This is a genomic window from Streptomyces sp. NPDC001443 (assembly GCF_053597355.1).
In genome coordinates, this window is the sequence record NZ_JBSFIA010000026.1 from 1 (window position 1) to 57,671 (window position 57,671).

Below are 57,671 nucleotides of genomic sequence, written 5' to 3' on the forward strand. Positions count from 1 at the left end.
CGTACGAAACCGGATCTTGTACAAGTGCGGACACCGCGGCCACCGCGACCGCCCATGCCCACACTCCTTGAAAAACGACCCCATCCCACGAACCAGCAAAGCGGAAAAGCCCCGTTCTTAGATCGCCTCTCGAGTACCCCGCCATCAATCAGGCGACACTCGCTGATTCCTTATCCAAGAATCGACTTCGGATCGCTTAAATCTCCATTTCACGTTGACCCCCGAACCGAACTCATAGTGAACCAGGCCAACTTTGCCCGAATTTTTATACACCCACGAGGTCGAAACATTCAGATATGCCGCAAGCTCCTTTACTCCCAGGAACTGACTAGTCACCCATCCTCCAACATTGCGCTCGCCTCGACCTCACTTGACGCACTTCCCGAAGCCCACAGGGTCAAAGTCACGCTATTTTGCGCCACTGAAGGAAATTCGAAAGAACTCCAGCGGCAGCGCGTAACTCGCACCCATTCCTTCACGGTTGGTGGGTAAGCGCTACCCATTGCGAAGCACGGCATCGACGTGAGGAGCTACCTTGAACGACCGGCGCCACCGCTGAACACTGCCGCAGCGAACTCAATGGTCCTCACGATCCCCGGTTTGGCTAACCGGCGACCGCGATCTATGTTGGTGCACTCCCGCAGACACCGTGCAGTTCGGCATGGTCCGGGTTCACATCGGTAATGTCGGATTCAGGTCCACAGTCCGCCCGACGCGCCATCAGCTTAGACACCGGACCACAGACGGTGAATCCGTACCGCTGGCGGCAGGGAACCGGCGCCCGGAGCGTCTTGAACCCGCCGAACAACAGCGCGCCTCCAACAAGACCGCGCCGACCCTGCGCCGCGGCCGATAGACGCGAACAGCGCCTTGCCACCCCCGAGATGGTCGCGGCCAGGCGCACCCACGCGGCTTCGGCGGTGTCTGCGGTGTCTGCGGTGTCTGCGACAGCATCCGCGGTCGCAGCACGGGGGGGACCTCGTCCAGGGCCGCGATCCGGTGAGTGGAGGCAAGAACTGCGGCCCGACGGGTCGGCGACATGGGGTGCTGTGCGGCCGTGGGCTCGCGAGGGATTTCACGTTCCACTGAGCGGACGCGGACCGTCCGCCGCGTCACGAACACGATCAAACTGCATCAGGTGCGCGGGAGATGAATGCGGGCTTTGGCGGCGCTCCGAGGACACGACGCGGCGAACGCCTGTACCGACCGTAGGCCTCCGGTGCGAGCTCCTTGGCTTCCAAGACAGGAGGAAGAGGATGACGCAGCCGCTTTCCGGCAAGGTCGCCTTCATAACGGGTGTGGCTCGAGGGCAGGGCAGGGCGCACGCCATGCGGTTGGCCCGTGAGGGCGTGGACATCATCGGGGTCGACATCTGCCACGACATCGAAACGATGGACTACCCGAACGCCTCCGCGGGCGATCTCGCCAAAACGGTCAGCCTGGTCCGGGCGGAAGGCGGACGAATGGTGGCCCGGCAGGCGGACGTCCGCGACTACCAGGGGCTGAAGAAGGCGTTCGACGAGGGATACGCGGAGTTCGGCCGGCTGGACTTCATCCTGGCCAACGCGGGCATCGTGCGCTTCGCGGCGGAAGAGGACGACGAGTTCGTCCGGATCTGGCAGGACATCGTCGACACCAACCTGACGGGCGTCTTCCATACCGTTCGGGCCGGGCTCCAGGCCATGATCGACGGTGGCCGTGGCGGCTCGATCGTGATCACGAGTTCCAGCGCCAGCATCAAGGGGACGGGCTCCCCCAACGCTGGGGCACAGGCCTACACCGCGGCCAAACGAGGACTGGTCGGCTACATGCAGACCCTCGCGAACGACCTGGCGCCCCACATGATCAGGGTGAACACCGTTCACCCTACCGGCGTCGTCAGCGGCATGACGCAGAACGAGGCTCTGGCCAGGAAGGCCGCGGAGGCGGGCAGCGAGATCGCCCAGATGCGGAACGCCCTGCCCATCGACATCCTGCAGCCCGAGAACATCGCCGACGCCGTCGCCTGGCTGGTGAGCGACCAGGCGTCGTACATCACTGGCGTCCAACTCCCCCTGGACGCCGGATTCTGCGTCCGCTAGTCGATCACACGAAGGAGAGACGATGTCTGAGGACCTGGCAGGAAAAGTCGCTTTCATCACGGGAGCCGCGCGGGGCCAGGGGAGGGCGCACGCGGTACGCCTGGCCCGCGCGGGATGCGACATCATCGGTGTGGACATCTGTGAGGACATCCCGACGATGACGTACTCGAACGCGTCGCAGGAGGACCTCGACGAGACCGTCCGACTCGTCGAGGAGCAGAAGCGACGCATGATCGCACGCAAGTGCGATGTGCGTGACTTCGCGGCTCTCAAGGCTGCATTCGATGAGGGGCACACCGAGTTCGGCCGACTGGACATCATCATCGCCAATGCGGGCATCATTCGTCTCGGGGGCGAGTCCGAGGACGTCCTCGCGGACTGGAACGACGTGATCGACGTCAACCTCACCGGGGTGTTCCACACCATCCTTGCCGCGCTGCCGGCGATGCGCGCCGGTGGTATCGGCGGCTCGATCGTGATCACAAGCTCGTCGGCCGGCCTCAAGGGCACCGCCTCGTTGAACCCCAGCGGGATGGCGTACACCGCCGCGAAACGGGGCCTGGTCGGCCTGATGCAGAACCTGGCCGGAGCCCTTGCCCCGGAGTGGATCCGGGTCAACACGATCCACCCGACGGGCGTGCTCAGCGGAATGACTCAGAACGAGGCCATGGAAGAACTCATGGCGCAGGCAGCCTCGGGCGACGACAACCTCATCTCGGGCATGCAGAACGCTCTCCCGATCGACATCCTGCGCCCCGAGGACATCGCCGACGCCGTGGCCTACCTCGTCTCGGAACAGGCACGGTTCATCACCGGCACCCAGTGGCCGCTCGACGCCGGCTTCACCATTCGCTGACACACCACCCCGACCTTCCGCGCACCCGCGTCAGGCTGCCGCCCGTCCGGCCCCACCTCGGCTCCACGCCAACTCACCACCCCGAGGACTCCGCATGCAGACTCCCGCCTACTTCGAAGCATTTCCCGACTTCGCCCTCGAACGCACCGAAAGCGGCGTAATAACCCTGCGGTTGCACCACGACGGCGGGCCCGCGGCGCTCAGCGCCCGGCTCCACAGAGACTTCGGCCGGATACTCAAAGAGATCTCCGAAGACCGCGCGAACCTGGTGCTGGTGCTCACCGGCACCGGGGACAGGTTCATGACCGAGATGGACCCCAACGACAACCGCGAAGTCTTCAAGCCCCTCAACTGGGACCACATCTACCGAGAAGGCCGGCAGATGCTGCGTACCCTGGTCGATCTCCCCATGCCCGTCATCGCGGCCATCAACGGTCCGGCAACCATCCACTCCGAATGGGTACTGCTCGGCGACATCACCATCGCCTCGGACACCGCATGCTTCCAAGACTTCCCCCATCTCGCCGGAGAGGTCGTACCCGGCGACGGAGTGCATGTGGTGTGGGAGGAACTGCTGGGAACCAACCGGGCGCGCTACGCGGCCCTGACCCAGCAGGTGATACAGGCCAAGGAAGCGCTCCGCCTTGGCATGGTCAACGAGGTTCTCCCCCAGGACAAGGTCCTCGCCCGGGCCCTGGAACTCGCCGAGAGCCTGGCGGCGAAACCTCCCCTGCTGCTGCGGCTCACCCCGCTCGTGCTGCGCCAGCGCCTCGCCCAGCGTCTGGAGGAGGGCACCACCCTGGGCCTGGCACTCGAAGGCCTGACACTGGCGGACAAGCCGTACCAGAACTGACCACTGGATTCTCGAACGGCAGGGCAGCACCTTCGCGCGCGGCGGCCCTGCCGCGGTCCACCATCGATCCAGGGAAGCCCAGCGCGGGCGGACGAGTCCAAGGACCCTTACCTGCCGCGACTTCGACCCCTCACTTTGCGGACACGACTCAGTCGACCCTCCTAAGAGAGCTTTTATACAGGTCAAACCCTATATGTAGCTCTTGTCGCTGTCTTACTCTGAGGAGATTCATCCCATAGGTGGCGAGTGGCGATCCCCAGGGACATACTCTGCTCACCCCGGGGCCAGACCGCAGGAACTCACTCTTGTTCGCGAAGGATCTGGGTCAGCACGCGCAGCATCATCAGTACCGAGAAGGCCAACCCGATTCCGCCCAGGACAGAGACCAGGCCGATGCCCCCACTGGACTGGGGCACCGTGAGGAGCAAGGACGAGGCAACCCCCATGCCCGTCCCGATCACCGCCATGAGAGAGCGGTTGACCAGGCATCGCACGGCACGGAAATCCTCCGGCTCGGACAACAGACTCACCCGTGTCCGAATCTCCCCACGGACCAGAGAACGGGCCAAATCGTCGAGATCCTTGGGCAGGCGCTTCAGCACCGGGGCGGTCGTGAGCAACTCCTGCTGTACGAACTCGGTCACACTGGACGGCAGCATCTGGCGAGCCGCCACTTCGCCGCCCACTCGCCGGATGCCCGCCACGAGTTCGTAGCCCGGATCGATGAGCTCAAGGGTTCCCACCAAGGTCACCAGCGTGCGGAACAAAGTCGTCGTCGAACGCGGAAGTACGATGCCGAAGTCTCGGAAGACCATCACGAACTCGGAGAAGATCGCGGAGTTGAGGCGCCCGTCCGGTAGCGTGGCGCGAGCCAGAAGGCCAGCCAGTTCCCTTTCGAGTGCGTCACCGTCAACCCGTGCAGTCTGTGTTCCGATGTGCAGTGCCGCCTGCCGGAGCAGGGACGGATCCTCGGCTTGCAGACCACGCAACAGATCAATCAGCCCACCGCGTTCGAAGCGGTTGAGGCGGCCGACCGCGCCGAAGTCGATGAGGGCCAGCCTGCCGTCCGGCCTGAAGAACACGTTCCCCGGATGCGGATCGGCATGGAAGCGCTCACCTTCGGCCATCTGCCGGACCAGAAGACCGAGCAGGGCGTCGGCAAGGCTGCTGCGCTGGCCGCCTTCCAAGCCGTCCAGGATCCCGGGCGTGGAGATGCTGCGGCCCGGAACACGCTCCTCGACCAGGATCCGGGCCGTGGTGTACTCCTCCATGATCTCCGGCACGGTGATCGGGTCGTGCTCCCTCAACGCCGCTCGCGCGGCGAGCACGTTCGCGGCCTCGAAGCGAAAGTCCAGTTCCGCCTCCGTGGCCTCGGCGAAGCCCGCGGTCAGCTCTGCCAGTCCGAGGGACTTGGCCCATGTCGTCCGCCGGTCGAGTCGTTCCACAAGGCGGCGCAGGATGTCCAGGTCGCGCTCGACGGACGCGCGAATGCCGGGTCGTCGCACTTTGACGATCACTTCGCGGCCGTCGTGAAGCGTGGCGAAGTGGGTCTGGGCGATGGACGCGGCAGCAGCTGGCTCGGCGTCGAACCGCGCGAAGACCCGGGAAGGATCACCGAGCTCGTCCTCGATGGCCCTGCGCACCGCGTCCGGGTCGGACGGCGCCGCCTGCTCGTTCAGCCGGGACATCTGCGCGGCCACTCGTGGAGTGACCAACTGCGGCTGCGCCGCCATCGCCTGCCCCAGCTTCACAAAGAGGCCTCCGGCGTCCTCGAAGGTCGTCGCGAGGGCGCGACCCAGCCGCGACCCCAACGTGCCGGGGTCGTCGGGTCCACCGCGCAGGAGCCCGCTGCGCAGCGCGTACCAGAGCACCTCGACGTGCCGGGCGGTCCTCGCGCCGAATCGCCGCGACGCCGCTAGCGGATGCAGCAGCAAAGCCGTCGGCGGGCGACGCCCCACGGGAAGCAGCATCTGCATCAGCGTGTAGGCGAGCATCGAGAGGCACGCAACCATCGCCAGCCCCACGGGCACCCAGCTCCACGGCAGAGTGCCGACATCTCCTGCGACCACCTGAAGGATGCCGATCGTGGCACCCTGTCCGATGACGACGGCAAACACTGTCGTCACCCAGCGTCCTCGGTCGAAGCCCATGAATCGCCGCAAGATCCAGGCTGCCGCCAACACAATGCCCAGTGACACGAGGATCGTCTCGGCCAGCACCGGCGGCTCCTCAAGTCCGATCTCCGGCGCCGTCGGCGCCCATGACACAAGTCGATCACCACACGCGGACGAGAGCAGGCGCCGAACGCCGAACGGGTGAAGTGCGCCAAGCGCGCCGGGACGTGATGGGCCTCGACCGCACCCACCGCCGACTGGAGACCACGCTGCCTCGCTCCGGGCGTCCCGTCCGGGGATGGTTGATACCAGCGCTTCCGGTATTCGCTCCGGCACGACCGCTTGGGACGGCCGAGTCGCCCCGCACCAGAGAAGGCAGAGTCGTCGTGAACACGATGAAATCAGTCAGGACAGGCGAAGTCGGCAAGATCGAAGTAGTGGAGACGGACCTTCCGGTACCCGGCCCCAAGGACGCTCTGGTCCGTGTCCGGGCCTGCGGGATCTGCGGCACCGATGCCGCGTTTCTCCAGATGGGTGGTATGCCCGAGCGTGCTCATATGGGCGGCGACGTGAAGTCCATCCCGCTCGGTCACGAGCCCGCCGGGGAGATCGCCGAGGTCGGCAGCGAAGTCGTCGGCCTCAAGGCGGGAGACCGGGTGGTCATCAACCCGCAGGACGCCACCAACGGGCTCATCGGCTGCGGTTCCCGCTACGGCGCCATGAGCGAGTACCTGCTCATGGAGAACGTGGAAGTCGGGCGAAGCGTGGCCGTCTTCCCGGAGACAGTGTCTTTCGCCGTCGCCGCGCTCAACGAGCCCATGGCCGTCGCATTGCACGCGGTCAACCGTTCGGGCGCGGGGCCTGGGGACAAGGTGGTGGTGTTCGGAGCCGGCCCGATCGGGCTGGGGATGGCGATCTGGCTCAAGCTCCGTGGCGTGGAGCACCTCGTGGTGGTCGACGTCGTGCCCGCTCGCCTGGAGAAGGCTCTGGCGGTCGGCGCCGACGCGGTGATCAACTCCGTGGAGGAAGACGTGGCCACTCGCCTCACCGCCCTGCACGGCGAGGGCAGCAACGCCCTCCATCAGGTCAGACCCGGAACCGACGTGTACTTCGACGCGGCCGGTGTCGCGGCGGTGGTCAACACCGTAGTCGCCAACGCGAAGTGGAAGGCGAAGCTGGTCATGGTGGCCGTCCACAAGAAGGGATCCGAGATCGATCTCGGCGGAATGCTCCGCAGCGAGCTGACCTTGATCGCCTCACAGGGATATCCGACGGAGATCTTCGAGGTCACCCCCGAACTCAGCCGCCACCAGAAAGAGTTCTCAAAACTGATCAGCCACCGTGTGCCCTTCGGCGAGGTGGAGCGCGCCTTCGAGCTCGTGCTGACACCGGGCGCTGCGGAGAAGGTCGTCGTCACCTTTGGCGACGAGAACTGACACATCTCACGCGTAGGAGATGGCAGGACCGGGCCCAGCGGGAGTCAGGGGAAGGACTCGACCGCTGGGCCCGGTGGCGTCGCGCGGTGTCCCCACAGCGCACGACGCGGTCGGAACCGCCACCGCTCAAGGCGGCTCCGACGGGCGGGACCTCACCGTGACGGTGAGCCCGCCGTCTGAATCCGCTCCGTCAGTGGAGCGATGTCGCCTGGAGCGGCCGCTGCACCTCGTCAGGGGCGACGGGAGCGGGCACCTTTCGACTGAGCTTCTCGCCCTCCACATCGATGTCGGGCAGAAGGCGGTCCAGCCAGCGCGGCAGGCTCCAGGCCTTGTCCTTCAGAAGGGAGAGGACGGCCGGGACCAGAGCCATCCGGACGATGAACGCGTCGAAGAAGACGGCGATGGCGAGGCCGAAGCCGATCATCTTGACCATGGATTCGCCGGCCCCGATGAAGCCGGAGAACACCGCCATCATGATCGCCGCGGCGGCCAAAACGACCCGGGCGCTGTGCCGGAAGCCTGACACCACCGCCTGGTGGGGGCTCTCGCCGTGAACATGAGCCTCGCGGATCCGGGAAACCAGGAACACCTCGTAGTCCATGGCCAGACCGAACACGATGCCCACCAGGAAGATCGGCATCATGCTCATGATGGGGCCGGTCTGCTGGACCCCGAGGAGGTCGGCGGCGTGCCCCTGCTGGAACACCAGGACGACGGCGCCGAGAGCGGCCAGGACAGAGAGCAGGAAGCCGACGGCGGCTTTGATCGGCACGAGCAGGGAACGGAAGACCACCAGGAGCAGGACGAACGCCAGTCCGACCACGACGACGAGGTACGGGACGAGAGCGGCCTGGACCTTCGCGGCGACATCGATGTTCACGGCGGTCGTGCCCGTCACCTCGAACGTCGCCCCGTCGGCTTCTGCCTCGATCGCCGAGCGTTCCCCGCGGATGTTGGTCACCAGGTCCTTGGTGCGCTCGTCGGTGGGGCTGGTCGAGGGGGTGGCCGAGAAGACTGCGGTGTCACCGGCGTCGTTGAAGCGTGCGGACGAGACGGACACGACGCCCTGGGTGTCGGCGACGGCCTTCTCGATCGTCGCGACCGCGGACTTCGGGGCGCTCGCTCCCTTGGCGTCGACCACGATGGTCAGCGGACCGTTGAAGCCGGGACCAAATCCGGCCGCGAGGTCGTCGTAGGCACGGCGCTCGGTGGTGGAGGTGGGCTTCGCCTCGTCGCCGGGCATGCCCAGTTGCAGGTCGAGGGCCGGCACCGCGATCGCGCCCAGGCCGATGATGCCGAGAAGGAGAACGGGCAGCGGACGGCGCACCACGATTCGGGCCCAGCGGCTGCCGCCGTTGTCCTGTCGTCCCTGCTTCAGCCGGCTGCGTCGTGAGCCCTTGCGCACTCCGCGCGACAGGACGGCATTGGGCCAGAAGCCCAGGAGAGCGGGGACCGCGGTCAGGGAGATGGCCACCGCGATCACCACGCCGCCCGCCGCCGCCAGGCCCATTTTGGTGAGCGTCGGGATGCCGACGACGGAGAGCCCGGCGAGGGCGATGACCACGGTCAGGCCGGCAAAGACCACGGCCGAGCCAGCCGTGCCGACGGCCATCCCGGCCGCCTCGCGCGGTGCCCGGCCACGGCCGCGCTCTTCCCGGTAGCGGGAGACGACGAACAGTGCGTAGTCGATGCCGCAGGCGAGCCCCAGCATCGTGGCCAGTGTGCCGGTCGTGCTGGTGAGTCCGAAGGTGCTCGCCAGGGCAGTGATCGCGGTCATGCTGATCGCGACCCCGAGCAGGGCGGTCAGCAGCGGGAGCCCGGCGGCTGCCATCGAGCCGAAGGTGATCAACAGGACCACGGCTGCGATCGCGATGCCGATGCCTTCGGCGGGTCCGCCCGCCTCGGTGGGTGTCGCCAGGGCGTCACCGCCCACCTCGACGGTCAGACCCGCGTCGCGGGCCTGTTCGAGGGCCGTCTCCAGGTGGCTCTTGCTCGCGTCGGTGAGGTCGTCGGCCTTGGTCTTGAAGCTCACCGTCGCGTACGCGGTCGAGGCGTCGTTGCTCACCGCCTTCGCCTCGAAGGGATCGACCACACCCGCGACCTGGGAGCCGTCCGCCGTCTCGTCGACCAGCTTCTCGATCGCCGCCTTGTTCTGGGTGGCGGTGACCTTCTCGCCGCTCGGCGCGACGAAGACAATACGAGCAGTGGCCCCATCGGCCGCGGAGCCGGGGAATCGCTGCTCTATCAGGTCGAACGCCTTCTGCGACTCGATGCCGGGCATCGAGAAGCCGTCGTCCGTCGCGGCGGGGGCCTTGGCCGCCGCGAATCCGGCGACGGCCAGGACGGCCACCCAGAGCAGGGCGACGAACCACCGCCACCGGAAGGCCGTACGGCCCAGGTGATAAAGAACGGTTGCCATGGCGGAAGAAGCCTCCACAGGTAGCGGTCGGAGCGGGAACTGAGGTCGAGAGCCGTGCTCTGTGGCACCGCGCCAAGGATCCAGCGACTGATGCGTTCGTGGTTCCAACGATGTCGCGACTTCGCTTCCGCACCGAGAGAGCGTCCTCCCGTATTCGGGGTGGAGCGGGCTACACCATGGCAGGACAGCCCACACCCGAATCGGGCGTGACGTCCCGCGTGACCTGGACAATCGAGGGGGGATCTGTCCTACGGTGACTGCACCGGGCCGCCGCTCGAGCCTGCGCGTCGGCTGCGGGTGCTGTACGACGACAACGCCTTGAGTCCGCCGCGAATCACGGCCGCTCGTCCCCTTGCGTCGTCCTCGCTCCTGCTCCTCACCCGAGGTGCCGCGCCGTGCGGGAAGGCGCCATGTGGTCGGCAGCCGTCGACCGCATCCTGAAGGGGGCAAGCCGATTGCGGCCCCGCCCCTGCGATCGAGCCTCGGCACGACACACACGCTTGCCCTGCCCTTGCGGCCGGCCGACCGATGGGAGACATGATGGCCCAAGCCCTTGCGTCGGTGTCCGCGCGGACGTCCACCGCCTGGACCGTGGTGCTCACCGTGGCAGTCATGGCCATCGGTCCGCTTATGGTGCACGGCCCCGAGCTGTCAGGCTTCCTCGTCTTCCTGCCCGCGGCAGCGGCCGGAGTCTGCACGCTGCGCCAGACCATCTGGGTCGCGCTCTGGACCCTGTTCGTCACCGGCTGCGTGTTGCTGGTGGAACCCGCGGCCTCGGCGAAGGCGACTGCCGCGCTGCTCATCGCGGCGGTCGGCTGCGGGCTCTTCGCCGTCTATCTGTGCCGTTGGAGGCTCACCCACGTCGACGCGGCACTGCGGCTCCAGAGCGCCGCCCATGCGATGCAGAGGCACCTGCTGCGGTCCCTCCCGCGGCGTGCCCGGTCCGTCACCATGGCCGGGGTACATGCTCCTCTTGGCACCGACACCCTGATCGGCGGCGATGCGTACGATCTGGCCGAGACCGCTCACGGCACACGGGTGCTCATCGCCGACGTACAAGGAAAGGGCCTCGGGGCCCTCGGCACATCGGTCGCTGTGGTGGCTGCCTTCCGGGAGGCCGCCCACATCGAACCCGACGTGCTCGGTGTCACCGAGGCCATGGAGCGGGCGGTCGAACTCCAGAACCGATACGCGGTGGAGACGGGCGAGTCCGAGCGCTTCGTGACCGCGGTCGTCCTCGACATCGCGGACGACGGCCGAGTCTCAGCCGTCAACTGCGGACATCCGCTGCCCTACTTGATGGCCGACGGCCAGGCGCGACCGCTGCCGATCGGAGACGCGGACGTCCCTCTGGGTTTGGGCTCACTCACCGGCAGTCGCGCCGCTGCTTCGTTCGAATTTCCCCACGGCTCCACCATCCTGCTCTACAGCGACGGCCTCAACGAGGGCCGCTCCCGTGATGGGACCTTCTTTCCCTTGGACGAGCGAGTCGCGGCACTGGCCCAGACCTCTGCACCGGATGTCGGTCATCAGCTCTGGCAACAGCTTCTGCACTTCACCCACCATCGCCTCCAGGACGACACCACCATCCTCACCCTGGTCCGCACGCCGCCTCGGCCTGCCTGAGGAAGGTGAGGGGCACCGGCAACGTGTGCTCCTCCACGAAATCGATCGTCGCGCTGCCCTCGTTGACTGCACGCATGGGGGTCATGCCTTCGCTCGGGCGGTGTCGTCCGGCCTCGTAGTACAGAGGGCGGACTTGGGCAAGGAGTTCAGCCGAGACTTTCTCGCGCCTCGGCCGGCTGCTTGCGGGCGGTGCCGAGCACGAGGTGGCGCACCTGCTCAGCGCTCTGCGGCCGGCCCTCGCACCGCATGAACCAGCTCATGACCTCGGCGTCACTCGTGAGCCCGTCCGGCATGTCCGGCAGGTACGGCCGGACATAGACGTCGGTCTGCGGCTCGCTGCGCCAGCTCTCCGAGAGGGTGCCGAGGTCGACGGCGTCGTAGCCAAGATGGTCGAGGAGTGCGGTGGCCTCCGCCTTCGCGTCCTCGTCGTCCCCCGCCACGGGCAGGGAGCTTCTGTCCGGGGCGCCGGAAGGGCGGCCCAGGAGCTCCAGGCGGCGGAAGTCGATGTTGTTGAAACCCTTGATCACCCGTGAGCCGGGCAGATGGCGCTGGACGAGCTCGCTGGAGGTGACCGACCGGTCGTCCAGCTCCTGAAGGTGACCGTCGCGCTCGGGGTAGTAGTTCATGGTGTCGATGACGGTCTTCCCTTCGAGGTCGTCCGGGGGCAGGCTGCGGTGGTCGCCCAGTGGAATGGTCACGACGACGATGTCGGCGGCACGGGCGGTGGTGGACACCGCAGCGGCCCGCGCCCCGTCCCCCCATTCGGACACCAGGTCCTTGAGCGAGTCGGGGCCACGGGAGTTGCTCACGACGATCTCGAAGCCGGCGGCGAGCGACAGCCGCGCCACGACGCTTCCGATGCGGCCGGCACCGATCAGGCCGATGACTGGTGACACGTGGGTGGTCCTTTCCGGCCGGTGTACGGCTACCCGCTCGCAGGTCGGGGACAGGACGGGTTCGTTCGGTGCGGAACGGGGCTCGGTCAGTACGCGATCGCGACGTGCAGGGCGCGTCCGCGGTCGCCCGCCGTCTCAATGGCCTCGACTATCCGGTCGAGTTCGAAGGTGTGGGTGATGATCGACGCGAGGTCGAACTTCCCGGAAGCCATGATGGCCATGACGTCCACGACGTCCTCGGGACGGTAGCCTCCGGGGCCGATGATCTCCTGCTCGCCGTAGGCCAGGCGCACGAAGTCCACCGGCACCGGCTTCGGGTGCACCGCCACGGCGGCGATGCGGGAACCGGACTTGGCCATGGACTGGATCGTGGACAGCAGTTCGTCGGCGCCGGCCGCCTCGACGTAGATGTCGACGTCGGGGAAGGTGCCCAGCAGTGTCGTGGTTTCCCCGAAGAGCTCCGCCGCTAGGCTGCCCAGGTCCTCGTGGTCGGGGTTGCAGGTCTCGAAACCGAGGCCCGCGGCCTTCTCCAGCCGGAAGTCGGAGAGGTCCACCACCATGACCTGTTCGACGCCGAAACTTCTCAGAGCGACGGCGGCACCTATACCGATGGTTCCGGCTCCGAAGACGATCGCCTTCTCGCCCGGCTGAGGCCGACAACGCCGCACCGCCCGATGGGCCACGGTGAACGGCTCGATGAGACCGGCGACCGGCGTCGGGATGCGGTCGTACACCGGGAACACCTGCTCACCCACGCGGCAGTCAGGCACCAGGATGTATTCGGAGAATCCGCCCAGACAACCCGCCTTCCTGGGATCGCCCTTGGCCAGCAAGGGATACGGATAGACCCGGTCGCCGACGGTCAGGCCGGTCACCTCCGATCCCAGCTCGGCAACCTCGGATACCACCTCGTGCCCGAACTCGTCGCCGAGAAAGATCTGGTGAGCACCGGGGCCATGCCGGTAGACCGACACGTCGGAACCGCAGATCCCCGCGTGCAGGTTACGCAGCAGCACGTCCCGGGGCCCGCACACTGGCGTGTCGCGTTCGGTGACGGTGATGTCGTAAGGGCCGTTGAAAATGGCGGACTTCATGAGCCAGTCCTCTTTCGGTCGGTGGGTCGATCGTGCCGGCTGCCCTCCCGGAGCGGGTGGGCAGGCGGCACCCGAGCTGAGCGCTGCACGGGAAGCTACCGCGCACCCGGGACGGGAAATACGCGCCTTCCCGCTGTGCGGACAGGTACTTCAAAAACATCACGGACACACGTCACCGCAGGTCCAAGTCGGGCTGCGGCCTCGCTTGCGCATCACCATACGGGCTTTCATCTTCTTATTCAGCTCACTCATTCAACTATCTGGAGACGGAGTGCGACTCGGTCTCGCTGTCCCCACCAAGCACAGGGTCCGCGCACCCCACCAACCGTGGCAGGACCACGTCGCGGGCGGAGAGATCCAAAGGCGGCCGCCCTCGCCGGCCGACTGGGATTCGCCAGGCTGACGGTCGGTCAACGCTCCCTAATGGCGACGGACCATGTACCGGTGTCCGGGGCGCACTTCGTGAGGACGACGACGGTCCTCTCGTTCGGCGCCGCGTGCACCAGCCACATCCACCTCGCCTCCCAGGTCAGCGTTGTCGCGCTGCGTCACCCCGTCGTCCAGGCCAAGCAGTGGACAGTGCTCAGTGAGCCCAAACCGGTGCAGCCGGAAGACGTTCCGCCATGGTTCGCCAGACACCTGTGCCCGCGAGCTTCCGCCGGGTGGCCGTCCGGGACACCGCATCTCACACCGCCGGAGCGCACCCCGGAGGGAACCGACCGGATCGCCTCGCACCCGACGTACACCGGCCGACCCGCCGAGGTCGTCTTCCGGAGAGCACGCACGTTCGCGGCCCTAGACCGGCTCGCGTTCACCGGACACCTCGACCGCCAAACCACGCATGACATGTTCGAGCAGGGCGAGCAGAACCGACTTCACCGATTCCTTGTCCCTCGCGTCGCACAGGACGAGCGGGACGTCAGGTGCCAAGTCGAGAGCAGCTCGGATCTCCTCCGGGCCCTCCTCGCACCGGCCGTTGAAGCAGTTCACGCCCACCGCGAAGGGGATCCCCCGGTGCTCGAAGAAGTCGACGGAGGGAAAGCAGTCCTCCAGCCGACGGGTGTCGGCCAGGACGACCGCGCCGAGCGCACCGCGTGACAGATCGTCCCACATGAACCAGAACCGGTCCTGACCTGGCGCTCCGAAGAGGTACACGACGAGAGCCCGGCTCAGGGTGATCCGGCCGAAGTCCATCGCGACCGTCGTCGTGGTTTTTCCCTCGACGCCGGCCAGGTCGTCGACGCCGATGCTGGCCTCGGTGATCAGCTCCTCGGTCCTCAGCGGCGTCGTCTCGCTGATCGTGCCGACCAGGGTGGTCTTGCCCACGCCGAAGCCGCCGGCGATGAGGATCTTAGCGGTCGCGGCGTCGGGCGCGACCGCGGTGGGATCGGAGTCAGAGTCTACGTATGCCATCGATCACTGCCTGAAGAAAGCGGGCGTCGGGCGCACCCGCCGCGGAGGGAGAAGAGAGGGAGACGAGGTCGTTGTCCAGGAGATCACCCAGCAGCACCCGGACCACCGCGACGGGCAGATTGAGACAGGCCGCAACCTCCACCAGCGCCGTCGGCCTGCGGCACAGCGCCAGGAGCCTGTGCTGCTCGGGCTGGAGCCGCAGGGCTCGCATCGGCGGCCGAAGCGTGCTGATCAAGGCGATCAGATCGATGTCGGGCCGGGTGGAACTGGTACGGCCCCGGGTCACGGTGTACGGACGGATCAGACGGCCCGCGTCCCCGTCCTCCCATGGTTCTTCCTCCGACCAATGTCTCATCCATGATCACCGGCCACTGGTCCCACCGCATGGCCTGGGAAGCGCGGCGCGGCACTGAGGAACTGACCCACCTGCCTCACCAGCATGGTCATCTCGTATCCGACGTTCGCCACGTCCACCTCGGAGGTGGCGAGCACCGCCAGCCGGGCGCCACCGCCGGCGGTGGTGACGAAGAGGAAGAGGTCGTCCATTTCGATGACGCTCTGCTGGACGCGTCCGCCACCGAAGTGGCGACTGGTCCCCTGGGCGAGGGAGTGGACTCCGGACGCGATGGCGGCCAGTTGTTCGGCGTCCGCCCGCAGCAGGGCCGCGGACGCCCCGACGAGCAGGCCGTCCTCCGACAGCACGATCGCGTGGCGGATTTCCGGGATCCGTTCGATCAGGTTGTCCAGGAGCCAGGCAAGGCCGTCGCGCGCGGTGTTGGGTGTCGTCATAGCGTGGTGTTCCTTGTCGTGCGAGTACGGCTGGGGAGCGGACGGCGTGGCTGACCCTGCTCAGGCCAGGTGGGCTGGGGTACTTCCTGCTCGGCCCTTGCCCGCCGCGTGCCGTCACGCAGCGCGGCGAGCATGGAGCGGGCCTGTTCCGGGCGGCGCTCTTCGGCCGCGGAATCCGGTTCCTGGTCGGCTTCGTACCGCTCTCGCAACTGCGGGGCGAGATGGGTCTGACGGACGCGGCGCGGGAGGCGGCTCACGCCTGCGGGACGGGGGCCGCGCGACTCGGGGCGCGGTGCTGCCGGACGACCGGCCGCTTCGGGCGCCACCGGACGGATCCCGACTTCCCGCCCGGAGTCGGCGGGGGGCGGGAATCCGGAGTACGGGGCGGTGAACCCGGCGGACGAAAGATTCCGGGGTTGCGGCGGCGTACCGTCTGCCGACGCTGCGACGGCTGCGGTGGGTCCGGAGCCCTCCGCGCCGTCAAGGGGCGCCGAGGCGACCGATGCGAGATGGCGGGCTTCCCGGGAGTCCTGCAGTGGGGGTAGATCGACCTCAGCCGGCTCGGTCAGAGTGTGCGGAAGGACGACGACCGCCATGGATCCGCCGTAGGACGACGCCTGGAGACTGGCCGTAATGCCGTGCCGATGCGCAAGGTGGCCCACGGTGAACAGACCCAGGCGTGGATCCTCGCCCATCGTGGTGATGCTGAACTCCTGCGGATTGTGGAGCAGTTCGTTGGCGGACTCGTACTCCTCCTCAGACAGTCCCAGCCCCCGGTCCTCCACCTCCACCGCGTGTCCCTGTGCCACGGGCAGGACCCGGACGCGCACCTCGGTGTGCGGCGGGGAGAAGGTCACACCGTTCTCGATCAGCTCAGCCAGTAGGTGGATGGTGTCGCCCACGGCCGACCCGACCACCGCGATCGACGGTGTCGGTTCGACCACCACGCGGGTGTACCCCTCGACCTCGGACACCGCGCTGCGCAGCAGGTCCGAGAGAGCGACGGCCTGCCTCCAGCGGCGTCGTGGCGCCGACCCCGACAGCACGGCGAGGCTTTCCGCGTTGCGCCGCATCCGGGTCGCGAGGTGGTCGACTCGGTAGAGGTCGGCCAGGAGCTGGGGATCCTGCTCCTTGTGCTCCATCGCGTCGATGATGGTGATCTGCCGGTGTACGAGGATCTGAATGCGGCGCGACATGTTCAGGAAGACCGAACGTGCCCCCTCCCGCAAGGCGGCCTGTTCCAGTGCAACATTCACCGCGGTGCGCTGGGCACTGTTGAACGCCTCCGCCACCCTGCCCAGCTCGTCGTCGCCGAAGTCGAGTTCAGGCAGGTCGTCGGCCGAGGCACTCCTGTCGTCGGTACGCAGTCTCGCCACCAGTTCGGGCAACCGCTTCTGCGCGAGGTCGAGCGTGGCGCCACGAAGGCCGGACATCCGGCCGAGCAGCGAGCTGGTGATACGCCAGGACATCAGGGCGACCAGAAGCACGGCAACCGTGGCCAACGCGATGCCGGCCGTGACACGGACAGACAGTTCGTGGTTGCGGTCGGTGCTGTTGTCGGTGACCAGGGCGAGATACTCGTTCTCGACGTCCTGCACCGCGTCGAAGACCTTGCCAGGCGCGGCGGCCCGGGCGGCGGCGACCGCGGGGAGGCGGATGGTGTCGGTTCCGCCCGCGTCGGCCGCCGACAGGGCCTCCTCGAATGCCTGCATCTGCGACCACTCCTGACCGCGCATCACCTCCTCGAGCGCGGTCTTCATCGCGGTCGGCAGATAGGGCAGGACCTGGTCGGTCAGTCCGGTCTGCCGCACGGCCGCGGCGGCCGCCAGGGTGGCCCCCTCCTCACTGCTCAGTCTGCGGGTGGCCGCAGCACCATCGAGCACTACCCGCTCCTCCGCCAGCGCCTCCACGGCACGCAGGAAGGACAGCGCGTGGGCGGCCTCGGCCGCGGTGGCGCCGCTGCCGTCGTCGGTACTCAACGTGCCGAACAGATTCAGCACCGACACGATGACGGCGGAGTACACACCGGAAGCGTGCTGTCGGTCCGTCTCTTCATGGTCCACAGCGGTTCGCTCGGCCGCCAGCGCGTCCAGTTCCTCACGCACCTCGGCCAGTTGCGCCCGGTACTGCGCCGACCCGTCGGAGGCGGACGCGGAGTCGGCCCCGCGAAACGCGGCGAGGACGGTGTCGGTCCGGGCCCGCTGGGCCTTGAGCGCGACGGTGCTTCCATGACCGGAGAGCACCATGACAGTGAGCTCTCGCTCCTTTTGGAACTCCGGTACGCCGGGGACCAGAGCGTATGTCGTCTTGGCCGCGTCCCCGACGTGGTCGGCCCGCCGCAACTGATCGAACAGCACGGCTGACCCACTCAGCCACAGAAGGACCATCGCGGCGGCTGGTACTACTGCGAGCGCGATGAGGGAAGCGCGGATGCTTCGCCCCCCTGTCCTGCCTGATCCGGTGCGCACCGGCTTCCCCCTGTGCCTGCTCACTGCACCCGCCGGCCTTCGCCGTCACGCGATCCGAGGGACGTTTCGGCAGGGAACTGAGACACGTGGAACTTTCCTTTCGAGGGCTGGATCACGCGTGGGGCACGGAGCCCTTGGGCGCGGCAGCGCGCCCCGGCACAGGACGTAACGGGGTACGCAAAGGCAGAGCGGAAGCGGGTACTCGCATGACCGGAAGGCGGAGATCACCGCCACACTCAGCGAGGTACGTATGAAATCGACCCAGGCGGATCGGGGTCAAGCGGGGTTCGAAATCTGCCCGGAAAACTGGTTTAGGGCGCTCGGTACACTACGCGCGTAGATTCGAACCCAAGACCCCTTCCCCACCCATGGGAATCGTCACGTTTGAACTGGCAGTACCGGGTGTGAAGGTTGTGAACGGTTCGCGCCCCGGACACGCCAGCAGCCTCAACGTGGCCAGCGTCGAACTTCGACAAGGTGATCTAGATCACATACAGTCAGACACTAGCCAGAGATATGGAAGCAGTCATTCCGTCCGAGTCCGGGCACCCTCCCTCACCGGCCAGAATGATCCCCGAGTTTTCTACCGATCGGTACATTCGCCATCCAGGCAACCCGCACCCCTTCCCAGCCACTGAAGAAGGGTGGAGCCAGATACACCGAGACAAGGGGGTCCGCTCTCCCCCACTTCAGACGACGTTCGCCTAATCTTGATCACATGAAGAAAGTGGTGCGTCAGGCTGCGCGAGCCACGACCCGGCTGGCCGGGTCGGTGGCGCTGACGTTCGGCCTGTATCTCTTCGTCACCGTGCTCATCATCACCGTGATCGCCACACTCACCGTGGTCGGCGCTTGGATGCTGCCCGAGACGGTGCTACTCATTCGACGTATCGCCGGGGCGAAGCGCCGGACGGTGACCGCCTGGACGGGTCGCAAGATCCCGGAGGCGTACACGCCACTGACCGGCACCATGCGTGAGCGCTTCCGTGCCGCGGTCCGCGATCCCGGCACGTACTCGGACCTACGCTGGCTCGGCGCCCAGTACCTCTACGGCCCCCTGGGACTGCTCATGGTGCTGCTCTGGCCGCTGGGGCTGGTCGTCGACGGCCTGTGGTGCGGGATCTTCCGACAGCGGGCGCTCGTCCTGCCGCTGATCTCCCGCCTGGCCGATCTGGACGCCCGCTGGTCCGAGGCTCTGCTCCGCCCCTCCCCCAAGGCTCAGCTGACCGTCCGCGTGCAGGAGCTGACGCAGACCCGGGCGGGGGCCATCGCCGCTCACGGCGCCGAACTGCGCCGTATCGAACGAGATCTCCACGACGGCACGCAGGCCAGGCTGGTCTCGCTCTCCATGCGCATCGGACTGGCCAAGCGGGCGTACGACCGCGATCCGGCGGCCGCCCGGCGGATGCTCGACGAAGCTCAGGACCTGGCGGACGAGGCCCTCACAGAGCTGCGCCACGTCGTCCGAGGCATCCACCCGCCAATCCTCACCGACCGAGGCCTGGTCGGAGCAGTCCGAGCGCTCGCGGCCGGCAGTGGACTCGATGTGAGCGTCGAGGTGAACGGCCTGGACGCGCCCGATGTCCGGGCGCCCGCAGCAGTGGAGGCGGCCGCCTACTTCGTAATCGCCGAAACTCTCACCAATGCCGCCAAGCACAGCGGGTCCCCCCGGGCCGCTGTGCGACTGGAACGCCTGCGCACCGGTCTGCGGGCGGTGGTCCGGGACGAGGGGCGCGGCGGGGTGGACGAGTCCGGGGGGTCCGGGATGCTGGGAATCCGCCGTCGAGTGGCCGCGCTGGACGGCTCGGTTGTCGTGACCAGTCCGGTCGGGGGACCGACCGTAATCGATGTGGAGCTGCCGTGCGTTTGGTGATCGCCGAAGACAATGCCCTGCTCAGAGAAGGCCTGGTATTGCTGCTGGGGTCAGCCGGCCATGAGGTCGTGGCAGTCGTCGGCACCGGGCCCGAGATCCTGCCGGCCCTGCTGGAGCACCGCCCGGACGCGGCGGTGCTCGACGTACGGATGCCGCCGGACTTTCGCGACGAGGGTCTGCGGGCCGCGCTACAGGCCCGCCGGGAGATCCCCGGCCTGCCAGTCCTAGTGCTCTCGCAGTACGTCGAGGAATCGTACGCGAACGAGTTGCTGGAAGGCGGAGCAGGCGGCCTCGGCTATCTGCTCAAGGACCGGGTGGGCCGGGTCGACGAGTTCCTGGACGCCCTGGATCGCGTCGCCGCCGGCGGGACAGCCCTGGACCCGGAGGTGGTGACCGAGTTGCTGACCCGCCGCCGGGACACACCCCTGGACTCGCTCACCCCTCGCGAGCGGGAGGTCCTGAAACTGATGGCCGAGGGACGCGACAACTCGACTATCGCGAGCACGCTCGTCATCACCGAACGCTCGGTCAGCAAGCACATCGGCAACGTCTTCCTGAAGCTGGGGCTGCCACCGAGCGACAGCGGCCATCGCAGAGTGCTCGCGGTACTGGCCTATCTGAACGACCCCCAGTCCTGACCTGTACGCAGCCGGACTCATGGGCGACCGGACCACGAGCCCGGTCGCCCATCCTCGTCAGACGTCCACCACGCCCTCCACGACGGCGGAACGTTGCGGGGCACCGCTCACCAGACCACCTCGGTCCGCCCGCCGCGGCGCCAGGACGGTGAGCGCGAGCAGCACACCGCCGCACGCCAGACCCACCATCAGCAGGAGCGCGTGGCGGACGGCGGCGTCGGCGTAGAGGACACCCTGCGCGGACACGGTCGCCGAGCCGGCCATGACCGAGAACATCACCACCGGCACGACACTGGCGAACCCGCTCTGGCAGACCTGGACGCTGCCCGCGATGGACGCCTGCTTCTGCGGCGGGGTGTCGGCGATGACCATGTTCGGCACCGAGCCGTACGCCAGACCGGTGCCCAGACCGTCGACGATCGCCCCTATCAGCACCTGCCAGAGGGCGGCATGGAAGAAGAAGAGGAACAGCCCGGACAGCGCGATCAGCGTCAGCCCAACGATCATGCACCACCTGGCGGTCACCCGACGGACGCCGTGGCCGACGCAGATCCCGCCGACCACCTGTGCAAGGGCCTGCGGGGAGGCGATCGCGGCGAAGCCGAATGCGGTCATGCCCAGCCCGTACCCGAGTCCGCCGATCGCCGGGGTGAGCGCCAGTACGGGCAGGATCGTGGCGGGGACGACGGTGGCTCCGTATGCCAGGGCTCCGGTGACGGCCGCGAGGAGGATCGGGCGACGGGTGAACAGCGCGACGTCCAGGACCGATTCCCGCGGTCCTCGGGACAACACGATGAATCCGGCGAGTGCCCCGCAACCGCCGACGAGGCAACCGACAGTCGCCGCGGACGACCAGCCCCACTGCTCCCCCTTGCTGATCGCCACCAGCACCAGGGCGAGGCCGCCCCCCAGCAGGGCGGCACCGGCATAGTCGACCCGGGCCGGCTTGCGCAGCGAGGACTCGGGTGTGGTGAAGCGGATGAGCACCAAGAGTGTCGTCATGGCGATCACGTTGAAGGTGTACATGCCCCGGAATCCGAAGGTGTCCAGAAGCCATCCCACCAGGAACGGCACGCCGACCCCGAAGACGCCGATGCCGGTCGTCGACACGCTGGCGGCGAGCGGGACGGTCCGCGGGGGAAACACGTCGCGCATCAGCGAATAGGTGAGGAACATGCCGGAGATGGCGAACCCTTCCAGACAACGGCCCACGAGGAGCACTCCGAAGCTGGGTGCCAGGGCCGACAGGGCCGCCCCTGTGGCGGCCACCATCAGCGCACCGAGCAGTGCGCGCCGTTTGCCGCGCAGATCGGCCAGTTTGCCCACCAGCGGGCTCACGACGGCGCCGGTGAGCATGTAGCAGGTGAGCAGCCAGCCGCCCTGATCGGTATGGAAGTGCCGGGCGACCTGGGGAAGGCCCGTTGCGGTCATCGTGTAACTCAGCGCGACCAGTTCCACCACCAGCACCATGGCGATCGTGGACACGACGAGTCGTGGGGTCCAGCCGGAAAGATCCGTGTCGGAGGGCTTCACCACCGGGGACTGTTGCGTCATTCGTCACTCCCTGAGAGATCGGATGGCGAGCGACGCTAGAGCGGGCCCGAGAGCGGAACAATCCGGCCTCCCGATGACTGGGAGAACAGCCCGGTTCGGTGCACCGACGCGGGGCGTGGGGTGTTGCCTGCTACACCTGTGGTTCGGGAGTGCGCCCTCTCGGTCCGGGACGCGCAGGACGGGATCGTGGAAGCAGGCCGGGAAACCGAGCCGCCGCCGATCCCTCCGGAAGGACCCCCTCATGGCCATCCACGCCACCACCGCCAGGACCCTCCGCCTCCGCGTCTCCGACCTGGTGATGTGGCTGCTCTTCGTCGGCGGCCTGACCGCGAGCCTCGGGGCCGGGGCCGTGCTGGAGGGCGGGCAGAAGGACGTGGTCACCTACGGCGGCTCGATCGTCTCGCTGATCGTGGGCAGCCAGATCGCCAGGAAGCCGCGCATCAAGGCGTTCCTGTCCACCCGCCCGGTGCTGTGGTTCCTGTTCCTGTTCAACGGCGCGGTGGCCACGCTCTGCGCCGTGTCGCTGGACGGGATGAACGGGATCATGGCGGCAGCCGCCATGGGCCTGGTTTCCCTGGGCGCCGCGGGAGGGCTCGTGCAGCGTCACCGCGAGCGGGCCGAGAGCTGATCTCTGGCAAGTGCCGGACTCTGGAACCGGCCGAGTCGGCCGGTGTTCCGCGAGCAACGACCATAGCGCAAAATTAGTTAACTATATACACTTTTGATTCGACGGGCGCGTCGACGCCGTGCCGCCGCTGCGCCAGAAGCACACGGCCGCGGGAGACGTGTGCGCAGGTTCGCATCCTGTCGGGGGCACTTCGCATGAAGTGCCCAAAGACCCCGTCACCAGCGGAAACGCTGAGTGCGGGGTCTTCGTGTTTGTGCAGGCGTACGCCGCTCGAAGCGGGCGTATGTCGGGGTCTGTGGACGAGGCGTGGACGGGATCTTGGTCTATTGCCGCAGGCCAGCCCGGAAACGAATAGCTCCTCCGGGCAGGGACGCGGAGCCTCTGCCGCGGAGCCGGCCACCACTGCAACCTCAGCGGCGACCGGTGTGTCCTAGCTCGTAACGGGGCGAGGAGGCGCAGATGAGTGAGCGCAAGTCCGTACGGAGCGACAGCCGGGGGAAGTACCGCTTTCTCAAGGGTTGGGCCTCGCTGGCAGGCGTCGTGGCCTTCGTGGTGTGGCTCGCATTCGATCCGTTCGAGCTGACCTGGAACCAGGTTTTCGGCGGCGCAGTGGCACTGTCCGCAGCGGGCGCTATCGCGAGCTTGCTACTACGGCGGTGGGGCTGGGCTCGTCGTCGGGCCGGCCGAATTCCTCCACCGGGCCGCCTCGCAGCGGGGCTGGTCACCAGTCTTGGTGTGCCATCGCCGCTGCGGAACCCCCGCTGGGCCAGAGCCCGATCGACTGCTGCGGGTTTCCTGCTGTTCGCCACCATCGCCGGATACATGGGATGGAAAGCCGGCCAGGAGGACCAGATGCTGCAGAACCTCCGGGAGCACGGCCAAAGGACCGAAGCGACCGTAGTCGCCATTGCCGGCCGGTCGGAAGAGGGCCAGGCGAACTCCTTAACCGTGCGCTTCACTACACCGTCCAGCACGGTGCAGGCGGATATCGATGTCGGAGACGGCTCGGGAAACGACGCGAAGCCCGGAGGCCAAGTACCCATCGTCTACAACCCGTCGGACCCCACGGAGGTCCGCCACGCTGACCGCCTGGACGGATCCGACGCCGACGGAATTCGACAGGGTTCCGTGGTGATCGGACTGCTCGCGGCAGGTTTTCTGGTGGGGACCGTCCGAGAGGTGGTGCGTGTCAAGGAGCAGACGGAAGCAGGCAAGACACCGGACACCCCCCACCCTGGAATCTGAGAACCGTGCATGACCTACCCGCCGAGAGTTCGGGACGAAAGGTCGTGCCAGAACCGTGCCAGATCGTGCGGGGATTCACGGGGAATGGCGAGGACCAGGTCGCCGGCCAATCATGCCTTGCAGCCGGTCCACCGCAGGTCAGCCTGGCCATCATCCGTAGAGCAGCCAAGCTTCCCAAGCTGAGGGCTCGGATGTCAGAGCCAGGTGCTAGTTTCCGCCCTCCAGGGGAAACAGGAAGGGGATGAGGGCTGGTGGGGGCTTCGGAGTGGGACTACTACGTGCCGTACCAAGAAGACCTGAACGCTGCGCTTCAGCAACTGCGGCGTGAGGTGTTCGAGGCTGGGGACTACTACTGGGTCAATGGTGGCGACTGGCGGCCGGAGGAGGAGCGAGAGCCTCGTCCGGGATCGCTGGAGGAGCTGTGGGATGACGAGTTGGTGCAGGAGGCTGGCACGCACTCGATCCTGGATATCTTCCGCGTCGTAGGACCTGACGACACGCCGGACTACAACACCGTGGAACCCGTGACGGCCGAGGAAGCACACAAGCTGCTTGGGACGGACAGACTGACCCGGGCGCATGTCAGGGACTTCGACGTCTTCCCCCGATCGCGATGGATCGGACGATGCGCGGTGCTGCACGACGACGAGGGCAACCCCCAAGAGATCCACTTCTGGGGCCACTCAGGCGACTGAACACAGACCCAGTGCACAACCGGCTGACATCCCCGCCTGACATCAACGAGTACGTACGTCAGCGCACCCGAGCACTCAACGGCGACATTCACAAGCCCGCTTGGGGCCCTCGCAAGCAGTCGGTGATCGAACTCCTAACTCGGGTGTCACAGGAGGCCAGATTGTTGCTGAGATCAGCTCTGAGTCAGTCGCGCGGCACGAGCCAAGGTCTCTACGAAGTGGAGATCTCGTGCGGCGGAGAACGTGGTCAGCATCAGGCGGTATGTCACCACGTCTGAGGTTTTCAGCGTTAGTTCCTTACCGTCCAGCTCTGCACTGACCAGCTGGGCCAACGGGATACGCACGTCATCGAGGGCCCGCCGGTGGACGACGACGCCACGCAAGTCTGCCGCAACCCAGCCGTCAATCGTCTTTCGCCGTGGCGCAATGAGCGGACCAAGGGGAGCGCTCGCTGTAGGAGCTGCTGGGATTCCTGGAACAGAGCGGGCTGGCTTGGCCTTTGTGTGGCTAGAGCCCGAGCGAGTGGTGGAGGTGGAGTAGGACACTCCAGGGGCAAGGCGCACTGTCGTGGTCCGGCGCCCGCGACTGTTCATGGTGACCCGCCCGGCTTTGCCTCCGATGCTCAAGCTGCTCGACTTGCTACCGAGTCGGACGCGCACGCCTGGCGCGATCTTGAACGACTTGTTGATGCGCAGTCCCATACATCCCCCAAGGCATTGGAGTAGCAGGCTAGCCCGGACACCACCAGCTTTGGGGTGATCTGCCAGAGATCGCTGGCGTCTGCTGCGTGGTCGGTCGGCGCGCCCACCATCGCGGCTGACTGTCTTCGGCTGAGGCTCAGACGGGGCGTGTCGAAAGTCCCGGCCGTCAGCCGAGCGCGCCGAAGCTGGGCCGTCTCTGGGCCGTCCGACGTTGCTCAACAGTGGCCAAGGGCGACCAACGACGACGACCAAGCGCACGAACCCGCCGCCCCTGAGCTGGGAAGCAGCAGGTCCCCAAGATCCCCGGCAAGACCCAGAAGAAGTAGTCATACCCGATCCCGACTTATAGAGGCCGCCGGCCAAAGCTCGCGCCAAGGCCCGCGCGGTTACACTGCGGCCTCCGGGGGGCGAGACCCACTTACAGGTGCTCCACCATGCCCGTCCTTCCATAACCTGAAGGCACCAGGAGTGCAGGCATGAGCATCAGGCCATCGTTGATTCAGGCCGAGCGGATCGATTGGGCTTCCTTGCGCTGTGGTTGCGGCAAGACAGGCGCCCATATCCCGGAGACTTTTGCCAATTTGCTCGAAGCCGGAACCCCGCGTGAATTTGCAGAGTCGTCCCTGGAAGGTCACGCCTACATTCAGTCGCTCCTTTTTGAGGTAGCAGCGCCCGTCACGTCACTGATCATGGCAGCCCTCAGTGAAGATCTAAGCGATACGCTGCGCGTCAAATTGCTCGCCTACCTAATATCCTGCGTTGGTGGAGAGTCGCACTGGACTGAAGTCGATGCTGGCGCGCCAGAGATTGAAGTGGACTGCCAGATAGCTGCCCGGGAGGGCATCTGGCAACTCTATCAGGAATACGCAACGGGCCGCGCAGACATGGCCAGAATCGCTCTGGAACTAGTCGACAATGACCCGGACCGGTTCGCTCATTTCGATGCAAATCTTATCGTCCGGCTCGATAAGCGAATGAAGAGAGTGCGTCACTGACGCGAGTCGGCCGTGGCACTCCCGAGTGCTACTCGCAGCCCAGGTGTGGCCGTGAGGGGCGGCGGCAGCCACCAGCACGGGCTGTGAACGGACTCTGGTTCTACGGAAGCGTGCCACTCGCGTGCCAGAACAGGCGGGGACCCACGGGGAATGGGGGTGCACAGGGGTACGTGCTACCGGATGCGTCCAAGGTAGGGGAAACCGCAGGTCACGCCCCGGATCACCCAGCCTCACTCCTAAAGCTGTGGTCAGCACGGTTGCTGCACTAGTGAGGCGTCGCAACCATCACGACCGGACTCGGCCACCAGCAGTCCCGCATGCCGGGACCTGTCTGGGACCTCCGAGGTCAACCAGCTTCGAGGGCGCCACCAAGGACGTCGACGTCGTCATCGACCTGGTGGGCGACGCCCACGACCGGACCAGCACCCGCTCGCCCAAGGTCCTGCGCCCGGGCGGCCTGCTGGTCGCCGTCCCGGCCGGTGTCTCCCCGGAACCGGCTGCGGCCGCCGAGGCGGCAGGCGTGCGGGTCACCCCGTACCTGGTCGAGCCGGACGGCGCCGCGCTGACCACGATCGCAGGCCTGATCGACGCCGGTGAGGTCGCCGTCGAGGTGGAGGAGACCTTCCCGCTGGAGCAGGCCGGCGCGGCCCACGCCCGCGCCGAGGCCGGCCGCACCCGCGGCAGGGTCGTCCTCACCGTCGCCGGCTGACCACCCGATGTGCCCCGGTGACCAGTGCGATCCTGCTGTTCATCGCTGTTCCTGCCGGCCCGGGAGCATCGAGAGGGCCTGCGAGCGCTGAGCCACCAGTTCGTCGTAGGTGCCGTCGCGCTCGGCCCACCGGTGCACCAGGACCCGATCGACGAGGATCTCGTGCGGAGTGGGCTCGGTCCCCAGCAGGTCCATCACCTCGGTGGCGAAGTCGTCGAGCGGCAGCGCGTGCGGGTTCACCTTTTCCTGTCCTGCCGTGGCGACGGCCGGAGGGACGAGCTCGACGACGCCGACACCGGTGCCGTCCAGCTGCGCGCGCAGTGCCTCGGCGTAGGCGTGCACCGCGGCCTTCGATGCGGCGTAGCTGGGCATGGGCGGGAAGGGCAGGAAGGCGATGCCGGAGGTGACGGTGATGAAGGTGCCGACGCCCCGCTGAACCAGGTGGGGGGTGAAGGCGTCGATGACTCGGATGGTGCCGAGCAGGTTGGTGTCGATCGTCGTTGCTGTCACCTCGAAGTGCGCGGGGTCGCGCAGGTCCTCCAGGAGCATGACGCCCGACATGGTCACCACGGTGTCCAGTTCCGGGTACCGGGCGAGCACGGCGTCACGGGCAGATGCGACGGAGGCACTGTCGGTGACGTCGATACCGAACGTGCCGAACCCTTCTTCGGCGAGTTCCGAGAGTGCCTCCGGGCTGCGGCCGCCAACAGCCACGACGCTGCCCGCTGCGGCGAAACGGCGGGCCAGCTCTCGCCCGATACCCGAGGTTCCGCCAACGATGAGAACGGTGCGGTTGGAGAGATCCACGAGATCTTCCCTTCAGTCCAAAGCGCCGACGGCGTTCAAGCCTGGCGCAGACAGTGATGTTCCCTGTCTCTTTCGAAACGGTGTCATCGCAGTCTTGACGGCGTTCGCAGGATGTGGCAGGGCCTCCGTCTTCCCTGGTCCTGCCAGGGCCCCCTCTGGGATACACGCACCGCATTACGGTGTCGGTATGAAGGATGAGGAATCCGGCAACCGGCTCGGCAGCTATCTACGTGCCCGGCGTGAGCTGGTCTCCCCGGAGCAGGCAGGACTCCCGCCCGGCGGCAACCGCCGCGTGCCGGGCCTGCGCCGTGAGGAAGTCGCCCTGCTCGCCGGGATCAGTCCTGACTACTACCTGCGCCTGGAACGGGGCCGTGACAAGAACCCCTCAACGCAGGTCCTCGAATCACTCGCGCGCGTCCTGCGGCTCGACGACGTCGAGCGGACGTATCTACTCGGCCTCGCGGCGGCACGTCCCAGGACGCCACGCCGCAAGCGGCCTGAGCACGTACCGGCGCGGGTGCACGAGTTGCTCGCCCACCTTCAGATCCCCGCGTTCGTCGAAGGGCGCGCGTTCGATGTCCTGGCCTCCAACCCCATGGCCGTCGCACTCTCCCCTCGCCTGCGGCCCGGTCAGAACAGGCTGCGCTCTCTCCTCCTCGACCCCGAGGAACAGGCATTCCACCAGGACTGGACGAAGGCCACCGCGGATTTTGTCGCCGCCCTTCGCACCACTATCGGGGACGACACCGGCAACCCCCGGTTCGTCGAGCTCGTCGGAGAACTCGCACTGTCCAGTCAGCGGTTCCGCACCCTGTGGGCGCGCCACGACGTCCGAAGTCTCGACGGAGGCACGACCACCGTCCACCACCCCGTCGTCGGTGAACTACACCTCCACCGGGACAAACTCCCCATCGACGATGTCATCCTCGTCGTCTACTACCCCGACAAGGACAGCGACAGCGACGAGAAACTGCGGCTCCTCGCCGCACTCTCACTCACCGAGTCCGCCGCCACGGCACACAGCAGACCGGCGGATGACCCGCTCCCGAAGACACCCTGACGAACAGTCACCGTCCCGGCGTTGCAACCAGAACGCCCACACCCTTCCGCACCGGCAGTCGCACCCACGGGCGATCTGCGAGTTCGCCGGCGCCCGCCCAGCCACCTCGCGGTAGCTGCCATCCAGCAGTACGGCCCGCGCCGCGCTCATCTGCCCCGGCGGGCAGGCATGGACACTGACCGAGGTGGCCCGGGTGGTGCCGAAGCCGACACGGATTGGGTGCAAAAGGTGCTCGATGTGCCCGTGGCCTCTGGCTCAGGAGAATGATCAATCGCCGACCGTCGCTGCCTACCGGGTGCGCTTGGTGCGGTCGTCGTACTCCCCGCGGGCGGTGATGACTTCCTCGATGTGCCGCACCGACCACTCCGTGAGCGCCTTCAGTGGTTCCCGCAGTGTCTGCCCGAGGGCAGTCAGTTCATACTCCACGTGCGGCGGCACCTCCGGGTAGACGGTCCGGCTGACCAGCCCGTCGCGTTCGAGGGTGCGCAGCGTCTGGGTGAGCATCTTCTCGCTCACGCCCGCCAGCGCCTGCCGGAGCCGGCTGAACCGGGAGACCCCGTTCCGGCCGAGCTCGCCCAGCACGAGGACCGCCCACTTGCTGCCGATCTGGTCGAGCAGGTCCCGCGACGGGCAGCCGCGCTCGTACGGATCAAATGACGGCATGGGTCCGGTCACGTTCTCGACAGCCGCCATACGTCTCACCTCAACACTTTCGCCTAGGTAAGTACCCTACCAAAAAGTGGCTACTTCCCAACAGAGAGTGCGCAGGCCACCCTGAATTCCATCCCGCCGTGGACGAACCGCGACAGTCGCGCCAGGTACGTGCGGAAGGAAGGAATGACCATCATGTCGATCGTCGTCACCGGAGCCACCGGCCAGCTGGGCAGGCTCACCGTCGAGGCGCTGCTGCGGCGTGGGATCCCGGCCGCGGACATCATCGCGACCGGCCGGGACATCGCCGGGATCAAGGACCTGGCCGACCGAGGCGTCACCACACGCCGCGCCGACTTCGCGGACACCGACAGCCTGGCCGAGGCCTTCGCGGGGGCGGACAGCCTGCTGCTGATCTCGGCCTCGGTCCCCGTGGAGGAACGGGTTGCCAACCATCGCCGCGTGATAGACGCTGCGGTGGCCGCGGGCGTGTCGCTGGTGGCATACACGAGCACGACGCACGCGGATACGGCCACCACCATCATCGGCGCCACGCACGGCGAGACTGAGGAGTACCTGCGGAACCGCGGAATCCCCAGCGTGCTGCTGCGCAACGGCTGGTACCTGGAGAACTACACCAGCCAACTGCCGCAGATTCTGCAGAACGGCGCCGTCGTCGGCGCCGCGGGCGAGGGGCGAATCAGCGCCGCGTCCCGCGCCGACTACGCCGAGGCCGCGGCGGTCGTCCTCACCGCCGAAGGCCACACCGGCGCCGTTTACGAGCTCGGCGGCGACGAATCCTTCACGCTGACCGAGCTCGCCGCCGCGATCTCCGCTGCGGCCGGGAAACCGGTTGCCTACGCCAACCTCCCGGCGACCGAGTTCGCCCAGGTACTGGCCGCCACAGGCCTACCCGCCAAGCTGGCGGAGGTCCTCGCTGACGCTGACATCGGCATGAGCCGCGGTGAGATGTACACCGATTCCGGCGACTTGAGCCGCCTGATCGGCCGCCGGCCCGTGACCCTGGCCGAGGCACTCGCGGTCGCGCCGCATTGACCCAGGGCCAGGGACTTTGCGAGGCGGCGGAAGCGGTGCCGCAGCGTGGCGTCCTCGTCGAGCTCCCAGAAGTACGCCACCGTCTCTGCTCTGATGTGCTCCAGGTCAACCACGGGACCATCGTGCCAGCGAACGCACACGGTTGCGCGTACTGACATCCACGAGTGACATCAACGGCGTCGGACGCCAGCACCCCCAGGCGGTCCGGCACGGCCACCGTGGCACGGGGACTTGCCGGCAGTGTCGAGTAGCGATCGAACTCCTAAGAGGTCATCTCATTTGGAGGGCTCGGTAGGCTTCGGGGGTGGGGATCGTTGAGCGGTTGGTGCCGGATGAGTTGTGGGAGTTGTTCCAGCGGGTGGTGCCGGAGGCGCCGAGTCGGCCTCAGGGTGGCGGCCGGCGTCGGCACGGGGATCGGGAGGTGCTGGCTGCGATCGTGTTCGTGGCCACGTCGGGCTGCACGTGGCAGCAGCTGCCGTCCGCCTCGTTCGGGCCTTCGGGAGCCACGGCTCATCGGCGTTTCACCGAGTGGTCCAAGGCCCGGGTGTGGGCGAAGCTCCATCGCCTGGTCCTGGACGAGCTCAGCTCCCGTGGGGAACTGGACTGGTCCCGCTGTGTGATCGACTCAGTGAACATGCGAGCCCTGAAAAAGGGGATCTGACAGGTCCGAATCCGGTGGATCGCGGCAAGTACGGGTCGAAGATCCACTTGATCACCGAACGGACCGGACTGCCTCTGTCGGTGGGTATCTCGGGGGCGAACACGCACGACAGTCAAGGCCTGGAGCCGCTCGTGCGGGGCATCCCGCCGATCCGTTCACGACGCGGGCCGCGCCGCCGCAGGCCCGGCAAGCTGCACGGCGACAAGGGCTATGATTACCGCCACCTGCGGCGATGGCTCCGCAGTCGGGGCATCACGCACCGCCTGGCCCGGCGCGGCATCGAATCCTCCACCCATCTGGGCCGTCACCGCTGGGTCGTAGAGCGGTCCGTTGCCTGGCTCGCCGGCTGTCGCAGACTCCACCGCCGCTACGAACGCAAAGCCGAGCACTTCCTCGCTTTCGCCGCCATCGCCTGCACCCTCATCTGCTACCGCCGACTCACCAAATGAGATGACTTCTAAGGGCTTGCAGATCATTAACACGTTGTCTTGATCATGCTGCGGGGGTCGCCACTCCGGGCTTGAACCCGAGCCTGGAGGGCTGTGAGGGCGGAGGGCGGGGTGGCTGCCGGCGGGATGACGATGCTGTGCGCCTTCAGCAGGGTCCTGATCTTCAGCAGGGTGCGGTGCATGGCGGTCCGGCTGCTGTCGAACAGCACAGCAAGGGGTTCCGCGGCCAGGGCGACCCGCAGGTGAAGGACGGCCGCCAGGACCTGGTCGGGGAAGGCGAGCCGGGGCGGGCGTCCGCGCTTGACGTCGCCATCGACGGCCAAAGCGTCGGTGAGATCGCTCAGCCGCTGCCGGGACATGCCGGTCAGGGCAGGATCGGACAGCAGAGCATGGTCCCACTCCAGGGCCGGCTTCTGCGGAGTCCGGGGTGCTGGGACGGCAGGGCACGGATGGGGTGCACGGCATAGTTCCAGTCGCCGTGGAAGGCGTGTCGGGTCAGTGGCAGAGCCACCGGGGCGGGCGGAACGGTCGTATGGGCGGAACCGCGGCTCGGGTTGTCCGTGGCCGTCCTGCACAACCGGATGTTCTTCGGGCCGCAGCTCGTATCCCCGTTCGGCCTGATCGCGGACGCGGTGCACGCCGTGGCGGCCGAGCGGAGCTGAGCGTTCGGACAACGCCGTGTGCCGCCCCGGAGCGAATCGCCCGGGACGGCACATCCGGGGTCCGAGGACAGGTGCCGTCCCGGACTCGAGTGTCCGGAGAATCAGACTCCGGTCCGCTCCTGTGTCGCGGGGACCGGCCGGTCGGTCGATGCCGAGTCGGTGGTGGCACGGGCGGCAGGGATCAGCGCCGACAACAGGGCTGCCACAAGGGCGACACCGCAGCCCAGAAGCAGTCCGGTACGGAATCCGTTCTCGGACGTGAGGGTGTAGCCGCCCATGGTGACGGTCATCTGCGACAGCACCACGCCCACCACAGCCGACCCCACCGACGTGCCGAGCGAGCGCATCAGGGTGTTAAAGCCGTTCGCGGCGGCCGTCTCGGACAGCGGGACGGAGCTCATGATCAGCGCGGGCATGGCCCCGTAGGCGAGCCCGACGCCGCTGTTGACGACGAGGGCGACCACCATCAGGCCCCAAGCGGTGCCCATCAGGGCCATTGACAGGGCGTAGCCGACCGCGATCACCAACACGCCGCTCACCAGGGTGAACTTCGGACCGCGGGCGTTGGACAGCTTCCCGCCGAACGGGGAGACGATCATCATCATGACGCCGCCCGGCGCCATCCACAGGCCGGACTCCAGCATCGACTGGCCCAGTCCGTAGCCGGTGGCCTTCGGGAACTGCAACAGCTGCGGCAGGATCAGCATGCTGGCGTACATGCCGAAGCCGACGAAGATCGACGCGATGTTGGTCATCAGCACCCGCGGGCGCGCCGTGGTGCGCAGATCGACCAGCGGGTCGGTGACACGGGTCTCCCACCAGCCCCAGGCCAGCAGGACGACCACGGCGGCGACGAACAGACCGAGCGTCGTGGCCGAGCCCCAGCCCCAGTCGGCGCCCTTGGAGACCGCCAGGAGCAGGCACACCAGGCCGGCGCCGAGACCGAGGGATCCCAGCAGGTCGAAGCGCTGCCCCTTCGCAGGGGCGGGGGTCACGGGGATGAGGAACCAGATCAGAACACCGATCGCGGCCGCCAGCGCGGCCGAGCCCCAGAACAGCACCCGCCAGTTCGCATACTGAGCCACTGCGGCAGCGATCGGCAGGCCGAGGCCGCCGCCGATACCCATCGAGGCGCTGACCAGGGCGATGGAGGAGCTGAGCTTCTCGGCCGGGACCGCGTCCCGCAACAAGGCGATGCCGAGCGGCACCATGCCCATGCCCATGCCCTGGAGCCCACGTCCGACGATCATCGGGACCACGGAAGAGGCGAGCGCGCACACCACCGAGCCCAGCACCAGTGGCACACAGCAGATCAGCAGCATGCGCCGCTTGCCGATCAAGTCGCCGAGCCGGCCGGAGACCGGCACGCAGACAGCCGCGACCAGGAGGGTCGCCGTGATCACCCAGGTGGCGTTGGCCGGCGAGGTGTGGAGAATGTCCGGCAACTCCGCGATGAGCGGGGTGACCAGCGTCTGCATGATCGCGGCCACGGTCCCCGCGAGGGCGAGAGTGGCGACCACGCCGCCGGCGCGTGCCGTGGGCTGAACGGAGGACATGACGGGGCTCCCGAGGAAGAACAGCAGATCGATGTGCATCGTACATATTGTGTGTGCAGACCATGTTACGTGCATGATGCATATCCGGCACGGCGAGCGGGCCGACACCCGCGTGATGCATGGCACAACGGAGCCGACGGTGGTCCGGCACCGTCGGCTCCGCTCTAGGTACGGACATATCGCGAGGATCAATCGGCGACGTCCAGCACCGCGCGATAGGCGAACGCGAGACTGCTGCCGATCGGTGTCCCGGCCCCCGGATACACGCGGCCGGACATGGCCGCCATGGTGTTCCCGGAGGCGTAGAGCCCGGCGATCGGCGCGCCGTCGGGCCGGAGCACGCGGGCGTTCTCGTCGGTCTTCAGACCGCCCTTGGTCCCGATGTCGGAGAGGACGATCGTGGCCACGTAGTACGGCGGGGTGTCGAGCGGCGGCAGCACCGGGTTGGCCAGTTCGGGCGCGGGCTTCGGCGGGTAGTTCATCACGGGCCCGGCCGGGAAGCCCACCATGTACTCGTAGGAGCGGTCCCACGGGGTCTCGCCCCGGTGGAACCGCTTGTCCACTCCCTCGGCCGCGTACCCGTTGTACTCCTCGACCGTCTCGCGCAGCGTCTCGTACGGCACTCCGATCAGCTCCGCGACCTCCTCCAGGGTGTCGGCCTTCTTCAGGGCGCCCGACTCGAACCACCGGGGGTCCGGCGGCAGGAGCGGGTCTCCGCCGAAGCTGTCCCGGTCGAGGTGGCGCTGGTCGAACACCCAGTGGGCCGGGACGTGCGAGACGCCGGAGGACTCGTGGAGGCGGACGAGCTCGTGGCCGACCTGGTCGTAGGGAGCGGTCTCGTTGACGAATCGCTCGCCGGCGGCGTTGACCCATATGCCGCCACGGGTGCCCGTGACGAACACCGGCTGTCCGCCCGGGTTGACGAGGCCCGGGATGAACCACGCCTCGTCGAGGAGGTCGGTGGCCGCGCCGATCTCCATGCCGGCCCGGAGGGCGTCGCCGGTGTTCCCCGGGGCCCCGTCGGACCAGCTGCCGTCGAACTTCACCGGAAGGTACTTCTCCCGCAGTTCGGGGTCCTTCTCGAAGCCGCCCGCGGCGAGGAGCACTCCGCGCTCGGCACGGAAGGTGACGGCCTCCCCCCCGCTGGACGCCGTGACACCGACCACCCGTCCGTCCTCGACCACCAGGGACTCCAGGGCGGTGTCGACGAGCAGCGTCCCGTTGCCGGTCTCCAGGAACGCGGCGAGCGCCCGGCCGATGAGGGCGCGCCCGCCGTCGAACACGTCGCCCCGTTCGGCACCCAGGCGTTCGACCGGGAGGGAGTCCCGCACGAGAGCGGCGTGCTCCCCCAGGTCGGCTATGGCGATCGGCGGCGGGAAGATCGTCCGGCCTGCGGTGGTGGCACCGGGGGCCGACGCGTAGTAGTCGGGGACGGGACCGTGGACGAAGGACTGGAACCAGGAGCTGCGCTCCAGCTCGTCGATCAGCTTCGGCCCGGCGTCGAGGTAGGCGTCCTGCAGCGGCACCCGGGACTCGTCGTCCACGACGCTGCGCAGATAGGTCCGGGCGGCCTCCACGCTGTCCCCGACGCCGGCCCGCACCACGGGCGCCGATCCCGGGTACCAGATGCCGGCGCCCGAGTAGGCGGTGGTTCCGCCCACCCGGTCCGTCTTCTCGATCACCAGCGTGCGCAGACCCCGTGACGCGGCGATGTAGGCGCCGACGAGCCCGCCTGCTCCCGATCCCACGACGACAAGGTCGTAGGTCTCCCCAGCGGCCATCACTGTCCTCCTCGTGTGCTTCTCAGGGTTCCGCTCGCAGCGCCCGCCAGGAGCGGCTCTTACGAGGCTCGGCGACCGTCCCCGCCGCCCCGCCCCGGCCCGCGGACCGCAGGCCCGACCCGCCTCTACGGCCGGTCCGACCACAGTGTGAGCCGGGCCTCATCGGTCCGGGTGGCCGGATTCCGGTCACCGGGACGGGAAAACACCCTCGGAGTCAGCGGTTGGTGCGGCCGAGGTCCACCGGAAGCTGGACGCCGGTGACATGCCGTGCCTCGTCCGAGGCAATCCAGGCCACCGCGGCTGCGATGTCCTCGGCCTGACTGACACCGTCGGGCAGAACTCCCTGGTAGAAGGAGGCCAGTTCGGGGTCTCGCTCCAGGATCGGGCGAATCCCGGGCACGAGCTTGGTGTTCACTCCGTGCGGGTGCACGGAGTTCACCCGGATCCGGTGGGACCCCAGTTCATTTGCCAGGGTCTTGGCCAGCCCGGTGACACCGTGTTTGGCCGCCACGTAGTCGGCGAGCAGGGGCAGTCCCCGCAGGCCGGCCACCGAACTGGTGAAGACGATCGACCCTCCGGTCCCCTGCTCGATCATGATCGGCACGGCGGCCTTCACCGTGTGGAAGGCCCCGGTCAGGTTGATGTCGAGGGTCGCCTGCCAGTGGTCGAGCTCGATCTCCCAGGTCCGGGCGAAGGTCGTCATCCCCGCGTTCGCCACCACGACGTCCAGCCTGCCCAGCTCACGGACGCTCTCCTCCAACGCCGCCCGCACGACGGGGAAGTCCCGGACGTCGACCTTGTGGCTCAGAGCGCGCCGGCCCAGCTTCTCGACCAGGCGGACCGTCTCGGCAAGGTCCTCCGCGGTCGCCCCGGGGTACTCGGTGGTGGGAAGGTCCTCGCAGATGTCCAGCGCTATGACGTCCGCGCCCTCCGCGGCGAACCGCACAGCCTCGGCGCGTCCCTGGCCTCGGGCCGCGCCCGTGACGAAGACGACTTTGCCCTCGAAGCGGCGGGAGTTGGGGGCCGTCGGCACGGGCGCCTCGGGAACTCGTCCGGTCATCGCGCGCTCCTCTCGTCCTCACGGGACGCGTCCTGGGGGCTGCCTGGATCGGGTTGGGACACGGGGGTGAGGATCAGCTCCTCGAACTCGCCTCGTTGCCGCCACTCCTCCAGCATGGAGAAGTAGGCCGTGGACGTACCCGGGTAGTTCACGTTCTTGCGCGGACGGTCCTCCGGAGCGCCTTCGTTGTTCCAGCGACCCGGTGTGCAGTCCTGCAGGAAGCTGCCGCCACCGAGGAGCGCGAGGCCAGCACCGTCCACGACCCGATGGACGTAGTCCTTCTCGCCTTGCTCGGTGACGTCCGCGACCACCGCCCGTCGCTCGAACTCGCTCACCAGGGCGGCGACATGCTGCGCGGTCTCCTCCAGCGTGTGGCAGAAGTTCACGGCGGCGGTGCCCTGGGTGTAGTTCGGCGGCAGGATGAAGAGATTGGGGAAGCCGCTCGTCATCACACCGTGCAGGGTCTCCGGCCCGTCGCTCCACTTGTCCGAAAGGAGGATGCCGTCCCGGCCGGTGATGTCGAATCCCACCCGGTCGGTGTACGCCGAGTCCTGGTCGAAGCCGGTCGCCAGAATCAGGCAGTCGACCGGGTACTCGGTGCCGTCGACGACGACTCCACGAGGGGTGATCCGTCGGACACCCTGTCCCTGGGTGTCCACCAAGCGGACGTTGGGCCGGTTGAAGGCCGGCAGGTACTCGTCGTGGAAGCACGGACGCTTGCACTGGTAGCGGTAGTACGGCTTGAGCGCCTCGGCGGTAGCGGGGTCCCGCACGGTCTCGTCGATCCTGGCCCTGATGCCCTCCATGTGCCGGAGGTCGGTGAGTTCCCGCTGCCCGGCCAGTTCCTCGGGACTCAGGTCGCCGTAGCCGTCGGCACCGAGCATCGCGTGATAGAAGACGGTCCATCCGTCTCCGACCAGGTCCTCGGTGATGTGCTCGCCGTTGGTCACCGCGGTGAAGTTCGCGCGCCGTCGCTGCTGCCAGCCGGGTTTCAGGGACCGCGCCCAGTCCTGGTCCGTCTCACTGTTGTCGCGCACTGCGACCGTGGAGGGCGTCCGCTGGAACACGAGGAGTTCGCGGGCCGCCCGGGCAAGCGGGTCGATGATCTGCACCGCGGTGGCACCTGTACCGATGACTCCGACCGTCTTGTCGGCGAGCTTGGTCAGTGGACTGGAGGGGGCACCGCCGGTGTACTCGTAGTCCCATCGCGAGGTGTGGAACAGCTTTCCCTCGAAGCTGTCGATGCCCTCGATCGCCGGCAGCTTCATCGACGTGAAGGAGCCGTGGGCCACCACTGCGTACCGGGCCCGGAACTCGTCACCGCGGTTCGTCCGCACGATCCACCGCTCGCTGTCCTCGTCCCACGACAGACCCGTCACCGACGTGTGGAAGAGCGCGTGGTCGTAGAGACCGAAATGCCTGGCCAACCGTTGGGTGTGGGCAAAGATCTCAGGACCGTACGAGTAGCGGTGCCTGGGCATGTAGCCCAGCTCCTCCAACATCGGCAGGTACACATAGGACTCGACGTCGCACATGACACCCGGATACCGGTTCCAGTACCAGACGCCGCCGACGTCGCCGGCCTTCTCGACGATGCGGATGCGGTCGAGTCCGGCCTTGCGCAGATGCGCGGCCGCGAGCAGTCCCCCGAAACCCCCTCCCACCACCAGGGCGTCGACCGTGTCGTGCACCGGCTCACGTGGCGCAACTGGGGTGAAGGGGTCCTCGACCAGGTCCTCCCGTCCCGCGAGGTCCAGGATCTCTCGCCGAGAGGGATCGATGCGCTTGTCGCGCTCGGCTCGGTATTTGGCACGCGCCCGGTCGAGTTGGGTGGGCGTGGCCGAGGTGTACGTCATCCCTGTTCTCCGTCCTGGGGAGATCTTCGGCGGCACGGCTCCCGCCGGCTTCACGAGGGTCGGCCCCCGGTGTGCGGCTCTCCGGTCACGGACCGGCCGTCCCCTGTGTCGGGCTCGACGGCCCGGTCTTCCGATGAACGGGCCAACTTTATAAGAACAGCTAAATGATGTGAAGGTATGCGGCGGCGAGAGTCCCGCAATCATCTAACTCAATGCTACGATTGCGGCCATCAGATGAGATGCGCTCGGCACTCCCGAGAGGATCGGCCCACATGACTGAGTTCGGCATGCCCTGGCCGGGAGCCGACGTCGGCCCTGAGGCGGAGACCGCGGGTGTCGCGGCCTTCTGCACCGGCGAATTCGCCGACCACGACGCCTACGTGACGGTCGCGGGCATGGCCGCCGCGACGCGCACGGCACACGTCGGCACGGCGGTCTCCTACGGCTTCTCCCGCACCCCCTTCGCCCACGCGACGGCTGTGCGAACCCTGTGGAAGCAGGCCCCCGGACGCGTTTTCGTCGGCCTCGGCTCCGGCGCGTTCGCCATCAACCGCGACTGGTGCGATGTGCCCGCGGACCGCCCGGTGGACCGGATGGCCGAGCTGGTGGAGGCCGTTCGGACCTGGCTGCACGCGGAGAACGGCGAACCCGTCCGCTACGAGGGCGAGTTCTATCGGATCGACGCGAAGGTCAAGGCACCGGTGCTGGGCCGGATCGACGCCCCCGTACTGCTGGCCGGGTTCCAGCGGAGGATGGCCGCGACGGCCGGCCGTACCGCCGATGGGATCATCGGCCACGGGCTCTTCACCGACGCATGGTGGGACGACATCGTCCGACCGGCCGTCGAAGCGGGCACGCGAGAGCGGGAATGGAACCAGCCACCGGCCGAACACGGTTGGCTGCTGACGGCCGTCGACGACCAGAATCCGGAGCGCGCCGTCACCGACATGCGGCGCATGATCGCCTTCTACCTGACCGTGCGCACCTACGACAAGTTCGCCGAACACCACGGCTGGACCTCCCAGGTGGTGAAGATCCGGGAGGCCTTCGCCGAGGGCCGGATCGACGACATGGCGCACTGCGTGACCGACGACATGCTCGACACGATCGCCCTGTGCGGGAGCACCGCGGACGCCATGGCCGCGCTCCGTCGGCGCCGCGCGTCGATCGCCCGCGACGTCGCCTACTTCGCGCCGCCCTCCTTCATGGTCAGCGAGCGCCGCAAGCAGGCCTACGCACGGTCCAGCCTCGCACTGCTCCCCGCGCTGAAGTCCGACGAATCCGCCTGAACGGGCACGCACACGCCGCGGCGTCCCGCCTCGGGAACCCCGCGGCAGGCCCGCACACCACAAGGAGACCGACCGTGCCACAAGCCCAGGACGTCGTCCAGGAAGTACTCACCCTGCTGGAGCCGATGGTCGCTCCCGACGGCGGCACCATCCGGCTCGCGGAGTTCGCTCCCGAGCAGTCCCGGCTGACCGTCGACTACTCGCGCGGCCACAACGACGCCTGTTCGACCTGCGTGCTCGACGGCGAGTCGCTCAAGGCGTTCATCGAGGAGGGGCTGGAGACCCGCGGCATCCGGCTGACCGAGGTCACCGTGCGGGAACCGGACTCGGCCGGCTGACGCCAGCGGCCTAGGAAATGAAGGGGGCGGCCGTCCCGAAGACGGCCGCCCCCTTCACGCTGTCGCTCCAGATACGTCAGGACGCCAAGGTGAAGACGACGAGGACCGCGTCGAGTGCGCTGATCAGTACAGTCGCGCAGCTCGCCAGCACCGTGGTGGACCGACGGTTCACCCAGTCACCCATCAGATCGGCCCGACGGGTGAGCAGCACGAGGGGGACGAGCACGAACGGAATGCCCACGGAGAGCACCACCTGGCTCAGTACGAGAGCTCTGGTTACGTCGATCCCCGACGCCAGCACCGCCAGTGCGGGCACCACCGCGAACAGTCGGCGCAGGTACAGCGGAATCCGGCGGCGCAGGAACCCCTGCATCACGATCTCGCCGGCGTAGACGCCCACGCTGGAAGAGGCCAGTCCGGAAGCGAGCAGGGCGATCGCGAACAGCGTCGCCGTCGTCGTCCCCGCAGCGACCGCCAGTTGCGCGTGCGCGCCCGCCAGGGACGCGACCCCCGTGCCGTGCAGCGTGCCGGCGGCGGCCGCCAGCATCGCGATGTTGACCAGCCCCGCGATCCCCATGGCCCAGAACACGTCGGCGCGCTGCGCGCTCAGCAGCCGCGAGCGGCGCAGCCCGTGCCCGGGCGCGAAGCGCTCCTTGGTCAGGGCCGAGTGCAGGTACACCGCGTGCGGCATGACGGTCGCGCCCACCACCCCGGCGGCGAGCAGCAGGCTCGACGGCCCCGCCAGGTGCGGGACGAGTCCGGCGGCCGCGTCCCGGACCACGATGCCGGCAGCGAGCGTCTGGTAGAGAAAGACCGCCGCCACGATCGCCACCGTCGCCGCTATGGCCGCCTCGAACCGGCGTTGCCCGGCGGTGCGAACCGCCAGGAGCACGAACGAGGCGCCGGCGATCAGTAGCCCGCCGGACAGCGGCGAAAGGCCGAAGAGAAGGTTCAGGGCGACCGCCCCGCCGACCAGTTCGGCGAGATCGGTCATGACGATGACGATCTCCGCCTGGACCCACAGGGCCAGCACGACCGGGCGACGGTAGGTCCGGCGGCACAGTTCTGGCAGGCTGCAGCCGGTCGCCACGCCCAGCTTCGCGGAGAGGTATTGCAGGAGCATGGCGACCCCGTTCGCCAGCACCACGACCCACAGGAGCAGATAGCCGAAGGTGGCGCCACTCTGGAAGTTGGTGGCGAAGTTGCCGGGGTCGATATAGGCGACGGCGGCCACGAAGGCCGGGCCGACCAGGCTAACGAGGCGACGCCGTACGCTGGCGGCGGGCCTCAGGGACAGGGCGGCGGTCGATTCGGAACCTGCGGTCACGGGCCGTCCTTGGCTCAGAGGTCGGAACGGGGCGGGCAGTGGTGGGTGGGGCGCGGCGGCTCACCGCGCCCCGTCCACCGTCCGGTTTCTCCGCACTGCTACCAGTCGACCAGCCGGTCGAGCACTAGGGACGTACTGGAGAAGTAGTCGCCGTAGCCACCGCGGAAGAACAACAAGGGGGTCTTGAGGGACTCGGAATGCAATGAGCGGACCCGTCCGACCGCCAGATGGTGGTCACCGATCTCGATAACCTGGTCGAGATCGCAGTCGACCCATGCCACGACACCGTCGAGTACAGGGTTGCCCAGAGGTGACGGTGTCCAGGGGACGCCGTCGAACCGGTCCGCTCCCCTGATCGCCATCGCCCGACACAGGGTCTCCTGGTCAGCCGCCAGCGCGTTGACGCAATAGCGGCCGGCCGCACGGATCCTCTCGAAGGTGTTCGAGGAGCGGTCCGCCAGGAAGCCCACCAACGGTGGGGTCAGGGAAATCGAGGTGAAGGAGCCGACGATCATTCCCTCGGGCCGCCCGTCGGGCCCCGTGGTCGTGATCGCGACGACGCTCGTGGGAAAGTTCCCCAGCACTCGGCGGAAGTGGGACTTGTCCTCGGGAGAGCCGGGGGAACCCGGAGAAGACGGAATCATGCCGTCCGCAGCGTTCATGTGCCTTCCTCCTGGCCCGCGGAGCGGGAAACTCAGATCATCACGCGCAGCTGGGGCGGCAGTTCCAGCCCCATCTCCGCCAGCGCGTTGGAGTGGTAGGCCATACCGGGCACATGGATCATGTGGGCGAGGCCGACGTGCGCGTCCCGCCAGTAGCGCTGGAGCGGGTTGGAGCGCCGGATCACGTTGCCCCCGGACCGGTTGAAGATCTCGTCCAGGGCGGCCACCGCCCGCCAGGCGCAGCGCACCTGGTTGCGCCGGACGGCCGAACGCTCCGTGATCGAGACCGTCTCGCCGGCCGCGACCCGCTCGTAGACCCCGGTGATGCCATCGATGAGCTGGGCCCGGGACGCAGCGATCTCGGCCGCCGCTTCGCCAGCCGCGGAGAGCACGTAGGGGTCGTCCCGGACCTGGACGCCGGTCACGGCGACCCGCTCACGCTGCTGGGCCAGGTGGAGCTCGAGCGCGCCCTCGCAGATGCCGATGACGGCCGAGGTGATCCCGAGCGGGAACATGGAGGTGAACGGCAGCCGGTAGAGGGGGTCGGTGACTCCGTTGCCCACCGCGGCCTGTCCCTCCGACACGGCATCCTGGCCGACGGTCCGGTAGGACGGGATGAAGGCGCCGTCGACGACAACGTCCTTGCTGCCCGTGCCGTTCAGCCCGATGACGTCCCAGGAGTCGTCGATGATCTCGTACGAGGACCGTGGCAGGATCACGTGGATGACGTCCGGCGGTGAGGCCGGCCGGCCCTTGCCGTCCCCGACGAGCGCGCCGAGGAAGACCCAGTCGGCGTGGTCGGTTCCGGAGGAGAAGGGCCAGCGTCCGGACAGGACGTACCCTCCGTCCACAGGCTCGGCGATGCCGTTCGGCATGTAGGGGGAGGCGATCCAGGTGTCGGTGTTCTCGTCCCAGATCTCCTGGGCGACCCGCGGGTCCATCTGCGCAGCCTCCCAGGGGTGGACCCCCACCACGCCGCACACCCAGCCGGCGGCGCCGTCGTGACGGGCCACGGCCATGACGGCCTCAGCGAAGTCGCGGGGATGTGCCGCGTATCCGCCGAACTTGGGGGGCTGGAGCAGGCGCATCACGCCGGCGGAGCGCAGCAGAGCGACGGTCTCCTCGCTCAGCTTGCCCAGCTTCTCGTTCTCCGCGGCCAGTTCCGCGAGTTTCGGTCCGATGTGCTCGACTCGCTCTACGACTTCATGTGGCATGACTCGTCCCTTCCGCCTTCTCGTAGGCCGTCGCCCTGCGGCGTGGAAGCTCCCTCACGGCCCTTGTCTGCTCTCGGTGCGGCTCTGCGCCTTCCGCCGGGCGGGAAGCGCGGGACCGGGCCGCGGTGGGCGGGCGCCTCGGCCCCCGCCCACCGCGGTCACGGCTCATGACGTGCCGGGGTCCGGCGTCTCACGGGTGAGGAACTCGAGCACGACCCGCTCGAAGTCGTTCTTCCGCTCGATCTGCACCCAGTGCCCGCAGTGCGCGAAGGTGTGCAGTTCCACCTCGGGCAGTGCGCGGGCGGCGAAGTGCGCCTGGTCGTACGGGAGCATCCGGTCGTCGCGTCCCCACAGCATCAGGGTCGGCGTGGTGAAGGACTGCGCCGAGGTCCACAGGGGCATGTAACTGCGGCGCAGCGCCGGGTTGAACATCGACCCGATGATCGCCCTGGTCCGGTCGATCACACCTTCCTGGAGCGCGTTGTCCATGCGCTGGTCGACGAGCTCGTCGGTTATGAGACGGTGGTCGTGGACCATGGTCTTGATCCAGGCGACCATACGGTCCCGGGTCGGGTCGTCGAGGAACTCGAAGAGCCTCGCGAACCCCTCACTGGGCTCGGGGGCGAACAGGCCGACCGACAGCCCGCCGGAGCCCATCACCGCGAGCCGGCTGACCCGCTCCGGATGCAGGGCCGCGAGTTCCGCGGCGACCGCGCCACCCATCGAGTTGCCGACCAGGGCCGCCGACTCGATGCCCAGGTCGTCCATGAAACGGGCGATCCAGCGCGCCGCCGCCAGGGAGTAGACCGTGTCGAGCTCCGGCAGCCCGGTGCCCCCAAAACCCGGCAGGTCGGGCATGATCGTCCGGAACCGGCGGGAGAAGACGGGCAGGTTGGCGCCGAAGTTCGACCAGGCGCTGACGCCGAGCCCCGATCCGTGCAACAGGAGCAGCGGCTCGCCCTCACCGGCCTCGTGATAGGAGAAGGTGAGCCCGTCCACGTCCTTGACGACCTTGGTCGACTCATAGGTGAGGTCGGTCATCAGCTTCCCTCGCTCACCTGACGAGGCCGGCGGACGGCGAGGTGGAGAGGAACTGGCCTCCGGGGCCGACGTCCAGGACATCGCCGTACCAGGTCTGCCCGAACTCCAGCTCGGGAAGCTTCCACTCCAGGGCCCGCCAGTCGGGGTCGAAGATGTGGTAGCCGCCGGAGTAGAGCTCGATGCGGTGGCCCGACCCGGGGTCGTGGACGTAGAGGTACATCGCCTGGCCGATCCCGTGCTTGCCGGGGCCGTGACCGTAGGCGATGTCCAGGTCGCGGATCTCGTCGGCGGCCCGCAGGACGTCGTGGAAGTTCTCGACGTTGAAGGCGACGTGGTGGAAGCGGCCGGGCTCGTCGTCGGCGCTCACGCCGATCGCCAGGTCGTGCACCTGCGGCGTGACCGACAGCCAGGACGCGAGGATGACATCGGGGGCCTGCGGCAGCATGGCGAACTCGCGCCGCTTGAAGCCGAGTGAGTCGCGGATCCAGCCCTCGGCCTCGTTGACGGTGCTCGCGCTGGTCTGGAGGTTGATGTGGTCCAGGCGTCGGACGCCCATCCCCCGGCGGCGCGAGCTGTTGCTCGGCAGCTTGGAACGCAGGGACTCGTCGGCGAGCGGGCGTTCGATGTCGTAGTAGAACTCGAAGGGGTGCTCGCTGCCCGGCACGAGGAAGCGCACCGCCTCGCCGCGGCCGAGTTCGTCGCCGGCGGCCAGCTCCAGCGACTGGACGCCCTCCTTCTCGAACTGCTGGTGGAAGAGCTCCACGTCCTGCTTGCGCTTGACGCGGAAGCCGTAGGAGTTCACCTTGGCCTCGTCCTGCTGGGTGAGGACGAGCGAGTGGTGGACGAGCTCCTGGTAGCCGCGCAGATAGGCCACGCCACCGTGCTGGGCGACGACCTCCATGCCGAGGACGTCCCGGAAGAACCACAGGGAGCGTTCGAGGTCGGGGGTGCCGAGGTTGATACTGCCCGCGTAGGCGACTTGGGGTCCGGGATCGTATTCGGATTCAGGCATGCCTGTGCTCCTTCTGGCAGGTTGCAAATGGATTCGGCGAGCTCGACCGGCGTACCGGTGCGGGCCTGGGGCCCGGCTTCCGCGAAATTCCGGCGGGTGACTCGGCGAACGTCTGAGGTGGTTCGGTCCCCGAGAGGGGGCGGTGACGCGGCGGATGCCGACGTGTCAGGACTTCTGGCTCTGCAGGGTCAGCGCGATGTCGATCAGCATGTCCTCCTGGCCGCCGACCAGTTGGCGGCGGCCCGCCTCGACGAGGATCTCCCTGGTGTCGACCCCGTAGAGCCGCGCCGCGTTCTCGGCGTGGCGCAGGAAACTGCCGTAGACCCCGGCGTAGCCGATGGTGAGGGTCTCCCGGTCGACCCGGACCGGGCGGTCCTGAAGTGGGCGCACCAGGTCGTCGGCGGCATCCTCGAGGGTGAACAGGTCGCAGCCGGTCTTCCAGCCCTTGAGGTTGGCGACCGCGACGAACGGCTCGATGGGGGTGTTGCCCGCGGCGGCACCCTGGCCGGCCAGCGAGGCGTCGACCCGGTACACACCCTCCTCGACGGCGGCGACCGAGTTGGCCACGCCGAGCGAGAGGTTCTCGTGGGCGTGGATGCCGATCTGGGTGTCCGTGCCAAGGACGTCGCGGTAGGCCCTCACCCGGTCCCGGACGTCGTCCGAGGTGAGCCGACCGGCGGAGTCGGTGATGTAGACGCAGTGCGCCCCGTAGGACTCCATCAGCTTTGCCTGTCGGGCGAGTTCGGCCGACGGGAGCATATGGCTCATCATCAGGAACCCGGAGACGTCCATGCCGAGTTCGCGCGCCTCGTGGATGTGCTGGGCGGCCACGTCGGCCTCGGTGCAGTGGGTGGCGACGCGTACCGAACGCACTCCGAGGTCATGAGCCTTGCGCAGTTCGGCGATCGTGCCGACACCGGGCAGCAGCAGGGTGGTGATCACGGCCCGGCTCGCGTTGGCGACGGCCGCCTCGATCCACTCCCAGTCGGTGTGGCTGCCGGGCCCGTAGTTGAGGCTGGCGCCGGCCAGGCCGTCGCCGTGGCTGACCTCGATGGCGGCGACTCCGGCCCGGTCAAGGGCGGCCACGATCCGGCCGACCTGTTCGGGCTCGATGCGGTGCCGAATGGCGTGCATCCCGTCCCGCAGCGTCACGTCCTGCACGTAGATCTCGGTCATCAGGCCACCAGCTCCGCGTGCTCGACGATCCGTTCGGCGACCCGCAGGGCGGCGGAGGTCATGATGTCGAGGTTGCCGGCGTAGGCCGGCAGGTAGTGCGCTGCTCCCTCGACCTCCAGGAACACGGACACCTTGGTGTCGACGGGTCCCGCCGCCTCGGGCAGCAGGGTCGCCACCTCGCCCGGATCGACCGGCGTGAACTGGACCTCCTGCACCAGACGGTAGCCCGGCACGTAGGTGGCCACCTCCGCGACCATCTCCGCGACCGACCGCCGGATCACCTCCTGGTCGGCGCCGCCCACCAGGCAGAACACGGTGTCCCTCATGATGAGAGGCGGTTCGGCCGGATTGAGGATGATGATCGCCTTGCCACGGCGGGCACCGCCCACCGTCTCGATGGCATGGGCCGTGGTCTCGGTGAACTCGTCGATGTTCGCGCGGGTTCCGGGACCGGCGGAGCGCGAGGCCACCGACGCCACGATCTCTGCGTACGGCACCTCGGTCACCCGGGACACCGCGGCCACGATCGGGATGGTGGCCTGACCGCCGCAGGTGACCATGTTGACGTTGGTGGCGTCCAGGTGTTCGCCGAGGTTGACCGGCGGGATCACGAAGGGGCCGAGCGCCGCAGGTGTGAGGTCCACCAGACGGCGACCGTACGGCTCGAGCACTCGCGCGTTGGCCACGTGGGCGGCGGCGCTGGTCGCGTCGAGCACGATGCGGACCCGCTCGAACTCCGGCATGCGGACCAGCCCCTCGACTCCCTCGGCCGTCGTCGCCACGCCGAGGCGGGCGGCGCGGGCGAGGCCGTCGGACTCGGGGTCGATCCCCACCATGGCGAGCACTTCGAGGTTCTTGGAAGTGCGTTTGATCTTGATCAGTAGATCGGTCCCGATGTTGCCGGAACCGATGATCGCCACACCGACACTGTCTGTCATCACTCTCCCTTTCCAGAGAAGCGGGCGGTGATGGTGCCGAGCGGCTCGATCGTCACCTCGAAGACGTCCCCGGGCAGTACCGGGACCATCGGACCCAGCGCCCCGGACAGAACCAGGTCTCCCGCGCGCAGCGGCGAACCGAACTCGATCCCGGTGGCGGCGAGCCAGCCCAACGCGTTGAGCGGATCACCGAGGCAGTCGCGTCCAGTGCCGTCGGACACGAGCTGGCCGTCACGCCGCATGGTCATGACCGCGTCCGACGGTTCGAAGGCGTCCAGCGGAAGCCCCCGCTCACCGATCACGAACACCCCGGACGAGGCGTTGTCGGCCACGGTGTCCGTGATGCCGATCCGCCAGTCGGCGATCCGGCTGTCGACGATCTCCGCGGCCGGGAAGGCAAGTGCCACGCAGTCCCGCAGAGCGGTCAGTTGAGCGGTGTCGGTGAGATCGCGGTCGAGCAGGAACGCGATCTCACCTTCGATCTTCGGCTGCAACAGCCGCTCATAGGGCACGAGTTCCCCGTCGGAGTAGCGCATGTCGTCGAAGAGGACACCGAAGTCGGGCCGGTCCACGCCTACCTGGGACTGCACCGCGGCGGAGGTCAGTCCGATCTTCCGCCCGATGAGCCGGGCACCGGCGAGCAGCCGGCGCTCGGTGACGGCCTGCTGCACCCGGTAGGCGGTCCCGATGTCGGTACCGCCGATGAGGTCGGTGACCGGTTCGCAGGCCAGGCCCGTAGTGCTCGCCCGTTCCAGCCGTGTGGCCGCCGCGAGCACGGCATCCGTCCGGGTTGTCATGAGTGTCCTCCGGTGTTCTCGACCGCGCCGAACACCTGTGTCCGATGCGGGCGACGCCCTGTCGAAGACGATCGGCGCGGGTCGGTGGTCATCACCGCTTCGTCCATCACGCACTCATCGTGCTGCCTCGGCCACCGCCGCGGACGGCAGGTGTCCACTCAGCGGGACAGCAGTGATCAGGGGGCGCGGACGAGGCCGCTGCCGGGGCGTGGTGGCCCGCAGACGACGGGAGATCTCGGCGGCGATCCACTTCACGCGGAACTTCAACTCGTCCACGTGCACCCGTTCTCTGGGACCGCACACCGAGATGCCGGCCAGGACCTCGTCCATGACCAGGACGGGGGCGGCCACGCACGACACCGCGGCCACGGCCTCGCCGACCTCCGTCGAGTAGCCCGTGCCGCGGATCCTGTCGAGAGCGACGCGCAGCGCCTGCGGGGTGGCGATGCTCGTCTCGGTGCGCCGCCGCAGACCGCTCCACATGTACTCGTCCACGACGTGCTCCGGCGAATAGGCGAGGATCGCCTTTCCCACCGCGGTGCAGTGCGCCGGCAACCGTCCTCCGATCCTCGACGGCAGGGTGCTCGCGAACGCCCCGCCGACCCGTTCCAGATAGACGACGTCCTGCTGGTCCAGCACGGCCAGGTGAACCACATGCCCGGTGGCCGCGCAGAGCTCCTGGAGCAGCGGCCGGGCGACCTCGTTCATCCGGGTGCGGTGCACCACCAGGCTGCCGATCTCGAACATCCGCAGTCCGAGCCGGTACTCGTTGTCGTCCCGGCTCAGCAGGCGCGCGCTGACGAGCTGCTGGAGAATCCGGTGCACGGACGAGCGCGGCAGTCCGCTGCGCGTGCTGATCTGGCCCAGGTTCAGCGGTCCGGTGGACCGCTCGAAGACACTCAGGATCATCACGACCCTGTCGACCATGCTGGACGGGAATTCGGACACGGTGACCTCCTGAGCATCCCTGGACGGCTGTTCGTTCGGCATGGACCGCCGTCCAACGGGTCCCTCACGGGGAAGACTTCATCGGCTCTGACTCGTCAGATCACTGCGGGCTCCGCGCGGAGCCGCGTCGTCGGCCGGGGCGGCTCGCTCCGGCCGACCGGGCGAGGTCGGTACGGTGACCGGTGGAACGGTCGGGGAACTTCTGGGGCGCGCTGCGGCAGCGGACCGGCATCCCGCCGGGTGCATCCGGCGGGTCACGGCGGTGCGCTACGCGGGCGGTTCCCGGTAGGGGCCGGCGAGGTGACCGCCGTCGACGGTGAACTGGGCTCCGGTGCAGTAGGACGCCTCGTCCGAGGCGAGGAAGAGGGCCATGGCCGCTATCTCCTCCGGCCGGCCCATACGGGTCAGTGGCTGGCGCCCCACGGTGCGGGCCAGCCTCGCGGACCTGGCCTCGCCGATCGAGCGGACCAGCGGTGTGTCGACGATGCCCGGGTGCAGGGAGTTGACGCGGATCCCCAGGGGGCCCAGGTCGATCGCCAGCGAACGGGTGAGTCCGGTCAGCGCGTGCTTGGACGCGACGTAGCTCGCCATCGAGCCGACGCCGGTCAGTCCGTCGATCGAGGACACGTTGACGATCGACGCCCCGCGCCCCCGGCGCAGGAGGGGAAGCATGGCACGGATGCCGTAGAAGGCACCGTGGACGTTGACGTCGAACAGTCGCAGGTGGTCCTCGACGTCGAGTTGGTCAACCCCGCCCAGCCGGGCCGGGGCGATCCCGGCGTTGTTGACCAGGATGTCCAGGCGTCCGAACCGCTCGTGCACGACGTCGGCCGCGGCGCTCCAGTCGCTGGTGGAGGTGACGTCGAGGTGGAGGTACACACCCTTGGCCTCCGCCGCGGTCCGCTCACCGGCGACGTCCCGGACGTCGGCGAGCACCACCTCGGCTCCCTCCTGCGCGAACCGGACCGCTTCGCACGCACCCTGGCCGCGCGCCGATCCGGTGATCAGCGCCACCTTCCCTCGCAGTCGTTGCGACACGGTGTCTCCCTTCAAGCCATGGAGGAGCCGCCGTTGACCCGGATCACGTGTCCCGTGACGAAGCGGCTGGCTCGGGACGCCAGGTAGAGGACGGCGTACGCCGTGTCCGCCGGCTCGGCGACGGTACCGAGCGGGGAGGTAGCGGCCATCTTGCTGGCGACGGCGTCGAACCCGTCCTGGCGGAACACGCCTTGGTCGTCGGTGTGCCGTTCCCGGGTGATCCCGCTCTCCGTCCAGCCGGGTGCCACGCCGTTGACCCGGATGCCGCGGGGCCCCAGTTCAACGGCGAAGGTGCGGGTCAGGGACTCGGCACCCTTCTTCGCGGCGGCGTACGCCCCGGTCCCGACGGTGGCGTAGTCGATGACGGCGGAGAGTGTGTTCACGATGCTCGACCCGGGCCGCATCACGCGGGCCGCGGCCTGGCTGCCGTGGAGCACCCCCTTGAGGTTCACCGACAGGATGCGGTCGAACTCCTCCGGCGGAACGTCCTGGAGCGGACGTCGGATCATGATCCCGGCGTTGTTGACGAGGACGTCGAGCGCTCCGAGCAGGGAGACCGTCCCGTCGATCAGCTCGGTCACCGTGCCGGGGTCGGCCACGTCGACGCGGCGGGCAACGGCCTCCCCACCGTTCTCCTTGATCAGGGCGGCGGTCGCCTCGGCGCCGTCCTCGTCGAGGTCGGCCACCACCACGCGGGCACCGGCCGCGGCAAGGACCTCGGCGGTCGCCCGTCCGATGCCACTGCCGCCGCCGGTGACCACGGCCACCTTTCCGTCCAGCCGGAACACATCGGTTTCCATCTCACTGCCTTCCCCGCCGTGGGACGGCGGTCATCGCTGGGGGTCTGAGGTCAACGGGCCCTATGGGTAAGGCCGGGCCGTATACGAGTGCCGACGGAAGGGGCCGGCGGTACGCCATCAGGCAGGCCGGACTCGAAAGGGCGGGCGTCCGTACAGCACGGAGGTCCGTCCCGGTCGCCCGTGTGGGGCGGCAAGCCTGCTGTCCGGCCGCGCGGGGTCCGGGTGGACATTCGGACGCCGGGCATACGGCGTTCCCGGCTCCGCCGGGCCGAAGGCGGCTCGTGCCCGGCGAACGGGGCCGGATCCCGGCAGGTGTCCGGGGTCCGCGAGGAGCCGGTCCGTCAGGCGCGGCGACCACGGGTGTTCCCGCGTGCCGCCCTGCTCAGCGCGGTCACGGCGGATGTGGTCGAAGGCGTTTCGCGAGCTCGGCGGATCTCCCCGGTCGGCCGGCGGCCCTGCGCCCGCTCATCCTGCGCCGGCCTCGGCCGGATCGACGGCGAGCCCGAGCCCGGTCGCGACATGAGGCATCAGGCCCTGCGCGAGGTCCCGATGGCCCTCGTCGCCGGGATGGATGCCGTCCACGAGGTGATCGGCCGGTACGAGGTGCCGCCCGGGAACCAGGGTGACGCGGTCGTCCCCACTCACCTCGGCGTACCGGCGTACCGCCGATTCCAGCGCGTCGCGGAGGTCGACCAGGCTCGCTCCGAAGCGGTTCGGGACGTCCTCGGCCTCCGGACGGACGATCGGGCTCACCACGGTGATCGGAGCCTTCGGAAGTCCCTGGCGTACGGCGGTGAGATAGATCCTCATCGTCTCGGCGATCTGGGCCGGACTCGTCGGCAAGGACGAGTAGGCGTTCGTGCCCCAGGCCAGCGTCACGGCGTCGGCCCCCGACGCGGCGAGGACGTCGGCCGTCGCCAGCTCGCCGCGCGCCGCCCCGGCGAAGCCGAGGTTGACGAGGTCGAGACCCAGGGCGTCGGCGACCCGCGAGGGCCAGGCGAGGCCGGGGGTCGAGACCGACCAGCCCTGGGTGATGGAGTCGCCGTACACCACCCACAGCGGGCCGCGCGGTACGGGCTCCAGCGGGCGGTCGGCCGCGAATCCGGTGACCACCACCTCGACCGCCTCGGGCAGGTACACCCGCACGACATGGGACGGTTCGCGCTCCGGGAGTTCCAGGCGCACGGTCCCGCCCCCGACCGGAAGGGGTATCCGCAGCGGAGTCCTCGCCGCGACCGCAAGGACCAGGCAGTCGGGGAGCGTGGGAGCCGGTACGGAAGTCCGCTCCCCCACCGCCACGGTCAGCTCGACCATCGAAGCCGCGCCCGTGAAGGCGAGATGGACGCCGGCCGGCACCCGGGCCGCACGCACGGTGTCGACCGTCAGCTTCCCGCACGCCGTGGAAGGCAGGCGCGTGCCCGCGTCGGACCACGACAAAGCCGCCAGGACACCGCGCAGAAAGAGTTCCGTCTCGAAGCGGATCATTCGGGGATCACCTCTCCGTCGGAGGGCGGTGTCCGACCTGCGCCTGGGCGTGGTCGCCGCATCTCGGCTCCTGGGCCCCGGTGTTCGGCCGAGGCGTTGAGCGCTTCCGCGTGATACATCTAAATTACCTAACGGATTTGACTATATTAACGAGGTGGCTCCCAGCGGCGTCAAGGAACAGGCACCACCTTCCGCGACGCCCGCTCACGGATCGCCCCCTCGACGGCGAGGGAGGAACGATGGGCTTCACAGAACTCACGCCTGACTACCCCGGCTTGCTCGATCTGACAGACCGTCACGTCCTGGTCTTGGGTGGCGGCCAGGGCATCGGACGACAGACCTGCATGGCCGCCGCGAGCGTCGGCGCCAAGGTGTCCGTACTGGACGCCGACCCCGACCGGGCCAAGGCCGTGGCCGAGGAGACCGGTGGTCTGGCCCTCAGCGGCGACGTGACCGACCGTGCGGACGTCGAGCGGTTCGTCGGCGAGGCCGTCGATCGCTTCGGCCCGCTCCACGGCCTGGTGGACATCGTCGGGATGTCGGACAACGGTCCGCTGACAGAGGTCACCGACGAGCTCTGGCAGCGCGGGATCGACCTGAATCTCCGGCACGTCCTCCTCGCCCTGCAGATCGGCTCGAAGGCCATGCCGGACGGCGGGTCGATGGTGTTCGTCGGCTCCGTCTCGGGGCTGAGGTCGGCTCCCGGCCACGCCGTGTACGGGGCGGCGAAGGCCGGCCTCGCCAACCTGGTCTCCACGGCCTCCCTCGAACTCGGCCCCGCCATCCGCGTGAACTCCGTAGCGCCTGGCCAGACAGCTACCCCACGTGTGGCCGAACGGCATCCCGAGCCCGACTACTACGAGCGGGCGGGCGAGAAGGTGCCGCTGGGACGGGTGGGGGCGACCAGCGACACGGCGTCGGCGATCCTGTTCTTCCTCACCGACCTCTCGCGCTGGATCACCGGCCAGACGTTGGTGGTCGACGGCGGCACGGGACGGAAGTTCGCCTACGGCTCGCTCTGATCGGGATACGAGCGCGGGCGGGCCCGGGACACTCTCCCGGGCCCGCCCGCCCCCCGTGCTCGTGCCCATGTCGGGCACAGTCGGCTCCGCGCCGGCTCACGGACCGCCGGCTCCGCGCCGACGTCACAGATATCCGGCGATGGCCTTCTCGATCATCGTGCGCGGCTTGGCCCCGACCAGTGTCGTCACGACCTCCCCCTCGGAGAACAGCAGCAGCGCCGGGATAGAGGAGACCCCGTACCGGCCGACGGCCTGAGGACTCTCGTCCAGGTTGACCTTGACTATGTCGAGGACCTCGCCATGCGCCTCCGCCATCGCGTCGAGGATGGGTGCCATGGCCCGGCAGGGACCGCACCAGGGCGCCCAGAAGTCCACGAGCACAGGACGGCCGGCGCCTCGCACGACCTCCTCGAACTCGTCGTCGGTGACCGCGCGCACCGTAGTGGACACAGCGGTGTCCTCCTTCCTCCCGCGCCGCGGGCTAACCGATGGAGACGATCTTCTCGGTGATCGGCGTGGTCATCGTGCCGAAGACGAACTCCTTGGGCGTGCCGTGCCCGGCGACGGCGATGTTGATCGCCTCGATGTCGTTGAACGCCTGGACGGTCTGGGTCCGCTGCTCCTCGGGGGTGAGCTGGAACATCCACTCCCACTCGGGCCGGACCAGACCGCGCTCACGGAAGTCGATGAACGGGGCGATGACGTCGCAGATCCGCGGCCGGACGTTGTGCAGCAGGAAGCGCCTGACGGCGTCCTTGCCGAGCCCGGCGTCGGAGAACTTCTTCGCCGTCTCCGGCGGGATCAGGTAGAACAGCCCGTCCTCGTTGCCCAGGAGTCCGGCCAGGGTGCTGGTCATGAACCCGATCTGGGTGCAGGTGGGGGTGCGGGCCGCGAGGGACCGGATACGACGTTCGGACGGCCCGTGGTTGGAGCCGAGGTCCCACTCACCCACGGTGTGGATCACCGTCACGGTGCTGTCGTCGGGCCGAAGTCCCTTGCCGACCTGGAAGGGCTCCCACGGGCTCTCGTCCTCGTTCTCCCCGATGACCTGGATGTTCTTGCGCCCTGTGCCGATGGTGTCCAGGTCCATGCGCCCAGGGATCCACGCGCCGAGGTTGCGCAGGGTGAGGGCGACCGCCCGGCCGATGCGGATGTTCACCCAGTTGTTGAGGCCCGGCCCCAGGGGACTGCGTCCGCTGTTGATTCCGAGCTTCTTCACGATCGGCCCGTTGACGAGGATCACCGGGGCGAAGGCTCCGGTGGACATCAGGACCGACAGGTTCATCGGCGGGGGGCAGGCGGCGATCGCCTTGAGCGCGGCGATCACGACGGGCAGTTCCTCCGGACGGCAGCCGGCCATCGCGGCGCTGACCGCGATCCGCTCCAGGGTGCCGTGGCCGTGCAGCGGAGGCACCGTCAGGACCAGCTCGTCCGCCGGCCTGCCCTGCGCCTCGACGATGGCCTGCACCTTCGCCCGGGTCGGCGGATGCAGCGGCAGGCCGTCCCCGAAGTCCCGCTCCAGGTAGAAGGTGTTGAACGCCTCGACGGCCTCGACCGCGTCGGCACCGTGAAAGGTGAAGGTCTCCTGCCACTCCTCCGTCTCCTCCTCCGCCGGCTCCTCGGTCACGCCGCTCGCGGGGGAGGTGGTCAGGGCGCTGATGATCTCGTCCGCGAGCGGCAGGGTCTGCTCGCTCGCCTGCTCCGCCGTCAGGGCCGTGAAGACGCGCGGCACCACCACGTACCTGAGTCCGGGGACACCGAACACCTTGGCGCTGGTGTCCGTGTCACGCTCGAATCCGCGTGCCACGATGGTGACTTGGGGAACGCCGGCCTTCTCGGCCTGCGCACCGTCGTGGATCAGCCAGGAGGTGCAGGCCCCGCAGTCCGCGGTGGCACCTATCAGGGCGTCGCTCTCCTCGATGGCCCGCCTCAGCAGCTCGGGGTCGAAGCGGATGGAGCCGGCGTACAGCCGGATCTTGAGGTCCGGGTAGGTCTCCTTGATCTTCTCCGCCACCGCACGCAGTGCGATCTCGGCATTGGGCTTGCTATTGGACAGCAGGCCCAGCACCTTTCCGTTCAATGTGTCCAGTCGCGGTGCCAGGGGTGTCGCCGCGGAGTCCAGCTTGTTCGCGGTCGGGTTGACCACCTCGACGGTGGCCTGGTCTGCGACGGCTTCGATCGTCACGGCCTCTCCTCAACGGGTGGAGTGCGGCAGGGTCTTGCCGTCCCCAGTGATCCTCGGATTCATTTATCTGTATCAGTTATATGATTTGACCTACGGGGTCCGTCAAGACTCGGTTCCGGGTTTGACGGTGAAGAAGCCCCGGACGTGAGGAAGGTCATCACGACCACTCCGACGGCCGCCGCGGCGACGACCAGCCACCCGGCCGCCTGGGGGCCCGCCGACCTGGTCAGATCAGCGGCCAGATACGGCGTGAGGCCGCCGCCCGCGACCGCTCCCGCGTTGTAGGCGAACGACACGGACGTGTAGCGCACCGGGGTGGGAAAGGCCTGCGTCAGCGTGACGTACATCGCGGGTGCTGCCGAGTAGGCGAAGGCGAGCGCCACGGAGTACAGAACCCCGGCGCCAACGAGCGCCCAGGGGCCACCGGATGCCACTCCCCGCATCCCGTACAGCAGCGGGAAGACCAGGGCGGCCGCACCGGCGCAGCCGAACAACATTGCCGACCTGCGGCCGAAGCGGTCGGTCCACCAGCCTCCGAGCGGGAAGCCGCAGGCGCCCAGCAGCAGACACGCCGCCGACAGCCAGTACACCTTCAGGATGGGCAGTTCCAGTACCGACAGCAGGTAGACGCTCATGTAGTTGACCAGGACTCCGAGCATCATGGTGATGACCACGTTCAGCACCGCCGACGCCGCGATCATGCGCCAATGGCCGCGCAGAGCGGCGAGAACGGGCGATCGCTCCACGGCCTCGGCCTCGGCCAGCGACCGGAACTCCGGCGAGTCCTCCACCCGGACCCGGTAGACCGCCACGGCGGCGGTCATCACCGCGGAGAGCAGCAACGGAACCCGCCAGCCCCACTGCTCCATCTCCCGTGAGCCGAGTGTCGTCACCAGCAGACCCACCAGCGCCGGGGAGACGGCGACACCCAGGCTCGAACCGAGCGGGATCAGCGCCTGGAGCCGCCCGCGCCTCCGTCCGCCGTCGGATTCCGACACCAGCGTGGCGGCGCCCCCGATCTCCCCGCCGGCGCAGAATCCCTGCATCATCCGTACGGCGACCAGCAGGACAGGCGCGGCGACTCCGGCAGTCGCGTAGGTCGGCAGCAGACCCATCAGGGTCGTGGCGCTTCCCATGCCGATGACGGTGACGAGCAGCGCGAACCGGCGCCCTCGCCGGTCGCCGAGCCGCCCGAAGAACAGCGCCCCGAGCGGGCGGGCGAGGTATCCGACGCCGTAGACGCCGAGTGAGGCGAGGATCCCGGTGGCCGGGTCGCCCGACGGGAAGAACAGCGGGGCCGTGAACACGACCAGGAAGCCGTAGCACGTGAAGTCGTAGAACTCGATGAACGTCCCGAGCATGCTCGCGGTGCCCACCCGGGCAGCACGCGACCGCGTGCCCCGGAGATCGTGTGGTGCGGACGGGCTCTGTATGTCTCTCGACATCTCTGCTCACCACCTGAGGGTGTGGGTGTAACTCTGGGCTGAGAACCGGGCCGCCGACAGGACGACTCCGGTGTCACAGGTGGACGACGACCTTGAAGGTCCCCGGCGGCCTGGTGGCAGCCACCTCGAAGGCGCGGGCCGCCTCGTCGATCCCGAACCTATGGGTGATCAGCGTCCGGGCGATCTCGGGCCGTTCGGCCAGCATGCGCGCCGCGTGGGTGCATTCCGGCGTCCCCGCGGCGTCCCTCGCGTACCCCATCGAGGGCACCACC

51 protein-coding genes and 1 pseudogene (1 of these 52 running past the window's edge) are annotated in these 57,671 nt (G+C 68.3%); 18 read left to right on the forward strand and 34 right to left on the reverse strand.

Features of this window, described 5'->3' with window-relative positions; all coding sequences use genetic code 11:
* Positions 1-144 precede the first annotated feature (144 nt).
* Positions 145-336, reverse strand: coding sequence for a helix-turn-helix domain-containing protein (locus tag ACWC24_RS25100; protein WP_450665111.1), 192 nt, complete (start codon positions 334-336; stop codon positions 145-147).
* A 920-nt stretch (positions 337-1,256) separates the two neighbouring features.
* On the opposite strand from ACWC24_RS25100, the gene ACWC24_RS25105 reads away from it, so the two are divergent.
* From ACWC24_RS25105 to ACWC24_RS25115, 3 genes are all read left to right on the forward strand, one after another.
* Entirely contained in the window at positions 1,257-2,081 is an 825-nt protein-coding gene (locus ACWC24_RS25105; protein ID WP_450665112.1) for a mycofactocin-coupled SDR family oxidoreductase, read from the forward strand.
* A gap of 22 nt (positions 2,082-2,103) precedes the next feature.
* A complete protein-coding gene (locus ACWC24_RS25110; protein ID WP_450665113.1) occupies positions 2,104-2,937 on the forward strand; it encodes a mycofactocin-coupled SDR family oxidoreductase in 834 nt (277 codons plus the stop codon).
* 94 nt (positions 2,938-3,031) lie between these two features.
* The gene (locus ACWC24_RS25115; RefSeq protein WP_450665114.1) at positions 3,032-3,790 is read left to right on the forward strand and encodes an enoyl-CoA hydratase/isomerase family protein; all 759 of its coding nucleotides are present in this window, start codon (positions 3,032-3,034) and stop codon (positions 3,788-3,790) included.
* A 299-nt stretch (positions 3,791-4,089) separates the two neighbouring features.
* Here the strand turns inward: ACWC24_RS25115 and ACWC24_RS25120 are convergent, their stop codons facing one another.
* On the reverse strand, positions 4,090-6,009 hold the full coding sequence (locus ACWC24_RS25120; RefSeq protein WP_450665115.1) for an ABC1 kinase family protein: 1,920 nt from the start codon (positions 6,007-6,009) through the stop codon (positions 4,090-4,092).
* Positions 6,010-6,290: 281 nt separating this feature from the next.
* Between ACWC24_RS25120 and ACWC24_RS25125 the strand changes: the two genes are divergently transcribed.
* Entirely contained in the window at positions 6,291-7,340 is a 1,050-nt protein-coding gene (locus ACWC24_RS25125) for a zinc-dependent alcohol dehydrogenase (protein WP_450665116.1), read from the forward strand.
* 190 nt (positions 7,341-7,530) lie between these two features.
* Here ACWC24_RS25125 and ACWC24_RS25130 read toward each other — a convergent pair whose 3' ends face one another.
* A complete protein-coding gene (locus ACWC24_RS25130) occupies positions 7,531-9,759 on the reverse strand; it encodes an MMPL family transporter (RefSeq protein WP_450665117.1) in 2,229 nt (742 codons plus the stop codon).
* Positions 9,760-10,299: 540 nt separating this feature from the next.
* Between ACWC24_RS25130 and ACWC24_RS25135 the strand changes: the two genes are divergently transcribed.
* Entirely contained in the window at positions 10,300-11,385 is a 1,086-nt protein-coding gene (locus ACWC24_RS25135; RefSeq protein WP_450665118.1) for a PP2C family protein-serine/threonine phosphatase, read from the forward strand.
* Positions 11,386-11,531: 146 nt separating this feature from the next.
* Here the strand turns inward: ACWC24_RS25135 and ACWC24_RS25140 are convergent, their stop codons facing one another.
* The 6 genes from ACWC24_RS25140 to ACWC24_RS25165 form a co-directional block, all read right to left on the reverse strand.
* Positions 11,532-12,281 (reverse strand): NADPH-dependent F420 reductase, encoded by a 750-nt coding sequence (locus tag ACWC24_RS25140; RefSeq protein ID WP_450665119.1) that lies wholly within the window; start codon positions 12,279-12,281, stop codon positions 11,532-11,534.
* An 86-nt stretch (positions 12,282-12,367) separates the two neighbouring features.
* Positions 12,368-13,375: a zinc-dependent alcohol dehydrogenase gene (locus ACWC24_RS25145; RefSeq protein ID WP_450665120.1), complete on the reverse strand. Its 1,008-nt coding sequence runs from the start codon at positions 13,373-13,375 to the stop codon at positions 12,368-12,370.
* A gap of 795 nt (positions 13,376-14,170) precedes the next feature.
* Positions 14,171-14,788 (reverse strand): GTP-binding protein, encoded by a 618-nt coding sequence (locus ACWC24_RS25150; protein ID WP_450665121.1) that lies wholly within the window; start codon positions 14,786-14,788, stop codon positions 14,171-14,173.
* Positions 14,769-15,143: a DUF742 domain-containing protein gene (locus ACWC24_RS25155; RefSeq protein ID WP_450665122.1), complete on the reverse strand. Its 375-nt coding sequence runs from the start codon at positions 15,141-15,143 to the stop codon at positions 14,769-14,771. The genes ACWC24_RS25150 and ACWC24_RS25155 overlap by 20 nt, the downstream gene beginning before the upstream one ends.
* Positions 15,140-15,577, reverse strand: a complete 438-nt coding sequence (locus ACWC24_RS25160; protein WP_450665123.1) for a roadblock/LC7 domain-containing protein — start codon at positions 15,575-15,577, stop codon at positions 15,140-15,142. The genes ACWC24_RS25155 and ACWC24_RS25160 overlap by 4 nt, the downstream gene beginning before the upstream one ends.
* Positions 15,574-17,934 (reverse strand): sensor histidine kinase, encoded by a 2,361-nt coding sequence (locus tag ACWC24_RS25165; RefSeq protein ID WP_450665124.1) that lies wholly within the window; start codon positions 17,932-17,934, stop codon positions 15,574-15,576. Before ACWC24_RS25165 ends, ACWC24_RS25160 begins: the two co-directional genes overlap by 4 nt.
* A gap of 829 nt (positions 17,935-18,763) precedes the next feature.
* Here ACWC24_RS25165 and ACWC24_RS25170 point away from each other — a divergent pair.
* Together ACWC24_RS25170 and ACWC24_RS25175 are read left to right on the forward strand one after the other, a co-directional pair.
* Positions 18,764-19,918 (forward strand): sensor histidine kinase, encoded by a 1,155-nt coding sequence (locus ACWC24_RS25170; RefSeq protein ID WP_450665125.1) that lies wholly within the window; start codon positions 18,764-18,766, stop codon positions 19,916-19,918.
* Positions 19,906-20,556: a LuxR C-terminal-related transcriptional regulator gene (locus tag ACWC24_RS25175; protein WP_450665126.1), complete on the forward strand. Its 651-nt coding sequence runs from the start codon at positions 19,906-19,908 to the stop codon at positions 20,554-20,556. The genes ACWC24_RS25170 and ACWC24_RS25175 overlap by 13 nt, the downstream gene beginning before the upstream one ends.
* A 57-nt stretch (positions 20,557-20,613) precedes the next feature.
* Here ACWC24_RS25175 and ACWC24_RS25180 read toward each other — a convergent pair whose 3' ends face one another.
* Positions 20,614-22,110, reverse strand: coding sequence for an MFS transporter (locus ACWC24_RS25180; protein ID WP_450665127.1), 1,497 nt, complete (start codon positions 22,108-22,110; stop codon positions 20,614-20,616).
* A gap of 241 nt (positions 22,111-22,351) precedes the next feature.
* Between ACWC24_RS25180 and ACWC24_RS25185 the strand changes: the two genes are divergently transcribed.
* The 3 genes from ACWC24_RS25185 (at position 22,352) to ACWC24_RS25195 (ending at position 24,678) form a co-directional block, all read left to right on the forward strand.
* Positions 22,352-22,738, forward strand: coding sequence for a hypothetical protein (locus tag ACWC24_RS25185; RefSeq protein ID WP_450665128.1), 387 nt, complete (start codon positions 22,352-22,354; stop codon positions 22,736-22,738).
* Between the two features lie 459 nt (positions 22,739-23,197).
* Positions 23,198-23,983: a DUF3592 domain-containing protein gene (locus ACWC24_RS25190; RefSeq protein ID WP_450665129.1), complete on the forward strand. Its 786-nt coding sequence runs from the start codon at positions 23,198-23,200 to the stop codon at positions 23,981-23,983.
* Between the two features lie 251 nt (positions 23,984-24,234).
* Entirely contained in the window at positions 24,235-24,678 is a 444-nt protein-coding gene (locus ACWC24_RS25195; protein ID WP_450665130.1) for a hypothetical protein, read from the forward strand.
* Between the two features lie 173 nt (positions 24,679-24,851).
* Here the strand turns inward: ACWC24_RS25195 and ACWC24_RS25200 are convergent, their stop codons facing one another.
* Positions 24,852-25,829, reverse strand: a complete 978-nt coding sequence (locus ACWC24_RS25200; RefSeq protein ID WP_450665131.1) for a DUF4236 domain-containing protein — start codon at positions 25,827-25,829, stop codon at positions 24,852-24,854.
* A gap of 26 nt (positions 25,830-25,855) precedes the next feature.
* On the opposite strand from ACWC24_RS25200, the gene ACWC24_RS25205 reads away from it, so the two are divergent.
* Positions 25,856-26,374 carry a hypothetical protein gene (locus ACWC24_RS25205; RefSeq protein ID WP_450665132.1) on the forward strand — a complete coding sequence of 173 codons (519 nt, stop codon included), beginning with the start codon at positions 25,856-25,858 and terminating at the stop codon, positions 26,372-26,374.
* Positions 26,375-26,642: 268 nt separating this feature from the next.
* On the forward strand, positions 26,643-27,083 hold the full coding sequence (locus tag ACWC24_RS25210; protein ID WP_450665133.1) for a zinc-binding dehydrogenase: 441 nt from the start codon (positions 26,643-26,645) through the stop codon (positions 27,081-27,083).
* 39 nt (positions 27,084-27,122) lie between these two features.
* Here the strand turns inward: ACWC24_RS25210 and ACWC24_RS25215 are convergent, their stop codons facing one another.
* A complete protein-coding gene (locus tag ACWC24_RS25215) occupies positions 27,123-27,890 on the reverse strand; it encodes an SDR family oxidoreductase (RefSeq protein ID WP_450665134.1) in 768 nt (255 codons plus the stop codon).
* Between the two features lie 187 nt (positions 27,891-28,077).
* Here ACWC24_RS25215 and ACWC24_RS25220 point away from each other — a divergent pair, with 187 nt between their 5' ends.
* On the forward strand, positions 28,078-28,950 hold the full coding sequence (locus ACWC24_RS25220; protein WP_450665135.1) for a helix-turn-helix transcriptional regulator: 873 nt from the start codon (positions 28,078-28,080) through the stop codon (positions 28,948-28,950).
* A gap of 288 nt (positions 28,951-29,238) precedes the next feature.
* Here the strand turns inward: ACWC24_RS25220 and ACWC24_RS25225 are convergent, their stop codons facing one another.
* Entirely contained in the window at positions 29,239-29,643 is a 405-nt protein-coding gene (locus ACWC24_RS25225; RefSeq protein WP_450665136.1) for a winged helix-turn-helix transcriptional regulator, read from the reverse strand.
* Between the two features lie 144 nt (positions 29,644-29,787).
* On the opposite strand from ACWC24_RS25225, the gene ACWC24_RS25230 reads away from it, so the two are divergent.
* A complete protein-coding gene (locus ACWC24_RS25230) occupies positions 29,788-30,657 on the forward strand; it encodes an SDR family oxidoreductase (protein ID WP_450665137.1) in 870 nt (289 codons plus the stop codon).
* A gap of 310 nt (positions 30,658-30,967) precedes the next feature.
* Positions 30,968-31,767 (forward strand): IS5 family transposase gene (locus ACWC24_RS25235; RefSeq protein ID WP_450665229.1). Its coding sequence is split into 2 segments (ribosomal slippage): positions 30,968-31,303 and positions 31,306-31,767, totalling 798 coding nucleotides; the frame shifts between segments, so codons are not numbered across the junction.
* Between the two features lie 26 nt (positions 31,768-31,793).
* On the opposite strand, the pseudogene ACWC24_RS25240 reads toward ACWC24_RS25235, so the two are convergent.
* The 5 genes and pseudogenes from ACWC24_RS25240 to ACWC24_RS25260 form a co-directional block, all read right to left on the reverse strand.
* Positions 31,794-32,419 (reverse strand): annotated as a pseudogene (locus tag ACWC24_RS25240) (ISAzo13 family transposase); the annotation flags it as partial.
* 111 nt (positions 32,420-32,530) lie between these two features.
* Positions 32,531-33,985 carry an MFS transporter gene (locus ACWC24_RS25245; protein WP_450665230.1) on the reverse strand — a complete coding sequence of 485 codons (1,455 nt, stop codon included), beginning with the start codon at positions 33,983-33,985 and terminating at the stop codon, positions 32,531-32,533.
* Positions 33,986-34,173: 188 nt separating this feature from the next.
* Positions 34,174-35,766, reverse strand: a complete 1,593-nt coding sequence (locus ACWC24_RS25250; RefSeq protein ID WP_450665138.1) for an FAD-binding protein — start codon at positions 35,764-35,766, stop codon at positions 34,174-34,176.
* Between the two features lie 214 nt (positions 35,767-35,980).
* Complete coding sequence (locus tag ACWC24_RS25255) at positions 35,981-36,826, reverse strand: mycofactocin-coupled SDR family oxidoreductase (RefSeq protein WP_450665139.1); 846 nt, start codon at positions 36,824-36,826, stop codon at positions 35,981-35,983.
* Positions 36,823-38,682 carry a flavin-containing monooxygenase gene (locus ACWC24_RS25260; RefSeq protein WP_450665140.1) on the reverse strand — a complete coding sequence of 620 codons (1,860 nt, stop codon included), beginning with the start codon at positions 38,680-38,682 and terminating at the stop codon, positions 36,823-36,825. Before ACWC24_RS25260 ends, ACWC24_RS25255 begins: the two co-directional genes overlap by 4 nt.
* Before the next feature lie 272 nt (positions 38,683-38,954).
* On the opposite strand from ACWC24_RS25260, the gene ACWC24_RS25265 reads away from it, so the two are divergent.
* A complete protein-coding gene (locus ACWC24_RS25265) occupies positions 38,955-39,971 on the forward strand; it encodes an LLM class flavin-dependent oxidoreductase (RefSeq protein ID WP_450665141.1) in 1,017 nt (338 codons plus the stop codon).
* 74 nt (positions 39,972-40,045) lie between these two features.
* Positions 40,046-40,309 carry a NifU family protein gene (locus tag ACWC24_RS25270; RefSeq protein WP_450665142.1) on the forward strand — a complete coding sequence of 88 codons (264 nt, stop codon included), beginning with the start codon at positions 40,046-40,048 and terminating at the stop codon, positions 40,307-40,309.
* A 76-nt stretch (positions 40,310-40,385) separates the two neighbouring features.
* Here ACWC24_RS25270 and ACWC24_RS25275 read toward each other — a convergent pair whose 3' ends face one another.
* The 12 genes from ACWC24_RS25275 to ACWC24_RS25330 form a co-directional block, all read right to left on the reverse strand.
* The gene (locus tag ACWC24_RS25275) at positions 40,386-41,636 is read right to left on the reverse strand and encodes an Nramp family divalent metal transporter (protein WP_450665143.1); all 1,251 of its coding nucleotides are present in this window, start codon (positions 41,634-41,636) and stop codon (positions 40,386-40,388) included.
* Positions 41,637-41,734: 98 nt separating this feature from the next.
* Entirely contained in the window at positions 41,735-42,298 is a 564-nt protein-coding gene (locus ACWC24_RS25280; RefSeq protein ID WP_450665144.1) for a flavin reductase family protein, read from the reverse strand.
* Positions 42,299-42,330: 32 nt separating this feature from the next.
* Complete coding sequence (locus ACWC24_RS25285; protein ID WP_450665145.1) at positions 42,331-43,512, reverse strand: hydroxylase; 1,182 nt, start codon at positions 43,510-43,512, stop codon at positions 42,331-42,333.
* Between the two features lie 165 nt (positions 43,513-43,677).
* On the reverse strand, positions 43,678-44,553 hold the full coding sequence (locus tag ACWC24_RS25290) for an alpha/beta fold hydrolase (protein ID WP_450665146.1): 876 nt from the start codon (positions 44,551-44,553) through the stop codon (positions 43,678-43,680).
* Positions 44,554-44,566: 13 nt separating this feature from the next.
* Entirely contained in the window at positions 44,567-45,565 is a 999-nt protein-coding gene (locus ACWC24_RS25295) for a VOC family protein (RefSeq protein WP_450665147.1), read from the reverse strand.
* A gap of 165 nt (positions 45,566-45,730) precedes the next feature.
* The gene (dmpG, locus tag ACWC24_RS25300; protein WP_450665148.1) at positions 45,731-46,741 is read right to left on the reverse strand and encodes a 4-hydroxy-2-oxovalerate aldolase; all 1,011 of its coding nucleotides are present in this window, start codon (positions 46,739-46,741) and stop codon (positions 45,731-45,733) included.
* On the reverse strand, positions 46,741-47,679 hold the full coding sequence (locus tag ACWC24_RS25305; protein WP_450665149.1) for an acetaldehyde dehydrogenase (acetylating): 939 nt from the start codon (positions 47,677-47,679) through the stop codon (positions 46,741-46,743). The genes dmpG and ACWC24_RS25305 overlap by 1 nt, the downstream gene beginning before the upstream one ends.
* Positions 47,679-48,476: a 2-keto-4-pentenoate hydratase gene (locus ACWC24_RS25310; protein ID WP_450665150.1), complete on the reverse strand. Its 798-nt coding sequence runs from the start codon at positions 48,474-48,476 to the stop codon at positions 47,679-47,681. The genes ACWC24_RS25305 and ACWC24_RS25310 overlap by 1 nt, the downstream gene beginning before the upstream one ends.
* A 114-nt stretch (positions 48,477-48,590) precedes the next feature.
* The gene (locus ACWC24_RS25315; RefSeq protein ID WP_450665151.1) at positions 48,591-49,424 is read right to left on the reverse strand and encodes an IclR family transcriptional regulator; all 834 of its coding nucleotides are present in this window, start codon (positions 49,422-49,424) and stop codon (positions 48,591-48,593) included.
* Positions 49,425-49,691: 267 nt separating this feature from the next.
* Positions 49,692-50,462, reverse strand: coding sequence for an SDR family NAD(P)-dependent oxidoreductase (locus ACWC24_RS25320; RefSeq protein WP_450665152.1), 771 nt, complete (start codon positions 50,460-50,462; stop codon positions 49,692-49,694).
* An 11-nt stretch (positions 50,463-50,473) separates the two neighbouring features.
* Positions 50,474-51,262 (reverse strand): SDR family NAD(P)-dependent oxidoreductase, encoded by a 789-nt coding sequence (locus tag ACWC24_RS25325; protein ID WP_450665153.1) that lies wholly within the window; start codon positions 51,260-51,262, stop codon positions 50,474-50,476.
* Positions 51,263-51,727: 465 nt separating this feature from the next.
* A complete protein-coding gene (locus tag ACWC24_RS25330) occupies positions 51,728-52,747 on the reverse strand; it encodes an SGNH/GDSL hydrolase family protein (RefSeq protein ID WP_450665154.1) in 1,020 nt (339 codons plus the stop codon).
* 239 nt (positions 52,748-52,986) lie between these two features.
* Here ACWC24_RS25330 and ACWC24_RS25335 point away from each other — a divergent pair, with 239 nt between their 5' ends.
* Complete coding sequence (locus ACWC24_RS25335; RefSeq protein WP_450665155.1) at positions 52,987-53,769, forward strand: SDR family NAD(P)-dependent oxidoreductase; 783 nt, start codon at positions 52,987-52,989, stop codon at positions 53,767-53,769.
* Between the two features lie 123 nt (positions 53,770-53,892).
* Here ACWC24_RS25335 and trxA read toward each other — a convergent pair whose 3' ends face one another.
* The 4 genes from trxA to ACWC24_RS25355 form a co-directional block, all read right to left on the reverse strand.
* Positions 53,893-54,219 (reverse strand): thioredoxin, encoded by a 327-nt coding sequence (trxA, locus tag ACWC24_RS25340; RefSeq protein ID WP_450665156.1) that lies wholly within the window; start codon positions 54,217-54,219, stop codon positions 53,893-53,895.
* Between the two features lie 31 nt (positions 54,220-54,250).
* Positions 54,251-55,954 (reverse strand): UGSC family (seleno)protein, encoded by a 1,704-nt coding sequence (locus ACWC24_RS25345; protein ID WP_450665157.1) that lies wholly within the window; start codon positions 55,952-55,954, stop codon positions 54,251-54,253.
* Positions 55,955-56,013: 59 nt separating this feature from the next.
* Entirely contained in the window at positions 56,014-57,330 is a 1,317-nt protein-coding gene (locus ACWC24_RS25350) for an MFS transporter (protein ID WP_450665158.1), read from the reverse strand.
* Positions 57,331-57,472: 142 nt separating this feature from the next.
* A protein-coding gene (locus tag ACWC24_RS25355) for a zinc-dependent alcohol dehydrogenase (protein WP_450665159.1) crosses the window boundary here: on the reverse strand, positions 57,473-57,671 show its final stretch. It continues 740 nt past the right edge of the window; the window shows 199 of its 939 coding nt (coding positions 741-939); its start codon lies off the right edge, out of view; its stop codon occupies positions 57,473-57,475.

Bases quoted from the DNA above. Each gene is read 5' to 3' on its own strand.
- ACWC24_RS25225 (WP_450665136.1), bottom strand. From the start codon at position 29,643: ATGGCGGCTGTCGAGAACGTGACCGGACCCATGCCGTCATTTGATCCG.
- ACWC24_RS25325 (WP_450665153.1), bottom strand. From the start codon at position 51,262: ATGGAAACCGATGTGTTCCGGCTGGACGGAAAGGTGGCCGTGGTCACC.
- ACWC24_RS25110 (WP_450665113.1), top strand. From the start codon at position 2,104: ATGTCTGAGGACCTGGCAGGAAAAGTCGCTTTCATCACGGGAGCCGCG.
- dmpG (WP_450665148.1), bottom strand. From the start codon at position 46,741: ATGACCGAGATCTACGTGCAGGACGTGACGCTGCGGGACGGGATGCAC.
- ACWC24_RS25255 (WP_450665139.1), bottom strand. From the start codon at position 36,826: ATGACCGGACGAGTTCCCGAGGCGCCCGTGCCGACGGCCCCCAACTCC.
- ACWC24_RS25265 (WP_450665141.1), top strand. From the start codon at position 38,955: ATGACTGAGTTCGGCATGCCCTGGCCGGGAGCCGACGTCGGCCCTGAG.
- ACWC24_RS25335 (WP_450665155.1), top strand. From the start codon at position 52,987: ATGGGCTTCACAGAACTCACGCCTGACTACCCCGGCTTGCTCGATCTG.
- ACWC24_RS25135 (WP_450665118.1), top strand. From the start codon at position 10,300: ATGGCCCAAGCCCTTGCGTCGGTGTCCGCGCGGACGTCCACCGCCTGG.
- ACWC24_RS25220 (WP_450665135.1), top strand. From the start codon at position 28,078: ATGAAGGATGAGGAATCCGGCAACCGGCTCGGCAGCTATCTACGTGCC.
- ACWC24_RS25330 (WP_450665154.1), bottom strand. From the start codon at position 52,747: ATGATCCGCTTCGAGACGGAACTCTTTCTGCGCGGTGTCCTGGCGGCT.
- ACWC24_RS25280 (WP_450665144.1), bottom strand. From the start codon at position 42,298: ATGAACGCTGCGGACGGCATGATTCCGTCTTCTCCGGGTTCCCCCGGC.
- ACWC24_RS25205 (WP_450665132.1), top strand. From the start codon at position 25,856: ATGAGCATCAGGCCATCGTTGATTCAGGCCGAGCGGATCGATTGGGCT.
- ACWC24_RS25245 (WP_450665230.1), bottom strand. From the start codon at position 33,985: ATGTCCTCCGTTCAGCCCACGGCACGCGCCGGCGGCGTGGTCGCCACT.
- ACWC24_RS25260 (WP_450665140.1), bottom strand. From the start codon at position 38,682: ATGACGTACACCTCGGCCACGCCCACCCAACTCGACCGGGCGCGTGCC.
- ACWC24_RS25170 (WP_450665125.1), top strand. From the start codon at position 18,764: ATGAAGAAAGTGGTGCGTCAGGCTGCGCGAGCCACGACCCGGCTGGCC.
- ACWC24_RS25200 (WP_450665131.1), bottom strand. From the start codon at position 25,829: ATGGAAGGACGGGCATGGTGGAGCACCTGTAAGTGGGTCTCGCCCCCC.
- ACWC24_RS25115 (WP_450665114.1), top strand. From the start codon at position 3,032: ATGCAGACTCCCGCCTACTTCGAAGCATTTCCCGACTTCGCCCTCGAA.
- ACWC24_RS25285 (WP_450665145.1), bottom strand. From the start codon at position 43,512: ATGCCACATGAAGTCGTAGAGCGAGTCGAGCACATCGGACCGAAACTC.
- ACWC24_RS25310 (WP_450665150.1), bottom strand. From the start codon at position 48,476: ATGACAACCCGGACGGATGCCGTGCTCGCGGCGGCCACACGGCTGGAA.
- ACWC24_RS25190 (WP_450665129.1), top strand. From the start codon at position 23,198: ATGAGTGAGCGCAAGTCCGTACGGAGCGACAGCCGGGGGAAGTACCGC.
- ACWC24_RS25180 (WP_450665127.1), bottom strand. From the start codon at position 22,110: ATGACGCAACAGTCCCCGGTGGTGAAGCCCTCCGACACGGATCTTTCC.
- ACWC24_RS25305 (WP_450665149.1), bottom strand. From the start codon at position 47,679: ATGACAGACAGTGTCGGTGTGGCGATCATCGGTTCCGGCAACATCGGG.
- ACWC24_RS25150 (WP_450665121.1), bottom strand. From the start codon at position 14,788: ATGGCATACGTAGACTCTGACTCCGATCCCACCGCGGTCGCGCCCGAC.
- ACWC24_RS25230 (WP_450665137.1), top strand. From the start codon at position 29,788: ATGACCATCATGTCGATCGTCGTCACCGGAGCCACCGGCCAGCTGGGC.
- ACWC24_RS25160 (WP_450665123.1), bottom strand. From the start codon at position 15,577: ATGACGACACCCAACACCGCGCGCGACGGCCTTGCCTGGCTCCTGGAC.
- ACWC24_RS25295 (WP_450665147.1), bottom strand. From the start codon at position 45,565: ATGCCTGAATCCGAATACGATCCCGGACCCCAAGTCGCCTACGCGGGC.
- ACWC24_RS25290 (WP_450665146.1), bottom strand. From the start codon at position 44,553: ATGACCGACCTCACCTATGAGTCGACCAAGGTCGTCAAGGACGTGGAC.
- ACWC24_RS25250 (WP_450665138.1), bottom strand. From the start codon at position 35,766: ATGGCCGCTGGGGAGACCTACGACCTTGTCGTCGTGGGATCGGGAGCA.
- ACWC24_RS25145 (WP_450665120.1), bottom strand. From the start codon at position 13,375: ATGAAGTCCGCCATTTTCAACGGCCCTTACGACATCACCGTCACCGAA.
- ACWC24_RS25155 (WP_450665122.1), bottom strand. From the start codon at position 15,143: ATGAGACATTGGTCGGAGGAAGAACCATGGGAGGACGGGGACGCGGGC.
- ACWC24_RS25130 (WP_450665117.1), bottom strand. From the start codon at position 9,759: ATGGCAACCGTTCTTTATCACCTGGGCCGTACGGCCTTCCGGTGGCGG.
- ACWC24_RS25105 (WP_450665112.1), top strand. From the start codon at position 1,257: ATGACGCAGCCGCTTTCCGGCAAGGTCGCCTTCATAACGGGTGTGGCT.
- ACWC24_RS25185 (WP_450665128.1), top strand. From the start codon at position 22,352: ATGGCCATCCACGCCACCACCGCCAGGACCCTCCGCCTCCGCGTCTCC.